We start from the raw sequence: 57,671 nt of genomic DNA on the forward strand, positions 1-57,671 counted from the left end.
CCCAGCCAATCGAGCATGTAGTTAGCGACAAATAAGGATAACGACAATGGACGTACGCGCCGCCGTCGCCACTGAGGCCGGCAAACCACTGCAAATCATGACGGTTCAGCTCGAAGGGCCGAAGGCCGGCGAGGTGCTGGTCGAGGTCAAGGCGACCGGCATCTGCCACACCGATGATTTCACCCTCTCCGGCGCCGATCCGGAAGGGCTGTTCCCGGCGATCCTCGGCCACGAGGGCGCCGGCATCGTCGTCGACGTCGGCCCCGGCGTCACCTCGGTGAAGAAGGGCGACCATGTCATTCCGCTCTATACCCCGGAATGCCGCGCCTGCCCGTCGTGCCTCAGCCGCAAGACCAATCTCTGCACCGCCATCCGCGCCACGCAAGGGCAAGGGCTGATGCCGGACGGCACCTCGCGGTTTTCGATCGGCAAGGACAAGATCCACCACTATATGGGCTGCTCGACCTTTGCCAACTTCACCGTGCTGCCGGAGATCGCCGTCGCCAAGGTCAATCCCGACGCGCCGTTCGACAAGATCTGCTACATCGGCTGCGGGGTGACCACCGGCATCGGCGCGGTGATCAACACGGCACGCGTCGAGATGGGATCGACCGCGATCGTCTTCGGTCTCGGCGGCATCGGTCTGAACGTCATCCAGGGGCTTCGGCTTGCCGGCGCCGACATGATCATCGGCGTCGATCTGAACAACGACAAGAAGCCCTGGGGCGAAAAATTCGGCATGACCCACTTCGTCAACCCGAAGGAGGTCGGCGACGACATCGTGCCCTATCTCGTCAACATGACGAAGCGCGGCGCCGACCAGATCGGCGGCGCCGACTACACCTTCGACTGCACCGGCAATGTCAAGGTGATGCGCCAGGCGCTCGAGGCCTCGCATCGCGGCTGGGGCAAGTCGGTGATCATCGGGGTGGCCGGCGCCGGCCAGGAGATAGCCACCCGGCCGTTCCAGCTGGTCACCGGCCGCACCTGGATGGGCACCGCCTTTGGCGGCGTGCGCGGGCGCACCGACGTGCCGAAGATCGTCGACTGGTACATGGAGGGCAAAATCGCAATCGACCCGATGATCACCCACACGCTGCCGCTCGACGACATCAACAAGGGCTTCGAACTGATGCATTCCGGCGAGAGCATCAGGAGCGTCGTGATCTACTGACGCCGCGCGATTTCGCGTCGCCCCGACCGCCAGTGACCTGATCTGCAGCGATTCTAACGAAAAAAACACCCTCACTTGTGAGGCTGTTTTTTTGCGGCTTCCACGTGGTCGGGTTTGCTACCGGTCGATGACGAGGTCGCTCAGCGGTTTCGAGCAGCAGGGGAGGAAAAAGCCGGCGTCGATTTCCCTCTGCCGGATGCCGCCGGAGTGCTTCATGTCGACCGACCCGCTGACTAGCTTCGACTTGCAGGTCCCACATAGGCCGTTGGCGCAGGAAGACGGTATCCTGACGCCCGATTTCTTGGCGCAGGAAAGCACGGTCTGTTCGGCAGCCACCTCGATCGTGCGCGCCTGCTTGGCGAATTCGACCTTGAACGTCTTCGCTTCCGCCAGCTCCGGTACCGGGGGCGCCTCTTCTTCGAGGACGGCGGCATCGAAGCTCTCCTCGATATAGTTCGACGAGGGCACGCCCAGCTCGGCCGTGAGCCTGCGCGCCGCGGCCATGAAGGGCGCCGGTCCGCAGCACATGACCAAGCGCTCAGCGAGGTCAGGAACTGCGAGACTGAGGTATTCGCGGGAAATGCGACCGGAGAGACCCGGCCAGCAGCGCTCGCCGGTGACCTCTTCGGGAAGAAAATGAAGCCGCAGGCCTTTCATCCTGTTCGCGAGGTTCGTGAGTTCCTCGCGGAAGACAAGGTCTTTCGGCGTTCTGCCCGCATGCATGAACACGACATCGGCCGGCTCCGAAGTATCGGCCAATTCTCGTATCATCGACATCAGCGGCGTAATCCCGGACCCGCCTGACAGGAAAAGGAACTTGCCTCTCGGGCCGGATGGCCGGACGAACCGGCCAAGCGGACCATTGGCCCGCACCGCGACGCCGGCAGCGAGATTGTCGTGAAGCCAGTTCGACACCTTGCCGCCGGGGACGCGCTTGACCGTGATCGAGACCGCGTTCTTCCTGCAGGGCGACGACGATATGCTGTAGCAGCGGCTCTCGGCATCGCCGCCGAGCGCGAGGTCGAAGAGGAGATACTGGCCGGCAAGAAAGGCGAATTGCTTGCCGTCCGGAGCAGCGAACGTGAAGGTCTTCACGTCGTGGGTTTCCTGATGGACGTCGACGCAAACCAGCGTGTCGTCAACCTCGGGATTCCATTCTCCGCTCCGGCTGATGTCGGCGGTCGATGTTTGTGGTTTAAAATCCATGGGCGCGCATCCGGTTGATGTACCACGTTGCGAAATCGTCGAGATGACCTTCGGTGAAGCGGGAATAGGCGCCCGGCTCGTAAGCGGGATCCTGGATGCCGGCGTGAGAGCGTGCGACGAGCTCGGCGTCCTGGTCGGTCGTCGCGAGCCAGACGCTCGTCAGTTTATCGAGATCGTAGTCGACGCCTTCGACCGCATCCTTGTGGACCAGCCACTTGGTTCGAACCAGCGTCGTGTCGGCGGAAAGCGGGATGACGATCGACGTCACGGCATGATCGCCCATGAAGTGGTTCCAGCTGTTGTGCCCCCAGAGATGCGTGTCGCCGAGATCCTTCCGCGTGATGGAGCCGAGCAGCTTGGCCGATGCGGCGGTTGCATCCGGCGTCTGCGACTCGCCAGCACCGGCGATGATCAGTCGCTGCGTCCGGAAGTTGGTTGCTCCGTCGAGGACCGGCTCCACCGCCGATGATAGATGCCCCGCAGCTTCCCAGGCGGCCGTACGCTCCTGATACAGGGACTGGTGCAATTCAGCCTCTTCCCGGTCCTCCGGGCTCAGGCCCTCGGGGTCAAAGCCGAAGTCGAGATCGACGAACGAAACGCAGAGTTCCGGGTGATTGGCCGAGCAGTGGTAGCACTCGCGATTGTTCTCGATCGTGAGCTTCCAGTTACCCTTCTCGATCACGTCGGACTGGAACGCGACCTTGGCGTTGCGAATGTCGTAGGGGGCGAGCCGCTTCTCCATCACCTCTTCGAGGCGCGCAATGTCCTCAGGCGGATTGTCCGAAAGGCATACGTAAATCAGGCCGCCGATCGACTTGAAGTTGATCGGCTTCAGGCTCTTGCAGCTCTTGTCGAAATCGGCCCCCATGTGCGGGGCATGACTCAGCTCGCCGGAAAGCTCGTAGGTCCATTGATGGTAGGGACAGACGAGCTTCGACACGACGGTCGTTCCGGCATCCAGCAGCCGTGCACCACGATGGCGACAGACATTGTGCACGACGCGGATCTCACCATCGTCATCGCGAAGCAGGATGAGACTGGAGTTTCCGATGTCGACGACAGTAGCGTCGCCGGGTTCCGGAACATCGCATTCGAGGCCTATGCAGATCCAGTGTCTGCGGAAAAAGACCTCGAGGTCCGCTTCGAAGACGTCGCTGCGGGTGTAAAGACCCGCTGGCAACGAATGACCATCTGCGCGTGCGTCGAGCAGTGGCGATATGGAGGAAGAGAAGGTCTGAAGCATAAGGCACCCTTATCGTTGGATTGCTGAATCATCGGGTGAAAATGCCGCTTTCTCAACGGCAGAAATGGGCCTGCTTGACATAATGAAAAGTAATGCGAGATTCGGTGTCCGGATGAATGGAGCGCGCCCTTTCGCCACCGCTCTTTTGCAGGAACAGTTCACGGGGTTGCTTGTGGCCGGTTTGAGGAGAAAGTTGCCGCCACTTACGGGAATGACCGTCTTCGAAGCGGCTGCCCGTCTTGGAAGCTTCACCAGGGCGGCCGCTGAGCTCGGCGTGACACAGGCAGCCGTCAGTCGACAGATCCACCTGCTCGAGGAAGCGTTCGGCTTTCCCCTGTTTCGGCGGCTGCATCGAAGAATAGAGTTGACGGAGAAGGGAAGGCTGCTGTCGTCTGCCACGACCAGCGCCTTCAACCTCATTGCGGACACGGTTTCTGATATCACGAAGGACGAAGCCAGCGACGAACTGGCCATCTCCGCGACGGTGGCGTTCTCTCATTTCTGGCTGCTTCCCAAGATTTCCGCGTTCTCGCGGACCTACCCGCAGGTGAAACTGCGGATTATCACTCAGGACAAATCCACCGACATTGAAAGCGACGACATCGATCTTGCCATTAGGTACGGAAACGGAATGTGGCCCGACGGCCAGGCCGAATTCCTGTTTGACGACGAGATATTTCCTGTCTGCAGTCCCGAATATCTCCGGGAGATCGGAGAGATTTCGACGTTGGCCGAACTCGTCCAATATCCCCTTATCGCCAACGATACCGGCGATCCGACGTGGACCGGCTGGAATGAATGGCTGGCAGCATTTTCTGTTCAGGGCCCGAAAAGATCCACGGGGCTGCGCTGCAGCTTCTACACCGAGGCGATTTATGCGGCCCTGAACGGGCAGGGCATAGCACTGGGCTGGAAGCGCCTGGTCGAGGACTTGCTTAACCAGAATCGCCTGGTTCGCCTCACCGATGCGGCGATCAGCACGAGGAACGGCTACTTCGTCGTGCTTCCACGAAGGCAGAAGAAAAAGGAACACGCCGAGCTGCTTGTTCGGTGGCTAAGAACTTCGTCCGGGGCGTCTTAGATCATTTCATTGTTTCATTGAAACAGTGAAATGATCTAACTCTTTGAAACTACGCAATTCCGGACGGAAAACCGTTACACACTTTTCCTGGAATTGCTCGAGTTCCTCGCAGCTCCATCGCGAAGCTGGCGTGCTTGCGCACATCTGGTCCGGAACTCTCCTCGCCAGGCACATGCGGATCGTGGCGGACGTCGCAGGTCTGATCAAATAGTTCCAACCGACGCTGGCCTCATCGTCCTTTCGCCGATCAGGCTCATGCCGACAGGACGCTCGTTGGTCCTGGTGCGACGACATGGGCCGGCTTGGAGTACGGCTTCGGCCCACCGCGATGACGGCTAACCGTCCGATTTTCTGTGACGTTTCCTCACTAAAGCTCGTTGCGTGTATTCCATGCGTATAATGAGTGTATACCGCTGTAATACAATTTCCTTGACTCACCGCCCATCGAGTGCGACCTTGTGCGTATCGAGCCAACTTCCGACGTTCGAGGAGGTCCCTGTGAAGAGCGGCAAAAACGGTCTCTACGAAGATTTGAAACGGCAGATCCTGACGATGGAGCTCGATCCCGACGAAGACCTGGACGAGCTGGCGCTTAGCGAGCGGTACGGCGTGTCGCGGACTCCCGTGCGCGAAATCATCCGCCGACTTGAGGGCGAGGGCTACGTCGAGATTCGCGAGAACCGGGGCGCGCGGGTGGCGCCGATGAACCACTCGACGCTCAGGAACTTCTTTCTGGTCGCGCCGATGGTCTACGCGGCGATCGGTCGGCTCTCGGTACAGAACTTCAAGCCTAGGCAGCTCGTAGACCTCAAGGACACGCAGGAGCGGTTTCGCACCGCGGCCAGTTCCAAGGACGCCCCTTCGATGGTGCTGGAGAACAACCGTTTCCACGAGATCATGGGCGAGATGTCGGGCAACGTCTACCTGCAGCCCAGCCTCAGCCGCCTTCTGATCGATCACGCCCGCATCGGCCACACCTTCTTCCGCCCGCGGAACGAAGACATGGAGAAGCGCCTGCGTGTCGCCGTCGCGCATCACGACGCGTTCATTGCGGCGATTGCCGCGCATGACGAGGACGCGGTCGTCGACCTCGTCTTCGAACACTGGGAACTCTCGCGAGAGAACATGGAGATGTTCATCGCGCCGCAAGGCCTCAAGGCGGACGCCTTGGTCGATGGCCCGGTCACATTGTCGATGGAGAAACTGTCTTGAACTTCGAAGGTATCTACACGCCTGCGGTGACGCCTTACACCAACGGCACGATCGACAAGAAGGCGTTCGCCGAGGTTCTCGAATCTCTGATCGAGGCCAAGGTCCACGGGATCATCGTCGGCGGATCCACCGGGGAATACTACGCGCAGACGGCGCAGGAGCGCTTCGATCTCGCCGCCCACGCCAAGGACGTCATTGGCACGCGGCTACCGCTGATCGTCGGCACCGGTGCGACGCGGACGGAAGATTCGGTCGAATACGCCAAGGCGGCCAAGGATATCGGCGCCGATGCGATCCTGGTGTCGTCGCCGCCCTATGCCCTGCCGACGGAGCGCGAGAACGCCGTCCATGCGCTCACCATCGACCGTGCGGCCAACCTGCCGATCATGCTCTACAACTATCCGGCCCGGATGGGCGTGATGATGGGCGACGAATATTTCTCCCGCGTCGGCAAATCCAAGAACGTCGTGGCGATCAAGGAAAGCTCCGGCGACATGGGCAACCTCCACCTCCTGGCGCGGAAGTTTCCGCACATTTCGCTCTCATGCGGCTGGGACGACCAGGCGCTCGAATTCTTCGCCTGGGGAGCGAAAAGCTGGGTCTGCGCCGGCTCCAACTTCCTGCCGCGCGAACATGTCGCTCTTTACGAAGCCTGCGTGCTGGAGAAGAACTTTGACAAGGGCCGCGCCATCATGACGGCGATGCTGCCGCTGATGGATTTCCTCGAATGCGGCAAGTTCGTCCAGTCGATCAAGTTCGGCTGCGAGTTGAACGGGCTGAATGTCGGCGAGGTGCGCGCACCGCTGCGTCCCCTGAATTCGGAAGAAAAGCGAACCCTCCAGACCGTCGTCAGCAACCTGAAGCGGTCCGTCGCGCACATCACCTCGGGAGCCAACTATGCATGATCTTCTGACCGCAGCGGAATATACGGCGATCGCGAAGTCGATGTCCTATCCGTCGAGCGCCTTCATCGACGGAGCCTTCCGTCCGGCTCAATCGGGAAAGACCTTCAAGACGACCAATCCGGCCACCGGGGAAGTCCTGACGGAAATCGCCGCCTGCGATTCTGCCGATGTCGACTTTGCTGTCGCGAAGGCTAAGGGAGCATTCGAAGACGGCCGCTGGCATCTGCGCTCCCCCGGTGAAAGGAAGGAAGTCCTTCTCAAATTCGCGAGGCTGCTCGAGCGCAACCGACACGAACTTGCGGTCCTGGAAAGTCTCGACAGCGGCAAACCGATCCGCGAGGTCCAGACGATCGATGTGCCGGATACGATCCACACGATCCGCTGGCACGCGGAACTGATCGACAAGATTTACGACAACACCGCGCCGGTCGGATCGAATGCGCTGACACTGGTCGTACGCGAACCGATCGGCGTCGTCGGTCTGGTGCTGCCATGGAACTTTCCGCTGCTGATGCTCGCCTGGAAAATCGGGCCGGCGCTTGCGGCCGGCTGCTCCGTCGTGGTGAAGCCGGCGCAGGAGACGACGCTCACCGCGCTGAAGGTGGCGGAACTCGCCCATGAAGCCGGCGTTCCGGCGGGCGTCTTCAACGTGGTGACCGGCAGCGGCAAGGACGTCGGCGAGCCGCTCGGCATGCACATGGACGTCTCCATGGTCAGTTTCACCGGCTCGACCGCCACCGGCCGACGCTTCCTCCGCTACGCAGCGGATTCGAACCTGAAGCGGGTTGTTCTCGAGTGCGGCGGCAAGAATCCGGCCGTGGTCATGAACGACGTGGAGGATCTCGATCTGGTCGCCGAGCAGGTCGTCAACGGCGCCTTCTGGAACATGGGCGAAAACTGCTCGGCCACGTCGCGCCTCATCGTCCACGCCGAGGTCAAGGACGAGCTTCTGAAGCGCATAGGCGCCTATATGCGGGAATGGAGGATGGGCGATCCGCTCAACCCGAAAAACCGCATCGGATCGCTGGTCAGCAAGGCACATTTCGAGAAGGTGAAATCCTACCTCGAAACGGTCGAGGCCGAGAAGCTTTCGCTGCTCTTTGGCGGAGATACGCGTGAAGGCAACTTTGTCGAGCCGACCGTCGTCGACGGTGTCGGCCGCGATAGCCGTCTCTTCCAGGAGGAGATCTTTGGTCCGGTCCTTTCCGTCACGACGTTCAACAGCCTGTCGGAGGCGATCACCCTTGCCAATGACACCGTCTACGGCCTGACGGCATCGGTCTATACCGGCAGTCTCCGGAACGCGATCAAGCTGTCACGCGAAATCCGCGCCGGCGTCGTCACCGTGAACTGCTTCGGCGAGGGTGACGCGACGACGCCGTTCGGCGGCTACAAGGAATCCGGTTTCGGCGGCCGCGACAAGTCCATCTGGGCCCACGATCAGTACACCGAGCTGAAGACGATCTGGATCGATGTTTCGGATCGCTCTGTTGACGAGACCGTGCGATGAGCCAGCACGCGGTCAAGCGACTGCCCGTCGATACCGGAACATCCGGCTGGGAGGCGATCAGCACCCGCGGATTCCCGATGCAGACGCTTGAGAGCGACGTCCGCGCCGATTGGCTTGTCATCGGTGCGGGTTTCGCGGGCCTTTCGGCCGCGCGGAGATTGTCGCAACTGCGGCCGGGCGAGAAGGTCGTCGTGCTCGATGCAACAGAAGTTGCAAGGAGCACGGCGGGACGCAACTCGGGTTACATGATCGATGTGCCGCACAATCTTTCGTCCGGCGAGTATTCGGTCGCCGACGAGAAGTCGACGCTCCTCGAAATCGAGCAGAATCGTCTCGCAATCGCCTTTGCCGCGGAGGCTGCCGCCGAATACGGCATGTCGAGGGAGACATTCGATCCATCCGGCAAGATCAATGCCGCGGCAAGCGAACGCGGTCTGAAACTCAACGACAACTATAGCCGCTCGCTCACGCGCATCGGCGAAAAATCCGATCTCTTCGACGCGAAGCAGATGCGGGAGATTACCGGCTCGGATCATTACCTCGGCGGGCTCTACACGCCAGGCGCCGTGATGATCCAGCCGGCCGACTACATCCGCGGTCTGGCACGCGGCCTGGGCCCGAAGATCGAACTTTACGAGCGATCGCCCGTCCTCGAACTGACCCGGCAGGGCAAGCACTGGAAGGCACGGTCCAGCCGCGGCACGGTAACGGCCCCGAAGGTGATCCTTGGTGTGAATGGCCATGTCGAGAGCTTCGGCTATTTCCGCCGTCGGCTGACGCATGTCTTCACCTACGCATCCATGACGGCCGCCTTCTCGCAGGACCAGATCCGAAAGGGGATGACCGGCGTCGACCGGTGGGCGCTGCTGCCGGCGGACCCGATGGGCGCCACGGTGAGAAAGATCAGCAGCGGCGGACGTTCGCGCATCGTGATCAGGACCCGCTTCACCTATGACCCGAGCCTTGAGGTCTCAGCGAAGCGCGTTGCCGGAATTGCGGCAGAGCAGCGACGCTCGTTTGATGTCCGTTTTCCGGGACTTGAACGCCTGCCGTTCGAGTTCAGCTGGGCCGGTGCGCTTTGCCTCAGCAGGAATCATGTCCCGGCCTTCGGTGAGCTCGAGGAGGGAGTCTATTCCGCCTGCTGCGAGAACGGTCTCGGCACCGTCAAAAGCACCCTCGCAGGCATTATGGCGGCGGAACTCGCCACCAACACCGAGAGCGTGAATCTCGAGAAATACAAGGCACAGCCGAAACCGAGCAGGTTGCCGCCGGAGCCCTTGGCCTGGCTCGGCATCAACGCGGTCATCCGCTGGCAGGAATTGCGAGCTGGTCGGGAGGGCTAAGCCGACGACCACGCAATGACGAAGACTGAATGAACAGTCTTGGAAAAAGCAACGGGAACAGGAGGAGTGAACCGTGAAGTTACTGTGGAAAGCATTGTGCGCCGCTGCAATGGTCGGCCTGACCATGATGCCGGCCCGCGCCGAAGAGAAGACCATCGAGATGGGAACCATGGCGTGGGAGGACCTGACGCCGATCGCAGGCATCACCAAGAAGGTTCTGGAAGACGCCGGCTATACCGTGAACGTGACCGAATTTTCCGAGTGGGGCATCGCCTATGCGGCGCTGAGCAAGGGCGACATCCAGATCCTGGCGTCGCAGACCGACTATGTCGCCCAGGACTACTGGGACAAGAACAAGAACCGTCTGGAGAAGATCTCCCCCGTATCCCACGGTCTCTATCAGGGCGTGGCGGTGCCCAAATACGTCAACATCGACTCCGTCGACCAGCTAAACGACAACGCGGACAAATTCAGCGGAAAGATCATTGGGATCGAGCCGGGCGCGGGGCTGATGCGCGACACCGCGAACGCAGTCAAGGACTACGGCCTCAAGCTCCAGCTCGTCGAAGGCAGCACCGCGGCGATGACCGCGGCGCTTAAATCGGCAATCGACAGGCAGGAGTGGATCGCTGTCACTCTGTGGGAGCCGTCGTGGATGATGCAGAAGTACGACGTGAAGTACCTCAAGGACCCGAAGGGCGTCTTCCCGCCGCCGCAGACCTATTACTGGATCGGCCACAAGGGCTTCTCCGAAGAGAACCCGCAGGCGCGCGAGATCCTGGCGAGCGTTTATGTTCCGCTGGCTGACATCACCGCGATCAATGGCGCAGTCGGAGACGGCAAGAAGATGGAAGAGGTTGTCAAGGAGTGGACGGATAACCACGCCGACCTCCTGCAGCGCTGGGAAAACATCAAGAAGTATTGAGGTTTCAAACCGCAATTGGCCGCCTGGACACCCGTCCGGGCGGCCGCCGCCAAGGCTTGTGAAGACTTGAGACCTGCCAGCACAAGATTGGCTCCAACGGGAACAAAAAAATGGCAAGCATCCATACGAATGAAGTGCTGATCGACTGCCAATCGGTGTGGAAGATCTTTGGTGACAAGGCACCCGCCGCGATGGAAGCAGTTGCGAAGCGCGGTTTGTCGAAAAAGCAGATCCTGCAGCAATACAATTGCGTGGTCGGCGTTTCCGACGCCAGCCTGCAGGTCCATCGTGGCGAAATCTTCTGCATCATGGGATTGTCGGGCAGCGGCAAGTCTACCTTGATCAGGCTTCTCAACCGGTTGATCGCTCCAAGCTTCGGGAAGGTTCTGGTGAAGGGCAGGGATCTGTCGGCCCTCGACGCGACCGAACTCCGCCAGATGCGAGCCCAGAATATCGGCATGGTCTTCCAGAGCGTGGCCCTGCTTCCGCATCGAACGGTGCTCGAGAATGCGGCCTTCGGTCTCGAGGTGCAGGGCATTGCCAAAGCGGAGAGAAACCGGACCGCGCAAGCAGCGCTTGAGAAAGTCGGACTTGGCGACTGGCTCAATCGCTATCCCGCAGAACTGTCCGGCGGCATGCAACAGCGCGTCGGACTGGCGCGCGCCATCGCCTCGGATCCGGAAATCATTCTCATGGACGAGCCGTTCAGCGCGCTTGACCCGCTTATTCGCCGTCAGTTGCAGGACGAATTCCGGCAGCTCACGAAAGAACTCGGTAAATCGGCGGTGTTCATCACCCATGACCTCGACGAGGCCATCCGCATCGGCGATCGCATCGCGATCATGAAGGACGGCGTCATCATCCAGGTGGGGACTGCTGAGGACATCGTCTTGAACCCGGCCGATCAATATGTCGCCGACTTCGTCGCCGGCATTTCCCGCCTCCATCTGATCAAGGCCCATTCGGTCATGGTCCCGGTCGCCGACTATCAGCGACAGCACCCGGGTAGCGATATCGGCACCCTCGCCAGAACGTCGCCCGAGGCCGATATCGATGAGCTGATCGGCCTCGCCATGCAATCGGACCGTGACGCGGTCGCCGTTCTGGACAGCGGAACCGTCGTCGGAATCGTGACCGCGCGGAGCCTGCTTGCCGGTGTCAAGGGGACGCCGATCGGCGAGCAGGCTGCGGCAGCCTAGAGGAGCGTTCGCCATGGAGACTGCGGCTTTCGCGGATACGTTCGACGCGTGGACGGACTCGGCTCTGGAGTGGCTGAGCGACAACGGTGAATTCCTCTTCGACCTCGTGCGAACTCTGCTTGAAGGATTCTACGAGGGCATCCTGTGGCTGCTCGCGCTGCCGCCTTTCTATGTGGTGGCAATTGTTCTCGCCGTTGCCGGATGGCGGCTGGTCGGTGCGTGGTTTGGCGTCCTGAGCGGAACAGCCCTCGTCATTTGCGCGCTCATGGGGCTGTGGCCGGAAACCATGAGCACCCTGGCCCTGGTGATGACCGCGACCTCACTTGCGCTGTTGGTTGGATTGCCGATCGGCGTGGCAGCCGGTTTTCTGCCGGCGCTCGACCGATTGCTGGAGCCGGCCCTGGATCTCATTCAGACCCTGCCGCCTTACATCTACCTTCTGCCGGCCATTGCGCTTCTGGGTTACGGACCAGCGACCGCCCTCATCGCGACCTTCGTCGTCGCCATGCCTCCGGCCGTCCGACTGACATCGCTCGGCATCCGCATGACACCGCACGAATTCGTCGAACTGGGTCACGCGATCGGTACCACGAAATGGCAGATGTTCTTCAAGATCCGTCTGCCCTTCGCAATGCCGAGCATCATGGCGGGCATCAACCAGAGCCTGATGATGGCGTTTGGAATGGTCGTCATCGCCGGCATTGTCGGGTCAGGCGGTCTTGGCGAGACGATCTACGGGGCAATCCGCACACTCGATATCGCCAAGTCGATCGACGCCGCCATCGCGATCGTCGTGCTGACCATGGTGCTTGATCGCATCACCCAGAGCGCCGCCCGCTTCGGCAAGGGAGGAACACCATGAATCTGGATAGCTTTCAGTTTTCGCCGGGCACATACCTGGCGCCGGCCGTCGACTGGCTCAACGCCAACCTGCATCCGCTGTTCGCGTTGATCACCAGTGTCGTCGAGGCAGTGCTTTCGGGGATCGAGGCGACACTGCTCTCGCTGCCATCCTACATGCTGATCGCAGTCGTGATGCCTCTCGCTTTCTTCCTCGTGACTATACGGGCGGCCATCCTCGCGGGGCTGGCACTCGGCTTCTGCCTTCTGATGGGTCTCTGGGACGCTTCGATGCAGACGATTGCTCTCGTCACCGTGGCCGTGGCGATTTCCGTCCTGGTCGCATTTCCGCTTGGCATCCTCGCCTCTCGCATCAAGGCCGTCGAGGCGGCGATCCGCCCGGTTCTCGATATCATGCAGACCGTTCCTCCATGGGTCTATCTCATTCCAGCGGTCATGATCTTCAGCCTGGGGCGGGTGCCCGCGATCATCGCGACGATCGTCTACGGCATACCGCCGATGCTGCGCCTGACGACGCTCGCCTTCAACCAGGTTCCGAAGGACATGCTCGAACTCGGCCAGGCGATCGGCGCCTCGCCCCGCTCCATCCTCTTCAAGATCGAAATTCCCGCGGCAAAGCCGACCCTGCTCGTCGGCCTCAATCAATGCATCCTGCTGTCGCTTGCGATGGTCGTCCTGGCTGGCCTGGTCGGAGCGGGCGGGCTCGGCGCCGAGGTGACGCGGGGCTTGACGCGAATGGAGATGGGCCTTGGCCTGCGTGCCGGGCTTGCGATCGTTGCGGTCGCACTTCTTCTCGACAGGCTCTCGCGTGGCGCGCTTCAGCGTGACCGAACCCGGGCAACGGGCTGATTGGATCTCACCATGCGGCACAGCTTCTTCTGCATCGATTCACACACCTGCGGCAATCCGGTCCGGGTCGTCGCCGGGGGCGGTCCTTTGCTTCCGCATCTGCCGATTTTCGAGCGCCGCGAGATCTTCGTCCGCGACTATGACTGGATCCGCCGGGCGCTGATGTTCGAGCCGCGCGGCCACGACGTGATGTCCGGCGCCATCGTCTATCCCGCCTTCCGGGACGACTGTGACTTCGCGGCGCTCTTCATCGAAGTCAGCGGTTGCCTGCCAATGTGCGGCGCCGGCACCATCGGCCTTTCGACGGTCGTCATCGAGGAAGGTCTTGTCCGACCCAGAACGCCGGGCACCCTGTCGATCGAGACGCCGGCCGGAAAAGTGGACGTCAAGTACGAGATGGACGGCGCTTTCGTCAGAAGCGTCCGCCTGTTCAATGTCGCGAGCTACCTGCACGAAGCGGACGTGGAGGTCGATGTTCCCGGTGTCGGACGCCTCGTCGTCGACATCGCCTATGGCGGCAACTTCTACGCGGTCGTCGAGCCTCAGCGGAACTGGCCGGGCCTTGACGGCACGACAGCGTCCGAACTCGTCAGCCTCAGCCAGAAGCTCCGCGATGCGCTTGCAGACGTTTGCGATCCCGTGCATCCCGAGGATGAACGCATTCGCGGCGTCCACCACGCCATCTGGTGCGATCGCGCAAGGGACGAAACCGCCGACGGCCGCGGCGCGGTCTTCTATGGCGAGAAGGCGATCGATCGTTCGCCGGGCGGGACCGGAACGTCCGCCCGCATGGCGCAGCTCTACGGCAAAGGTCGGCTCAAGGTTGGCGAGACCTATCGAAGCGAAAGCCTGATCGGCACGGTTTTCGAAGGACGGGTCGAGGCGGCCACCAAGGTCGGGACGCACGAGGGCATCATGCCGAGCATCGGCGCATGGGCGCGGATCACCGGGCACAATACGATCTTCGTCGACGACCGCGATCCATTGGCCCATGGATTTCAGATCAGATGAACGGGCGTGATCGAGGCACCGCGAGAATACCGGCCCACACGCGCGTTCACTGCCGGGTGTGACCAGGAGAGCCAAGCGTAATGGGACACTCCATTCAATCATCGTCGGCGGGGAGATCCGCGCAGGTGCGGCGGCTGAAAATCGGCTTCATCCTCGCGCGATCCTTCACGCTGTCGGCCTTCGCGCTGTTCGTCGACACCCTTCGGCTGGCGAGCGACCAGCTCGACCGGTCGGGCCGGGTCCTCGCCGATTGGCAGGTCCTCGGCAGCACGCGGCACCTGATCACCTCGAGTTGCGGTGTTCAGGTCGCTCCCACCTCCGACTTCGTCGATCCCTGCCAATTCGACTACATTGCCGTCGTGGGCGGCCTTCTGACTGTCGAACAACCGGTCGACCATGACACCATCCGGTTTCTCAAACACGCCGCTTCGAAAAGGGTTCCGTTAATCGGCCTGTGTACCGGTTCCTTCATTCTCGCGGAAGCGGGCCTGATGAAAGAACACGCGACCTGTGTGAGCTGGCTTCATTATCAGCAGTTCCGCGAACGCTTTCCTGATCACGAAGCCCGGCCTGACCGGCTGTTCAACCTGGACCGCAAGCGCGGCTCCTGCGCAGGGGGAAGCAGCGCCGCCGATCTCGCGGCCGCCCTGGTGAGGCGGCACATCAGTTCGGATGCCGAGCGTAACGCGCTTGAAGTGCTGCAGATTGAAAAGGCCCGATCGCAGTTCGACAACCAGACGCGCCAGCCGCTCCGCGATCATGTCGAAGACTCGCGTGTTGCGGCCGTTCTGATAACCATGGAACAGCATCTCGAAGGTGGAATCACCATTGAAGGGCTTGCGGCTTCGGTGGGGCTTTCGAGGCGCCAACTCGAGCGGCTGTTTACTGAAAAGACGAGAATGTCTCCCGCTCTGGCCTTTCGGCGCCTTCGCTTGGACCGGGCGAAGCAGATTTTGCTGACGAGCAGGAAACCCATAATCGAGGTTGCCCTAGATGTGGGGTTTGTGAACACTTCGCATTTTACCAAGGAGTTTCGGCGCACCTACGGCCGGACGCCTGCGGAAATCCGCGATTCCGCAGCCCGCGAACGGCAAGCGCCTGGCGAGAAGGGGCTGGCGAGATTAAACACGTAGGCCGGCTGCAACGTCTCCAAACCGTCACCAAGGGCGCAGCTCTTGCCAATTTGCGGTTGAATAAAGGGACATCTCGGTTAATCTGTTAGCGGCACCAAGACATTGCACAGATCCGGCTGGCGTCGGAGATGGTGTATTCTGGTGGCCAAATGGGATGTGCGGTGCTCCGTGTCCTTATAGTATTTGTCTCTGTTCTTCTTGCGGTTCCTAGCCTCTCCAGCGCCGTTGCGCAGGAGTCTTCACCCGCGCCGGCCGCCAAGTCCGCTCCGGCCGAAAAGGTTTCGCAGATCAAGCTGGGCTATCTTCGTGCCTATGCACCGCAACTGGCACTTTCGGTGCTGGACGTGCCGCCGAGCGATGAAGGCGTTGCGGGGGCGAAGGTCGCAATCGGCGACAACAACACGACCGGTACCTTCCTTAAGCAGAAGTTTACGCTCGATGTGTCCGAGGTGAAGCCGGATGCCGATGTCGTGCCGGCTTTCATTGACATGATGTCGAGGGGCGTTCGCTACATTCTGGCCGATCTCTCCGCCACGCAACTCCTGTCGATTGCCGACCTTGCTCGCGACAAGGGCGTCCTGATCTTCAACGTTGGCGCCACGGACGACCGTCTGCGCGAGGAGGACTGCCGAGCGAACGTCTTCCACACGGCGCCGACCCGCACCATGCTCGCCGACGGCCTGGCGCAGTATCTGGTCTGGAAGCAGTGGCGGCGATGGGTACTGATCTATGGCTCGCATGAGCCGGACATGCTGTTTGCCGATGCGCTCCGCCGTGCCGCGACCCGCTTCGGCGGCGAGATCGTCGCGGAAAAGGAGTTCACCGACACCGGCACCGCGCGGCGGACGGACACCGGAGTGGTCCAGATCCAACGGCAGATGCCGGTCTTCACTCAGGATTTCCCCGAGCACGATGTGCTGCTCGTGGCGGACGAAAGCGAGGTTTTCGGAACCTATGTGCCGTTCCGGACCTGGATTCCGCGCCCGGTAGCCGGAACCGCCGGCCTGGTCCCCTCCGCCTGGCATCCGGCCAGCGAGCAATGGGGCGGCACGCAGATACAGAACCGCTTCGCCAAGGCGAATGGCAGACGCATGTTGTCGAAGGACATGGCCGCGTGGACGGCAGCGAGAATTATCGGCGATGCTGCCACGCGCACGCAAAGTGCCGATCCCGAAAAGCTCGCGGCCTTCATTCGCGCCGATGATTTTTCGATCGCCGCCTTCAAGGGGCAGAGGCTGACCTTCAGGAAATGGAACTGGCAGTTGCGCCAGCCGATCTTCCTGGGAGATGGCCGTTCCGTCGTGTCGACGTCGCCGCAGGAGGGATTCCTGCATCAGGTTTCCGAACTCGACACGCTCGGGATCGATCAGCCGGAGACCCAATGCAAGCTGAAATAGGCGACAGCGGCCCGCGTCCAAGCGGACGCGCTAAAGTTGCTGTAGCGCTTTGAAATGCAGCAAACAGGGAGAGAGCCAGATGCTGCGAGGACTGACCTTTCTTTCGGCCGGACTTGTTGTGGCGGCAAGCTTCGGGTCGCCGGCGTTCGCCTATATGGTCTATGTCTCCAACGAGAAGGACAACACGGTAACCGTCGTCGACTCGACCACGATGGAGGTGGTCCGCACCATCGATGTCGGCCAGCGACCGCGCGGCATCACGATTTCGCACGACGGCAAGTTCATCTATCTCTGCGCGAGCGACGACGACACGATAGAGATCATCGATACGACAACCTACGAGATCGTCGGAGCGCTGCCGTCCGGACCGGACCCCGAGCTGTTCGTCCTCTCTCCCGACGGCAAGACACTCTACGTCGCCAATGAGGACGACAATCTGGTCACCGTCATCGACCTCGAGAGCAAGAGTGTGGCGATGGAAGTGCCGGTTGGCGTGGAACCCGAGGGAATGGGTATCAGCCCGGACGGGAAATCGTTGGTCAACACCTCGGAAACGACCAACATGGCCCACTTCATCGACACCGAGACCCACGAGATCACCGATAATGTGCTCGTCGATGCCCGGCCGCGCTTCGCCGAGTTCAAGCCCGACAATTCCGAGGTCTGGGTCAGCGCCGAAATCGGCGGCACCGTCTCGGTCATCGACAATGCGAGCCGTGAGGTGAAGCACAGGATCAACTTCGAGATTCCCGGTTTGCGCTCGGAATCGATCCAGCCTGTCGGCGTGCGCATCACTGCCGACGGCAAGAAAGCCTATGTGGCGCTCGGCCCGGCCAATCGCGTCGCCGTGGTCAATGCGGAGACTTATGAAGTTGAAAAATACATCCTGGTCGGGCAACGGGTCTGGCAGCTCGCTTTCACGCCGGACCAGAAGACGATCATCAGCACCAACGGCGTTTCGAACGACATCACCTTCATCGACGTCGCGACTGATGAAGCGGTTCAGTCGGTGACCGTCGGGGCGCTGCCATGGGGGGTGGTCGTCAGCCCGAACTGATGCACGGCAAAAGCCGTCCAGTCAGAAAGCAAGAGACGACACGTGGTCTGTTCCCGATCTGCCGGAGAAAGGTTTGCAAGGAACGACCACCATCAAATAGGCTGGGATTCGGGTTAACTTTGCCGTTCGCGGAGGAACACGACACCATGCAGCATGTTAAGGCCAATGATGGAGTGAGCTTGCCTGCCGCACTTGACGTGGCGGGGGTCAAACATTCCTACGGCCACAAGCAGGTTCTGTCCGACGTTTCCTTTTCGATCGCACCACAACGCTTCACCGTCTTGCTCGGCCTCAACGGTGCCGGCAAGACGACGTTGTTCTCCTTGATCACCCATCTCTACAGCACCCGCCACGGCACGATCCGCATCTTCGGTCACGACGTCGGCCGGGAACCGGGCGAGGCACTGCGCCGCCTCGGCATCGTGTTTCAGGCGCGCACGCTCGATCTCGATCTGAGCATCTACCAGAATCTCTCCTACCACGCCTCACTGCACGGCATCGGGCGAAGAGAGGCCCTGACGCGGATTACGGCGCTGCTCGACCAGATCGACATGAGCGATCGGTTGCACGACAAGGCACGCAGCCTCTCCGGCGGGCAGATGCGTCGCATCGAGATCGTGCGCGCTTTGTTGCATCGTCCGCCGCTTCTCTTGCTCGACGAGGCGACCGTGGGGCTCGACATCCAGTCGCGTGCCGAGATCCTTTCCACCATCCGTAAGTTAGTGGTTACCGATGGCATCAGCGTCTTCTGGGCCACCCACCTCATCGATGAGGTCGAGGAAACCGATCATGTCATCATACTCGACAAGGGCCGGGTGCTCGCGGACGGCAGGGTCGATGACGTCGTCCGTTCCTGTGGCGCAGACAGCATTCGAGAGGCCTTCGCGATCCTGACCGGGGTCGCTTCGGTTCCGGCCAATGGAGAACGTCGATGACTTTGCAATCTGCCGCAGGCCCCATTTCGGCAGGCCGCGCCATGGAGCGCGGCTTCGGCGCCCGCCAATACCTCGTGTGCCTCAAGGGCATCCTGATCCGGGAAGGACTGCGCTTTCTCAATCAGCGAGAGCGCTTCATCTCGTCGCTGGTTCGTCCGCTCCTGTGGCTCTTCGTGTTTGCCGCAGGCTTCCGCCAAGTGCTTGGTGTCTCCATCATCCCGCCCTACAAGACCTACGTGTTGTACGAGGTCTATATCACGCCGGGCCTTTGCGGCATGATCCTGCTGTTCAGCGGCATGCAGTCGTCGCTGTCGATGGTCTACGACCGGGAGATGGGCAACATGCGGACCCTGCTGGTCAGCCCGTTTCCGCGCTGGTTCCTGCTGGTGTCGAAGCTGCTCGCCGGCGTCACCGTATCGATCCTGCAGGTCTATGCCTTTCTCGCCATCGCCTGGTTCTGGGGCGTCAAGCCGCCGTGGACCGGCTACCTGCTGGTGCTGCCGGCGCTGTTCCTCTCAGGGATGATGCTGTGCTCGCTCGGAATGCTTTTGTCGTCGATGATCAAGCAACTGGAGAATTTCGCGGGGATCATGAACTTTGTGATCTTCCCGATGTATTTTGCCTCTCCCGCGCTCTATCCCCTATGGCGCATTCAGGAATCGAGCCCGCTTCTCTACAAGATCTGCCTTGCAAACCCGTTCACTTATGCCGTCGAGCTGATCCGCTTCGCCCTTTATGGGCAGGTCGACTGGGGATCGCTCATGTTCGTGGTTGCGTTCACCACCCTGTTTCTGGGCGGTGCGATCCTCGCCTATGATCCATCGACGGGCTTGCTCGGCCGCAAGCAGGACACCGGAGGAAATGCCTGATGGGGTGGCTCTCCCTGAAACGCCTCGTGCCCGCCGCGGCGGTCGCTGCGATAGCCGCATGGCCGGTCTTTGCGGCGCAGGGAGACGACCCGGATTGGCCGTGCATCCAGCGCAAGGTCCCGGAACTTTCGCTCGGCCAGATCTGGACCAGTGGCGAACTGCCGCCAACGGCGGCCGACTGGTCCAAGGATGCGGCCATTTCTGCCTTGGTGCCGGAACTGTCGGCCCGTCGCGTTCCGCTTCCGGAGGCGCAGCAGAAGATCAAGACCTATGCGGAAGGCCTGCCCGCGGGTGAGAGAGAGAAGCGCATGACCATGCTCGTGCAGGGTCTGTTCGACCATATGAACCGGGAGCGCTCGGACGTTATCGCCGGTATTGGGCGCTACGCCCACAGGCAGAGGGACATGGCGGCATTCCTGCGGCAGGAGGCGTCTGCCGTGGACGCCTTGCGGGCGAAGCCCGACGCCGACCCGAACGAGCTGACCGCACGGAGCGATCGGCTGGTGTTCCAGACACGCGTTTTTCGGGAGCGGACGGAGTCGCTGGGCTTTGTCTGCGAGGTGCCGACGCTGATCGAGCAGCGCTTGTACGCTCTGGCCAAGACGATTGCGCAAGCGCTGAAAGACCAGTGAGCCTTGGAGGTCCGCGGCTGCCGGAGACCTGCGGCGCCGTGCGTTTTTTGGGGCGGGCAAAGGTCGCTGCAGCACTTTCAATCGCTGCATGATGGGCCATGCAGCAGGCGGAGGTTCGCGGACGAATTGACGCTCGTTTATCGCACGCGTATCCTCCTGCCAGGCTTTCCATCGGGCACCTCGTGAAGGCCTGTTGTCGATCGGCATGCAAAGCACGCGAGCGAACGTGATTGCTGTGCGCGCCGCGCAGGGAAGGGTGCTCTATTGAACCTCGTCGATCTCATCCTGACCGTCTGCATGTTGGCCAACCCTACCAATTGCCGCACCGAGCACCTGTATTTCGAGGCGCGGGGAACGCTTTTCCAGTGCATGATGTTGGCTCCGGCCGAGATCGCGAAGTGGTCCGAGAGCCATCCGACACTGAAGATTGTGCGCTGGAAATGTGCGTTCCCCGACAAGGGCCGGGAAACGTGACGTTGCGTTGGGAGGTAGTATCGCGTTGGGAGGTCGTATCATGAACATATCGCGGCGCACGCTTTGCGCGGCGGCATTGCTGGCAGTTGCAAGCCCGCTGGGCTTCCCTGCCCTGGCAAACCCCGCCGTTCCGAAGATACGGGTGGGTGTCCTGAAGTTCGGCACGGTGAACTGGGAACTCGACACCATCAAGTACAACAAATTCGATGCGGCCAACGGCATCGACCTGGAGGTCGTCTATTTCGCCGGGGAGGACGCCACCAACGTGGCGATGCTTGCGGGCGACCTGGACGTCATCGTTTCCGACTGGTTGTGGGTGTCGCGCCAGCGTTCGCAGGGCGAGGACCTCACGCTCGCACCCTACTCGACCGCCGTTGGCGCCATCATGGTCAAGGAGGACGCGCTAATTCGCGCCATCCCCGACCTCGTTGGGAAGAAAATCGGTGTGACCGGTGGTTCGCTCGACAAGAGCTGGCTTCTAATCCAGGGGCTTGCGCGGCGTGACCACAAGATAGATCTGACCAAGGAGAGCGAGATTGTTTTCGGCGCCCCGCCATTGCTGTCGGAAAAGGCCGTCTCCGGCGAGCTCGATGCGGTCTTGAATTTTTGGCATTTCTGCGCGCGGCTTGAAGCAAACGGCTTCCGCCGCCTGATTGGCGCCGACGATGCGGCGAGGGCGCTTGGGGCGTCGGGCCCGGTCTCGGCCTTGGGATATGTATTCCACGACAAATGGGCGAACGAAAACCCGGATGTGGCGATGAACTTTATCAAGGCAAGCGCGCAGGCCAAGAAACTTCTGGCTCAATCCGACGCCGAATGGCAGCGTCTGGCGCCTGTCGTGCGAGCCGAGGGCAGGGAACTCGAGGTGCTGCGTGATCGCTATCGTGAAGGCATTCCGAACCGGCCTCTCGCCGAAGAGGAAAGCGATGCCGCCAAGCTATATGACCTCCTTGCAGAACTGGGTGGCGAAAAGCTCGTCGGCGAGGCGCGCCACATGGCTCCAGGGACCTTCTGGGCTGCATTGAAGACATGATGGCAGCCTTCGGATCGGAAAAAGGTGCACCCGCAAGCCGGCGCAGGCGCACGGTCCCTCGCGGGATCGGCAGCATCCTGCCTGCGGTGACGGCCGTGGCATCGCTCCTCGGATTGTGCCTGCTCTGGAGCCTCGCGGCCGAGATCTGGCCGAGCCGGGCGTTTCCGCCGCCGCTCGAGGTCTGGCGGGTGCTTCTCAAGGAGGCGGCGAGCGGCGAGCTTGGCTATCACCTGGCGATGACGCTTTGGCGGGTCGCAGCCGCCTACGTCGTCGCCATGGTTGTCGGGTCAGTCATCGGTGTCCTGCTCGGCACGCACCGGCGGGCGGATTCCTTCTTCAATCCATGGCTTGTCCTTTTTCTCAACCTCCCGGCCCTGGTCGTTATCGTGCTCGCCTACATCTGGTTCGGCCTGACGGAGGCTGCCGCGATCGGCGCGGTCGCGATTAACAAGATACCCAATGTCGTCGTCACGATGCGTGAGGGTGCGCGCGCGCTCGATCCCCGGTTTGCGGAAATGGCCACCGTCTACCGGCTGGGGCGGCTCGACCGTATCCGCCACGTGCTGATGCCGCAGTTACAGCCCTATTTCGCCGCCGCCTCGCGCTCCGGCATTGCGCTGATCTGGAAGATCGTGCTCGTCGTCGAGCTGCTCGGCCGCTCCAGCGGCGTCGGCTTCCAGATCTACCTGTATTTTCAGATATTCGATGTTGCCGCCATCCTGGCCTACACGCTAGCTTTCGTGGCCATCATGCTGTTGATCGAACTCCTTCTGGTGCAGCCACTTGAACGACATGCAACCCGCTGGCGTCGCCGCCCCGCTTAAGGTCGACATTACCGAGAAGACGTTCCGGTCGGCGGAGGGCGTTACGATTGTCGCGTTGCGCGGACTTTCCTTCGAGGTAAGGCAGGGCGAATTCGCCTGTCTGCTGGGGCCGTCCGGCTGCGGCAAGACCACAACCCTGCGGATCCTGCTGGGTCTCGATCGGCAATTTTCGGGCAACTATCAGTTGCCCGAAGGCGGCTCCAACCGCATTGCTGCGGTCTTCCAGGAGCCGGTACTGCTCCCCTGGCGGACGGTGGAGCAGAATGTCCGCCTTGCGCTGTCTCCGCACCTCCGGGACAAGGAGCTGGACTGGCTGTTCGATATACTGGGTCTTTCGGCAATGCGGTCGCTCTACCCTTCGGAGCTTTCGCTCGGCCTTGCGCGCCGCGCCGCCCTGGCACGGGCCTTCGCGACCGAGCCTGCCATTCTTCTTCTGGACGAGCCTTTCACCTCGCTCGATGAACGCACCGCCGACAGATTGCGCCGGCTCCTGATGACGGTGTGGGCGGCGCGGCCAACCACCGCGCTGATGGTGACCCATAATCTGCGCGAGGCCCTCCTGCTTGCCGATCGCATCATCGTTCTCTCACCGCGCCCGGCGCAGGTGCTCGGTATCTTCGAGTTAGACCTCTCGCGCCATTTGCGCGACGCGCCGGCGCTCAACAACCTCGTTTCGGATTTTCACAAGCGGTTTCCGGACGTCGGTTGATCGCGCGGCAAAACGGCCATCCGCTGATTGGCGACGGCTCAGAAGCAGCGGACGTCCGCTTCGGCCTGCGCGCGTCTCAGTTCGGCGATGGCGGATTTCGCCGGTGCACTCTGCCTGAACAGAGCCCCACCTTCGCCTGTCATAAGTCCCAGGCTCCGGAAGGTCTCGGCCGCCTCGTAGCGTTCGTAGGGCACGATCGAGGCGATGACGTCGATGGAACAGGAACAACTTTCGAGCGCGCCCCGTGTTTCGCCATTCGCTTTCATGCAGCCATACACATAGTCGACGATTGCAACGGTCGGATAGTTTCCGGCTGCCGATGCCGTCGCAGCACCCGTGAACGCCGCGAGAAAGGCGATCACATCCAAGTTACCGGTGGTCACGATGAAATCTCCAGGTATTGAAGCGTACACAGGACTAGGTCAGGCCGATCTGCGTGCTGTATTATTATAGTAATTACCGCGGCGGAACAGATCTAAATCTTGTAGATATTAGTAATATATGTTTTGCACAGCAGCATTTTTTTGCTGTCGCGCCACATGCACAGCGTATATTTAATCTTGCGTTAACCGGTCTAATCGCCTATTCTGATTGATGTTTCCGGCTTCAAGCCTTGTCTCTTGGGAGCGTAAAGTCGCGTAGGTCAAGAGGACGGGCAATAACGGTGCCCTCTGCCCATCCAACTGAACCGTGAAACGCTGAAGACAGCAGATATCCCACGACAAGCACGACAGAGCTTGGGCTGGCCTTGTGGTCGCCCGAGGATTGTGATGACGCGCCTCGGGTCCACATCGACATCGGGAGGAATCCGCATGCGCATACTCCGAAAACTATGTCTGCCGATGACCGCCGCTGGAATTTTGACGGCGGCCCTTGCCGGAAATGCGTTCGCCAATGACGAACTGGCGAAACTGGCGTCCGACGCGAAGAACTGGGCGATGCCCACCGGCGACTATGCAAACACCCGCTATTCGAAACTGAACCAGATCAACAAGGACAACGTCAAAAACCTTCAGGTCAAATGGACGTTCTCCACTGGCGTATTGCGCGGCCATGAAGGCGGCCCGCTCGTGATTGGCGATGTGATGTACGTCCATGCGCCGTTCCCGAATACCGTCTATGCGCTTGATCTCAAGAACGACGGGAAGATCCTCTGGAAATACGAGCCAAAGCAGGATTCGAGCGTCATTCCGATCATGTGCTGCGACACGGTCAACCGCGGTCCGGCCTACGGTGACGGCAAGATCATCCTGTACCAGGCCGACACGATGGTCACGGCGCTCGACGCCAAGACCGGCAAGGTCGCCTGGCAAGCCCAGAATGGCGAGAAAATCGACGGGAGCCTGGCCGAGTCCGGCACCTCCGCTCCCATGATCGTCAAGGACAAAGTAATCGTTGGCATATCGGGTGCCGAATTCGGCGTCCGCGGCCATATCACCGCCTACAATCTCAGCGATGGCAAGCGCGTGTGGCGGGCCTATTCCACGGGTCCTGATTCGGAAACGCTGATTGATCCGGAGAAGACCACCCATCTCGGCAAGCCTGTAGGCAAGGACTCCGGGATGAACACCTGGGAAGGCGAGCAGTGGAAGACCGGCGGCGGTACGACATGGGGGTGGTACGCCTATGATCCAAAGCTCAACCTGATCTACTACGGTACGGGGAACCCCTCGACCTGGAACCCCAACCAGAGACCCGGCGACAACCGCTGGTCGATGACGCTCATGGCGCGTGACGTCGATACGGGGGAAGCCAAGTGGCTTTACCAGATGACCCCGCACGACGAATGGGACTTTGACGGCGTCAACGAGAACATTCTCGTCGACGGCATGCAGATCAACGGTCAACCGCGCGACGTCGTTGTGCATTTTGACCGCAACGGCTTCGCCTATACCCTGGACCGTGCAACGGGTGAGCTTCTGGTTGCCAAGAAGTACGATCCGACGGTGAACTGGGCGACCGAGGTCGTGATGGATCCCAAGAGCGAACAGTACGGGCGTCCGCAAGTTGTGAAAGAGTTCTCTACCGAATACAACGGCGAGGACGTTAACACCAAGGGTGTTTGCCCGGCAGCACTTGGAACCAAGGACCAGCAACCGGCAAGCTATTCGCCAAAGACGAAACTGTTCTACGTGCCGACCAACCATGTCTGCATGGACTACGAGCCGTACAAGGTGGGTTACACGGCCGGTCAGCCCTATGTGGGCGCGACCGTGACCATGTACCCCACACCCAAGAGCCACGGCGGCATGGGTAATTTCATTGCCTGGGACGCGGCCAAGGGTGAGATCGTCTGGTCGAAGCCGGAGCAGTTCTCGGTGTGGTCAGGTGCGCTCGCGACTGAAGGCGACGTCATCTTTTATGGCACGCTCGAAGGCTACATCAAGGCGGTGGATACGGCGGGAAATGAACTCTACAAGTTCAAGACACCCTCCGGCATCATCGGCAACATCAACACCTTCGAACATGACGGCAAGCAGTACATTGCAGTTCTGTCGGGTGTTGGCGGCTGGGCCGGCATCGGACTCGCCGGCGGCCTTCTCGGGGCCGAAGGTGCAGCAGAGTGGCAACAGGCGGTGGCCGGCGAGAAAGCTCCGACCGACGAAAGCCAAAGCATCTCCACGGCAGGTCTGGGTGCAGTCGGCGGCTATGCTGGCCTGGCGAACTACACGACGCTCGGCGGGCAGCTGACCGTCTTCGGTCTTCCGGACCAATGACCTGTTTTGCAGTGGTGGGGCGGTGCCTGTGGCGCCGCCCCATCAGATGCCGGCCGCCCGAGGCAACGACCGCCGGGCGGTCCGGATCCCCGTTCGTTCCGGTTTTCCCAAAGCGTGGAGTTGTTGATGGTTTCCCGTAATGCAGTTCTGGCGCTCGGCGCCGTGTTCCCGCTCTTGATCCCCGGAAATGTTACAGCGGCTGACGACAAGGAAAAAGCCGCAGCAGTCAAAGAAGAAGACGGCAAATACTTCGATGCCGAGGGAAACCCGACATTCAAGTTTCAGAGCGACGGAACGGTCGATTGGTACACCTTCAGTGGCTACCGGCGCTATCACTCCGACTGTCATGTCTGTCACGGTCCTGATGGGATGGGCTCGAGCTATGCACCCGCCCTGGCCACAAGCTTGAAGAACATGGATTATTCCACTTTCCTCTCGATCGTTGCGGAGGGACGCAAGAACGTCGGCGGCGGCAAGGAAAACGTCATGCCGGCATTCGGCGACAACAAGAACGTCTATTGCTACCTCGACGACATCTACGTCTACCTGCGCGCCCGCGCCGTCGGCGCCGCGCCCCGAGGTCGTCCGCCCAAGAAGGCCGATAAGCCCGAAGCGGCAAAGGCCTACGAGTCGTCCTGCATGGGTGAATGACCATGGCATACCGCGTCCGTCGGATCTGCAAGATAGCCCTCATCTCCACAGCGATGGCCGTCCTGACGCCGTTGCAGACACAATCCCAGGGCGCCGGGCTCGGGGCCGCTGGCGAACTGGTCGACCCGGACAGGCTGCGGGTCTGCGCCGACCCGTCCAATATGCCCTTCTCCGACCAGAGCGGCGAGGGATTCGAGGACAAGCTGGCAGAGATGGTCGCAACCGCGACAGGACGAAGTTCCGTCACCCATACGTGGTTCCCCTCGGTCACTGGTTTTGTGCGCAATACCCTCGGCGCCAATCGCTGCGACATCATCATGGGCTATGCCCAGGGGGACGAACTCGTCCAGAATACCAACGCCTATTATCGCTCCTCCTACGTGCTGCTTTACAAGAGGGACGGCGACCTTGCCGGCGTCGAGACGCTGACCGATCCGAAACTTGCAGACAAGAAAATCGGCGTGGTCCAGGGAACGCCACCCTCCGCGAACATGGCAATCGCAAAACTGATGCGCAAAGCGAAGGTCTACCCTCTCATGGTCGACACGCGGGTAGCGCCATCGATGGCGGAGGTCATGATCAGGGACGTGCTGGCCGACGTGATCGACGCCGCCGTGGTCTGGGGCCCGATGGCAGGCTATTACGCGCGCAAGTCCGGTGCCGATCTGGCGCTCGTGCCCCTGACCAGGGAGAAGGGCGGCCAGCGCATGATCTATCGGATCACGATGGGGGTGCGGCCCTCCGACCAGCAATGGAAACGCACACTCAACGCCTTCATCAGGGACAACCAGGCGGAAATCAACAAGCTCCTGCTCTCATATGGCGTCCCGCTGCTCAATGAACACGACGAGAGGATCACGCAGTGATGTTCGAGTCCCTTGCGACACTGGAAATGCGGGATGCCGGAGATACCGCGGTGTCATCTGCATCCGGTGACCGCCGATGGTTGGAGGGGCTAGATCTTGTTTGGCTCATCCTGGCGACCCGGTCCATGGCGGAGGTGAGAATCAAGGGAGGATAACGACATGGACGTACGCGCCGCCGTCGCCACTGAGGCCGGCAAACCACTGCAAATCATGACGGTTCAGCTCGAAGGGCCGAAGGCCGGCGAGGTGCTGGTCGAGGTCAAGGCGACCGGCATCTGCCACACCGATGATTTCACCCTCTCCGGCGCCGATCCGGAAGGGCTGTTCCCGGCGATCCTCGGCCACGAGGGCGCTGGCATCGTCGTCGACGTCGGCCCCGGCGTCACCTCGGTGAAGAAGGGCGACCATGTCATTCCGCTCTATACCCCGGAATGCCGCGCCTGCCCGTCGTGCCTCAGCCGCAAGACCAATCTCTGCACCGCCATCCGCGCCACGCAAGGGCAAGGGCTGATGCCGGACGGCACCTCGCGGTTTTCGATCGGCAAGGACAAGATCCACCACTATATGGGCTGCTCGACCTTTGCCAACTTCACCGTGCTGCCGGAGATCGCCGTCGCCAAGGTCAATCCCGACGCGCCGTTCGACAAGATCTGCTACATCGGCTGCGGGGTGACCACCGGCATCGGCGCGGTGATCAACACCGCCAAGGTGGAAATGGGATCGACCGCGATCGTCTTCGGTCTCGGCGGCATCGGTCTGAACGTCATCCAGGGGCTTCGGCTTGCCGGTGCCGACATGATCATCGGCGTCGATCTGAACAACGACAAGAAGCCCTGGGGCGAAAAATTCGGCATGACCCACTTCGTCAACCCGAAGGAGGTCGGCGACGACATCGTGCCCTATCTCGTCAACATGACGAAGCGCGGCGCCGACCAGATCGGCGGCGCCGACTACACCTTCGACTGCACCGGCAATGTCAAGGTGATGCGCCAGGCGCTCGAGGCCTCGCATCGCGGCTGGGGCAAGTCGGTGATCATCGGGGTGGCCGGCGCCGGCCAGGAGATAGCCACCCGGCCGTTCCAGCTGGTCACCGGCCGCACCTGGATGGGTACCGCCTTTGGCGGCGTGCGCGGGCGCACCGACGTGCCGAAGATCGTCGACTGGTACATGGAGGGCAAAATCGCAATCGACCCGATGATCACCCACACGCTGCCGCTCGACGACATCAACAAGGGCTTCGAACTGATGCATTCCGGCGAGAGCATCAGGAGCGTCGTGATCTACTGAGCGCATCGGTACGATTTAAGGGAACACGCAGCAGGCCGGAGCGCCGCCGCATGCGAGACGGATCGGGCTTCGACACAACAGGGAGGACAAGCAATGGCAAGTTCAATCAGCATTCATCCGGCGGTGGATGGCGGCATCAGACCCGCCAGCCCGGATTTTGCCGGAGGTACGCTTGTTTGTGGCTGCACGGACAGGCCGGTTAAGGTCAGGATCGAGGGCCAGATCGCCCACAATCACGCTTGCGGCTGCACCAAGTGCTGGAAGCCCAGCGGCAGCAATTTCTCCATCGTCGCCGTTGTTCCACATGATAAGGTCACCGTGCTCGAGAACGGCGACAAGCTGCAGGTGGTCGACCCGTCCGCGCTGATCCAGCGGCACGCCTGCAAGCAATGCGGCGTTCATATGTATGGACCGGTGGAGCGGGAACATGCCTTCCAGGGGCTGGACTTCATCCACCCCGAGCGCTTCCAGGAGTCGGGCTGGGCGCCTCCGGGCTTCGCGGCTTTCGTCTCCTCGATCATCGAATCAGGTGTCGATCCGAGCCGCATGGATGGCATTCGCGCTCGCCTGAGGGAGCTGGGGCTGGAGCCCTATGACTGCCTGTCGCCAGCCCTGATGGACTATGTTGCCACCTGGGTCGCGAAGAAATCGGGCGCGCTTCCGAGCTGATCGCGCAGGCAGATTTGATGCGGACCTGTCAGTGTCCTGACCAAGACGCTGACAGGATGCCGTGCCGTGTAGTTTGTTGTATTGCGAGCCCAAAACTCCATTCTCATGTCGCCCCGCAGTGGCGTGTGCTGATGGCCTCTTTTGCACTTCACATCCTCTTCTTTGTGCTGAAAACGGGTTGAAGTCGGAGACCGGACGCACGATTCTTATGTCATCGGAAACGTGGAGGTCCACGTGATGGGACGGACAGTGCATCATTACTTCATCTTCGAAACGGCTGGCGGTTTCTGCGGCATCGCCTGGAACGACAACGGCATAACGCGCTTCCATCTGCCGACAAAAGATGCCGGCGCGACCGAGCGAATGCTGCTGCGCCGTCTTCCCGATGCCGAATCCGGCACGCCCACGCCCGAGGTGCTCGAAGCGGTCGCGGCCGCGAAGCGTTACTTCGAGGGCGAGGAAATTGATTTCTCCGGCTTCAAGCTTGATCTCGCCGGGCAAGAAGCGTTTTTCAGGCAAGTTTATGCCGCTGCGCGGCGGGTCTGCTGGGGGCAGACGACCACCTACGGAGCGTTGGCGAAGCAGCTCGGCGCAGGACCGGAAGCGGCGCGGGACGTCGGCCAAGCCATGGCGAAGAATCCGATCCCGCTGATTATTCCCTGCCACCGCGTGCTGGCCGCCGGCGGCAAGATCGGCGGTTTCTCCGCGCCGGGCGGTGCATCGGCAAAGACGCGCATGCTCGAACTGGAAGGCGTTCATGTCGGCGCGCCGCCGGCGGTGCAACAATCCTTCGGCTTCTGAAGCGCGTCGCATTCAAACGGCCCCACGCATGACTACTGTAGCTACAATGAGTTTGCGTCGGCGTCGGTCTACCTAAAATCATAAACGTAATCGACTCGACTACAGCGCCGCGCATCTTATCAGACGCGCAGGCAACCGTTTGGCCGTAACACATCGATCTCGGCATGAATCACGCGGATCAGCGTTAACCACAAATCCATGTAATCCAGGTGCTGGCCTCGGTACCCTTGTTAAAGGATCATTAACGACACTATAAGTTCTTGGGAAATAGATGAAATACGACACAGGCCCCTGAAGAAGTTACAATATTCCGGGCTGTGGAGTTGTGTAAAATTTTAATAAAGGAGTATTTACCTGCGATTGTATGGTTTGTTGCTTCATTGCGCTTGTCATGATTCGATTTACCATCTCAATGAAAACACTCGGCAGTTAACTCTTGCTGTCGATATCCCATCTATATTTTCCGCGTTGTCTGCGGACGTCAGAGTATCTCGTCATGTGCGGTTTTGGTGGCTATTTCGGTTCTGTTCCGGATGGAAAGACTCTTCTTCAGAAGATGACGGCCGCGATTGCCCATCGCGGACCGGACGAGCAGGGCGTTTTCAGCGCACCGCAAGCCGGCCTTGGCCATGTCAGGCTGTCGATCGTCGGACTGGGGGATGGCCAGCAGCCGATGTCCGATGCCACCGGCGAGCTGACGATCGCCTTCAACGGCGAGATCTTCAATTATGTCGAACTGCGCGACGAGCTTCGCGCCAAGGGCCGCCGTTTCCGCACTTCCAGCGACACGGAGGTCATCCTCCATCTTTACGATGAGATGGGTGAGGATTGCGTATCCCGCCTCAACGGCGACTTTGCCTTTGCGCTATGGGACAATCGGCGCCGGCGGATGCTGCTGGCGCGCGACCGCATGGGCGTACGGCCTCTGTTTTATACGATGCGGGCAGGGACGCTCTATTTCGCCTCAGAGATCAAGGCGCTCCTTCAGGTTCCCGGCATTTCCGCGGAGATCGATCCGATCGCGCTCGATCAGATCTTTACGCTCTGGGCTCCGATCGCGCCGCGCACGCCGTTCAAGGACATCTTCGAACTCGAACCGGCAAACCTGATGATTGCCGATGAGCGGGGCGCGACGGCACGGACCTATTGGAATCTGGAGTTTCCGGACCGCGACGCGCCGTCCCGGCATGCGAACGAAGGCCAGGCTGCCGAGGAACTGCGCGCGCTTCTGACCGACGCGACGCGCATCCGCATGCGGGCCGACGTGCCGGTCGGCTCCTATCTGTCGGGCGGCCTCGATTCATCCATCGTTTCGGCGCTCGCCGCCGGCATGGCGCCGCAAGGGCTTCGAACCTTTTCCGTGACCTTCGACAGCGCCGAACATGACGAGAGCGCCTTCCAGACCGAAATGGCCGCCGCTCTCGGCGCCGATCACAGGGCTGTCGCCTGCCAAGCCGGCGATATCGCGAAGGTTTTCCCGGAGGTGGTCCGCTATGCCGAACGGCCGGTGCTTCGAACTGCGCCGGCCCCCTTGTACCAACTCTCCGGGCTGGTGCGCGATTACGGCCTGAAGGTTGTGCTGACAGGCGAGGGGGCGGACGAAGTTTTCGCAGGCTACGACATCTTCAAGGAGGCGCGCGTGCGCCGCTTCTGCGGCCGGCAACCCGGCTCGCGCATGAGGCCGCACCTGTTCCGCAAGCTCTACCCGTATCTCCCGGGGCTCAAGCAGCAGTCGGCCGAATATCTAGCGGCATTTTTCGGCGCCGGGAACGACCCGCTTGACGACCCGCTCTTCTCGCATCGCCCGCGGCTCAAGGGGACGGCAGCGACGAAGATGTTTTTCTCGGGCGACTTGCGTGCCAGGCTGGCGGATTATGATGCGGCCGGTGAGCTCATCAGCCGCCTGCCGGAAACCTTTGGCCGCTGGCATCCGCTGCACCAGGCGCAATATCTCGAAAGCCGCTTCCTTCTGCCGGGCTACATCCTTTCAAGCCAGGGAGACCGCATGGCAATGGCCCATGGGGTCGAAGGCCGCTTCCCTTTCCTCGACCATCGTCTCGTGGAGTTCGCCGCGGGACTGCCGCCGGAAATGAAGCTCAAGGGCCTGGTGGAAAAACACATTCTGCGCGAGGCGACAAAGTGTCTCCTGCCGCCTTCAATCGGAAAGCGGACCAAGCAGCCCTATCGCGCGCCGGACAGCCATTCCTTCAGCGGCCGGGGCGAGCTCGACTACGTGCGCACCGCCATGGGCGAAGAGGCGATTGCCGCCGGCGGCCTCTTCAACGCAAAGGCGGTGACGAAACTTTACGAGAAGTGCCGGGCACGCCCGGCCTCCGGCTTCCGCGACAACGCAGCCTTCGTCGGCATCCTGTCGACGCAACTGTGGCTACAGACATTCACCGGCACGAGCATCCGCACGGCGGAGGCTGCCTGAAGCAAGAATGGAAAGGATGAGACATGACAGAAACGATCAAGGACAGCGTCAAGGCGTTCATCATCGAGAATTTTCTCTTCGGTGATACGTCCTATGAACTCGCCGACACGGCATCGCTGATCGAGAACGACATCATCGATTCGACCGGCGTGCTGGAGCTCGTCGCTTTCATCGAGGACCGTTTCGGCATCGCCATGGCCGACGCCGATATCGTGCCGGCAAACCTCGATTCGCTTGCACGCATTTCCGCATTCATCGCGGCAAAGTCCGCCGTGCCGGTCTCGGCATAGACAGCGACAGGGGCGGGGGCGTCACGCGCATGCGGTTCGAGCAATTTCTCATCAGGAACGCCGGAGCGAACGGCAGCAAGACGGCGCTTGTCACCGAGCGCAAACGGCTCAGCTATCAGGAGTTCGATGATCTCTCGACCCGCCTCGCGGCAGCGCTTACTGCAAATGGCGTGAAGCGGAACGACCGGGTTCTGGTCTTCATGGACAATTGCTGGGAGGCGGCGGTTTCGATCTTCGGGATCCTAAAGGCCGGTGCGACCTTCAGCCCGATCAACGCGTCGACCAAGGCCGACAAGCTTGCCTATATCATCGGCGATTGCGACGCGGCGGCGATCCTCACCCAGGCCAAGCTGATGCCGATCGTCGCGGAGGCACGCGACCTTCTGCCCGGCGCGCCGCCCTTCGTCGCTTCGACGGCGGCGCCGGGAGGCCGGACGCCGGATGGTGCCGTCTCGTTCGAGGATTGCCTGGCGGCGGACCCCCTGCCTGTTCCCCACGGCGGCATCGATGTCGATCTCGCCATGCTGATCTACACCTCCGGGTCGACCGGCCGGCCGAAAGGGGTGATGATGACGCATCGAAACATCGATGCGGCTTCGGAATCGATCACCACCTATCTCCGCAACACGCCGGACGACGTCATCCTCAACGTCCTGCCGCTGGCCTTCGACTACGGCCTCTACCAGCTGTTGATGGCTGTCCGGCTTGGGGCCACGCTCGTCCTCGAAAAATCCTTCGCGTTCCCGCAGGCGATCTTCGAGCGGATTCGCACCGAAGGTGTGACGGGCTTTCCGCTGGTGCCGACGATGGCGGCGATGATCCTGCAGATGCGCGATCTCGAGCCCGGCTTCCTGCCGAGCCTTCGCTATATTTCCAACACCGCCGCGGCGCTCCCGCCGGCCCATATCTCGCGTTTGCGAGAACTCTTCCCCTCTGCCCGGCTCTATTCCATGTACGGCCTGACGGAATGCAAGCGCTGCACCTATCTGCCGCCGGAGCAACTGGACCGTCGGCCCGGATCGGTCGGCATCGCCATTCCCAACACGGAAGCCTTCGTCGTCGACGATGAGGGAAATCGGGTGCCGCCTGGCGTTCCCGGCGAGCTGGTGATCCGGGGTCCGCATGTGATGCAGGGATACTGGCGCAACGATGCGGCGACCGAGCGCATGCTGCGACCCGGCCCGAACCCGTGGGAGAGAGTGCTTTATACGGGAGATCTCTTCCGCACCGACGAGGAAGGCTTCCTCTATTTCGTCGGCCGCAAGGACGACATCATCAAGACGCGCGGCGAGAAGGTGGCGCCGAAGGAAGTCGAGACCGTGCTGCACGCCCATCCGGGAATTGCGGAAGCGGTCGTGATCGGTGTTCCTGATCCGGTGCTGGGGGCTGCAATCGGCGCGCTTGTGGTTCTTTCGGATCCAGCCCTCACCGAGAAGGACGTCATTCGGCATTGCGCTCGCCATCTCGAGGATTTCATGGTGCCGAAGATCGTCGAATTCCGCACCGAACTCCCGAAGACCGATACAGGCAAGGTCAGCCGCAGGCTGGCGGCCGAAACACTGGAGCCCGCAGAATGAACATCCGTCCGGATCAGGATAAATTTATCTTCTCGGCCGATTGCTTGAAGATCGATGCGGCCGCGGAGACGGATCGCATCGTCGAAGGCCTGCGCGCGCAGCTGCGCTGCATGCGCAAACGCGGCCTCGTGCTCGGTCTTTCCGGCGGCATCGATTCCAGTGTCTCGGTGGCGCTCGCCGTCCGCGCCGTCGGCGCGAAGAACGTCTTCTGCATGTTCATGCCGGAAAACGACTCCGATCCGGAGAGCCTCCGCCTCGGCCGGCTGGTGGCGGAAACCTTCGGCGTCAAGGCGGTCGTCGAGGACATCGGACCGACGCTCGCGGCGATGGGCTGCTACGAACGTCGCGACGCTTTCATTCGAGAGCTTGTCCCCGGCTATGGGGCGGGCTGGGCATCGAAGATCGTCATCGCCAATGCGCTCGAAGGCGATGGGTACAACATCTCCTCGCTGGTCGTGCAGGATCCGGAGGGAAAACAGACAAGGTTGCGCATGCCGCCCTCGGCCTATCTCGGCATCGTTGCGGCGACGAACATGAAGCAGCGCACCCGCAAGCAGATCGAATATTACCACGCCGACCGGTTGAACTTCGCCGTTCTCGGAACCCCGAACCGGCTCGAATACGACCAGGGCTTCTTCGTCAAGAACGGCGACGGCGCAGCCGACGTCAAGCCGATCGCGCATCTCTATAAATCGCAGGTCTATGCGCTTGCCGCGCATCTCGAGGTGCCCGAGGAAATCCGCCGCAGGCCGCCGACCACGGACACCTATTCGCTCGCGCAGACCCAGGAGGAGTTCTACTTCTCGCTGCCCTACGACCGCATGGACCTTTGCCTCTATGGCCTCAACAACGGCATCAGTGCCGAGGAGGTCGCCTACGCGGCGCAACTGACGACGATCCAGGTGGAGCGTGTCTGGGCGGATGTTGCGGCCAAGCGCAAGGCGACACGCTACCTGCACCTGGGGCCGCAGCTCGTCGAGCCGGTCGAGGAGATCGGTCACTGACCGGAATGGGGCCAGTGTTCAGCGGTTCCGTTCAGCGCACCTCAGTCAAAGCGACCACCGAACACGCGGTTCCATTGTTCACCTGCGAGCCCGTTCATGAAGCCTTGCGCCTTGCGGAAGGCTTCAACGAGCTCTTCGTCGCGGGAGTGGACGACGGTCGAGGCTGCGTGAACGAACGCAATGCGGCGGCCGAGCATCGCCTCCAGCAGGGCGGGCTGTGTCCGCCCGCGCAGGCCCGCAACGCCGCGCGCGGCCGCATGGTCGATGAGGCAGTCGATGACAGGGCCGGCTTGCCCCGGCGCGGCAAGAACCTGAAGCACCCGGGCGATCCCGCCGGCCCGCACATGGTAGAAAAACGCACCAACGGGCGTGCCGCTGCGAGCGGTGACGGCAGCGAAGACCGGCTCGCCGAATTCCGGTTTATCGACAGCATCCGCGAGCACGTGATCGAGTTGCCCCGGCGCCCAGTCAGGGCGTAAGGCGAACTGCCCCGTCAGCCGTTCGAAGACAGCGGCAAAGGTGTGCCGATCGATGTCCGAGACCTGCAATGCCCCGCGGGCGGGCGGGCTTTCCGCCAGTCCCGACCAGCGCAATTTGCCGCGGTCCATCCTGCTGCGATAAAGGTGATCGACCGAGCGCGCCAGCGGACTCAGCAGGCGGGCCGGGCGGATGCGGCCGGCAACGAGATCGAGCGCAAAAGCCGAAGGCCGGATGACCCGGATCCATTCGAGACTGTATTGGGGAAGCGCGATGCCGCGCAGCTTCGTCCACATCTGCGTGGAAACTTCGCTCGCGGTCTCGCTGAAGGAAAGATCCTGCGGCCCGGCGAGAAAAGCCTTGAGAAGTCGTGCGCCGGCAAGCGGATCGCTCTCGTGCCCCTCGACCATCAGCGATCCGCAGATCGCGGCGCGCAAACGCCTGCCATTGAAGGTCATCGGCAGCGCATTCACGCCGACAAATCCGGAAATGCGCCCGCCGCCGTTGACGTAGACGAGCGGTAAAATCTCCGGATCGCATCCGGGCGCTTCCAGATAGAGCTGGCGGAGATAGTCGATGAAGGTGGGCGGCGTGGTTTTCCCGTTGCGAAACACTCTCTGAAACAGCCCGGCAACGGCCGGCATGTCCGCCGCTTGCAGAGGACGGATATCGCTCATCTTGCGCGTCCTTCGCCGGCTGGGCTTTCGTTCGCGCGTTTCTGCACCAAGGCCACACGTGGTTTGCCGGTTGCATCCGTGGCAAATGTCACGACGTCGTAGGCCTTGGCTCGGGCGAGAAGTGCTGCCGCCTGCCGTTCCTGCCCTTCTCCGAACTCGAACAACAGCCAGCCGCCCGGCTTCAGAAAGGCAATGGCGTCGCGCACCAGGCGTTGATGGATCGATATGCCGTAAGGGCCGCCGTCGAAGGCTTCGCGCGGTTCGGTTGCCAGAAGGTGGGCGCTGTCGGTTTCGAGACGGGATGTCGAGATGTAGGGCGGATTGCAGACGATCAAGTCGACAGCACCTTCCAGACCCGCGCCCTCGAGCGCCGCGAAAAGATCGCCTTGCCGGATGGTTACGCGCTCCTCAAGGGCGAGACGCTCGACGTTGCGGCGCGCAAGCGCCACCGTGCTGTCCGTCAGATCCGCACCCCAGACCCGCGCGGACGGAATGTCCGCCGCGATGCCGAGAGCAAGATTGCCCGAGCCGCAGCACATGTCGACGACCGTCGCCTGCCCGGCGTAGTCGCGAAGGATGGCCGCGGCGCGGCGCCCGAGGAGCTCGGTTTCCTCCCTTGGCACCAGGACGTCCGGCGCCAGCTCGAGCTCGACGTCCATGAACCGAACGAGGCGAACCGAGGGGCCGCCTGCCCGATTGCCGCGTAAATGATCGTGGCCCTGCTGCACGAACGCTCCTTCGGTTTTGGGGATGGGAAATCAGATCGCCGCGGACCCTATCCCATCCAGGTAAACGGAAGCTGAAATGCAATTGATGCGAGTACGTTAACCGCACAATCATTTCTGCGTGGTAGTGTCCGCGGCGATCAATGCCGGTGACCGGGCGGGCCACGCGTCTGCCCGAATGCCGCGCACAACGTCAGGCAGTCGTCAAAGGCAGATCGCAATGGCTTCGGAATGTGCAACGGAACCGGGCAGGTACAAGCCATTTCTGCCGATGCTCCTGTCCTACATTGCCTCTGGCGGCAGTCTCGTCATTGGGTCCGCGGCGCAGCTTCTGACCTTCGCGATTCTCGCCCGCTGGCTCGGCGTCGATGAATTCAGCGTCTTCGTTGCGGTGACCGCGGTCGCCAACATTGCCGTTCACTTGTGCGGGCTCGGCGCCATGGAATGCCTCGTGCGCCGGGTCGCGCGCGATCGTGCCATCTATCCGCGGATGCTTGGCCATAACATCATTCTGACGGCGGCAAGCGGCATGGCGCTGGTCCTGATCGGATCAGCCGTCCTGCCATTCTTTCTCACGATTTCCGCCGATCCGCTGACGAACTTCGCGGTGATCACGCTGATGCTCGTCACCAATGTCGTGCTGGTTCGCATCATCGTGCTGGTGGAGCAGATCTTTCTCGCCCATTCCGACTTTGCTTCGGCGAACATCGTCGTGGTCGGCTTTGCCCTCGCACGGACAGCTGCCGCAGCGCTCGCCTGCATTGCTTTCGGCGTTGCCACGGTCGCATCCTGGGCCATCTGGCAGTTCCTATGCCACGTCCTGGTGGCCTTGGCCTGCATGTGGGCGATCAGGGCGCTGGGCAGGCCACGCTATTGCATCGTCCGTGAGGAATTGCCGCAAGGCCTCTATTTCAGCATTCCGTTCATCCTGCGCGCCGTGCGCCAGAACGCCGACCTGCTGGTTCTCAGTCTCGTCGCGACCGCCGAGATCGTTTCGAGCTACAGCGTTGCGCGCCGGATGCTGGAGAGCAGCTATCTGTCCGTCGAGGCGCTGCATCGCCTCATCTATCCCGGTTCGGCAAGAATTTCGGCGGCTGGGCTGCATCACGCGCTGGAGCGGGTGCGAAAGGTGCTGATCGCCTCCACCGGGATCAGCGTTGCGGCGGCTGTGGTGGTTTTCGTGCTGGCGCCGATCCTGCCCTATCTGTTCGGCAAGGATTACGTTTCTCTCGTCGCATTTGTCAGGAACCTTTGCTGGGTCATCGTACCCATGGCCATCTGGTCCGTGGCGGTGGAAGCGCTCGGCGCCTCGGGGTACCACGCCGGCCGCGCAACGGTGATGGGACTTGGCAGCGTCGCGGGGGCGGCGCTCGCCGCGTGGGCGAGCTGGTATGCGCCGCCTGTCGGTACATTCGTTTCGTTCTATGCGATCGAGATTGCGATGGTTGTCGCCACATGGAGCGTGTTCCTGCATTTCGTTCGCCGCGACAGGGCGCAGGCCGGTCGGCCGGAACTTGCCGCAGGGATGGTGCATGAAGGCTGAATTGCGGGACGCTCAATTGGCGCCGGCCGGCGAAACCGACCTATGCCGACCGGCTGGGATAAGAGCCATGGAGCGCGGCGACGTCCCCACGATCGGCAAGCTGTTCAACAAGGTTTTCCGCAACATCGACTGTGAGCCCGGAGACGAACTCGGACGGTACCTGGAAACCGTCTTCTTCGGCAGCCCCCATTATACGCCGGCGTGCGGCAGCGTCCTCCACGAGAATGGCGCAGGTGACATCGACAGCGCGATCCTTGCGGTTCCCATCGAATTCATGGTTCACGGCCGCCCGACTATCGCCCGGCTTCTCTGCGCCTTCATGGCGGACGGCAAAGCCGGAGCAGCGGGTGCGGCGCGTCTTGCCCGCATGATGCGCGCGGCGCGCCAGGACATGTGTTTTTCGGACAGTTCGTCCCCGGTGAGCGCCGATCACTGGGTTGCCGGCGGGGGCGTCGTCCTGCCTATCCAGAGCCTCGAATGGCGACGCTCGTTTCGGCCTTTCGTCGCGGGTGCCGTCCTTGCGAGCCGACGCGCTCCCCTGCTGCGGTCGCGTGGCGTCATCGGCGTGCTTTCATTGGCGGATAACGCGCTGCGTTGGCGGAGGCCGTCGACGAAACCCACTCCGGTGCCGGGATTTGAGACGAGGCCGGCTAGTCTCGAGGAGTTCCACCGTTGCGTGGGACCGATGCTTGAGCGCTTTTCGGTTCGTCCCACCTGGTCGAAATCCGAATTCGATTGGCTCGCCGGCGTTGCCTCGTTGAACAGGAGCCTCGGGGCGCTGCAATGCAGGACGGTGACGTGTGAAGGCGGACGGACCGTTGGCGCATTCCTATTTTTCGGCAAAGAGAACGGGATCGCCAATGTGCTGAACGTGATTTGCGACGCGGGAAGCGAATTCGACGTCACTGCCGAAATGTTCGCCTCACTCGATCGCGAAGGTTATGCCGCCGCCATCGGCATGGCACAGCCGTTCCTGATGAATGCCATCTCGCGCCAGCGATGGCTGTCCTTCCGCCACCGGGGGTATTTCTGCATGGTCACGCGCCACGCCGACCTCATGGAAGCGGCATTGCGCAATGACATCTATATCGGCGGCCTCGCCTCGGAGAGTTGGAGCAGGCTGCTTACGGATTTCTAGAGCGGATGGCGAAGGGTTTGCGGTTCGGCGCCTATAACACCGCGGAAGGTTACCGCCTGCAAGCTGTACTTAACGGAATATTCACCCTGCCAGCCTAGTTCTTAGCAATGGATGCGGGGTACGCAGGACGCTTTTTGCTGGCTTCAAGGGCATGCGTGGGGAAAGAACGGATGTATCGGCGGAGCGAGCCCGAGGAACAAGGATTACGCCTGCAGACACGATATCGGCGGCTTCGCTCCGGCGAAGGCTCGCTGCTTGATCTCGTGCCCACTCCGGAGGAGGAGGACGCGATCCTTCCCGAAGACAGCGGGCCCGAAGACCGCAAGTCTTCGCTCCGGGCCGTGAATTTTCCGCCGCCTCCACCGGCCCCGACCGCCCGGGAACCGGTACAGCCGACCGTTGGCGAATGGCTCCCTCGTCTTCAGCTCATCGGCGAGATCGGCATCGAGGACGTGATCCTGTGGCTACGCGACGGGATGCGCTGGATCGCCATTGCCGTCGTCCTTTGCGTTGCCGCCGCTCTTGCCTATGCGCTGATGGCGTCGCCGCGATATACCGTCTATACCGACATCGTCGTCGATCCGTCCAATCTCAACGTTGTCAGCGATGACGTCTTCACCAGCAACCCCCAGCGCGACGCGCAACTGCTGGAGGTCGAAAGCAAGCTCAGGATTCTCACGTCGCGCAACGTTTTGGCGCGCGTCATAGACAAGCTGCAGCTGACGAAGGATGTCGAGTTCGTCAAACCGTCCCCGCTGGATTTTATGAAGAACCTGCTCTTGTCGGATCAGGAGGAAGCGGCCGACAAGCACCTTGCGGCGCTGCGTGCTCTCACGGAGCGGGTCGAGGCACGGCGGGAGGAGCGCTCCTTCGTTGTCGTCATGAAGGTCTGGAGCGAAGAACCGGAAAAGGCCGTCGTCCTGTCGGATGCGATCGTCGAAGCCTTTGAAACAGAACTTTTCCAATCGGCCGCGGAAAGCGCCGGCCGTGTCGCCCAGAACCTGAACGCCCGTCTCGACGAACTGCGCCGCAACGTGACCGAGGCCGAGAAGAAGGTCGAGGACTTCCGCCGCGCGAGTGGGCTGCAGTCGAGCAACGGCGAGCTCGTCAGCAACCAGCTTTCCAGCGAGCTCAACACCCAGGTCCTGGCCGCGCAGCAGGGCTTCATCCAGGCGGAAACCCGCTACAAGCAGATGAGCGCAGCCATCGCCGAGAAGCAGACGGCGAGCGCTTCGGTCTTCGAATCCGCCAACATGACGAACCTGCGGCAGCAGTATAATGCGCTGCAGCAGCAGATCGGCTCGATGCGGCTGATCTACGGCGAAAGGCACCCGCGCCTCGTTTCGACGCGCTCCGAACGGACGACGCTGGAAGCGGCCATGGACGAGGAAGCCCGGCGCATCCTGGAGCGCGCGAAGGCCGATTTCGACAGGGAGAAATCCGCGCTCGACACGCTGCGCGACAAGGCACGCGCCGAGAAATCGAATGTCTTCACCGACAACGAGGCCCAGGTGCAGCTGCGCGACCTGGAGCGCGACGCGCGGGCAAAGGCGGCGATCTATGAAACGCACCTCGCTCGCGCCCAACAGATCACCGAGCGCCAGCAGATCGACGCGACCAACGTCCGCGTCATCTCGCGCGCGATGCCGCCGAATTCCCGAACCTGGCCGCCCCGGACGCTCATCCTCCTGATTGCCGGTGGCGTAGCGGGACTCTTCATCGGCGTGGCCGCCGCGCTGGCCCTCGGCCTGTGGAAGTATGTTCGCGGCCCGCGGCCGGCGGCCGGATAAAGGGAGCCGCAGGCATGAGCAGTGCCGCCCACAGCGAGGACCGGTCCACGCAGGCCCGGATGGCGGCCGCCGGGACCTTTCTGTTCATGGCGATGTTCCTGTTCCTGTGGATCTCGATCGACCCCTTTGTCGACCTCACGGGCGAGGCGATCCTGGATCCCTCTGCCGGCAATTCCAGCCGGTTGAATCAGATTGTATCGCTGGCTCTCTTCGCCGGGACGCTTTGTTACGGCGTGCTTCATCCGATGCGGAATGTCATCTTGCAGCCGCGCCTCCTTTTGGCCGTCCTGTTTACGTGGTTTCTTCTCACCTCGGTCATTTCCGCGCATCCGGTCCTCGGCATCAAGGGCGTCGTTCTGAGCGTGATGATGGCGGTGAATGCCAGTATCTATCTGTTGATGCCGGACTCGGAACGGCATTTCGCCAAGATGCTCGGGATAGGCACGCTCGTCATGCTGGCTGTTGCCTATTACGGCATCCTTTTCAAGCCGTCGCTTGCCATCCACCAGGCCTCGGAACTGCGTGAACCGATGAACGCCGGATTGTGGCGAGGCCACTTTCCGCACAAGAACAGCGCCGCCGCCGCGATGGTGCTTGGCGCCTTCTTCGGTTTCTTCGTCATGAATACCTGGTCGCGCCTCGCCGGCATCGTGATCATTGCGCTGTCCTGCGTCTTTCTCGTCCACACCGGTGGCAAGACCTCGACGGCGATGCTTCCCGGGATATTGATCCTCGCGTGGCTTTTCGAGCATGCCCGTTTTATGCGCATCCCGATCGCCGTTGGCGGTGTCGGGCTCTTCAATCTCTTCGCCGTGGGTTCGGCCGTCTTCATTCCGCTCGGCGAATTCATTAGCCGGCTTGGCATTGACGCGACGTTTACAAACCGCGCCGATATCTGGCGCTTCGCCTTCTCGGCGCTGGCGGAGCATCCGTTGCTTGGCTACGGCTTCAGGGCGTTCTGGCAGACGGAAGAACTGGTCTACAGCGGCGGGTCGGTTGAGACGTGGGCCGTCGCCGCGGCCAACGGGCATAATTCCTACCTCGATGTCGCGTTGATGAGCGGATTTCCCGGGCTGATCCTGACCTTGATCTGGGTCATTCTGCTGCCGCTCCGCGACATCTCCCGGATCGCTCCGGACTGCGAGCATGCACACCTCACGCGGCTCTTCATTCGCATCTGGCTTTACACGATTTTCCATGCCGGCCTCGAGACGCTGTTCTTCGAGGGCGGAAACCTCATCTGGTTCACATTCATGTTCGCGCTCTATGGTCTGCATCTCCAGTCCTCCGCGGTGTTGAAGGTCGATCGGCAACCGGTGAAAAGGAGCACGATGGCGCATGCCTGAGATCGCACGGAAGATCGACGGGCTGGTCGACCGATTGGCAAACCGGCTGATCTGGCGCTTTGGCCGGCAACGGCGCAGGCTGGGAACGGCAGTGCCGCTCGTCTCCTTCACCTTCGACGACGTTCCCGACAGTGCGCTCGAGCACGGGGCAGCCATTCTGGAGCGGCACGGCGTCCGTGGTACCTTCTACATCGCCGGCGGGCTTGCTTCTCAGGTGGAGCCGGATCGAACGCTGATTTCCCCGGCCGGCTGTGGCGAGCTATTGGCTCGCGGGCACGAAATCGGCTGCCACACTTTCGCGCACAGCCGGATGCGGGACATGTCCGGTGCCGCCCTTGGCCGGGATCTCGACCGCAATGCGGCCTATCTCGAAGGCGTCGGCGCGGTCACCGCCCCGGCAAATTTCGCTTTTCCGTACAATGCAGCCTGGCCACTCGCGCGTTCGGAGCTTCGCAGGCGCTATCGTACCTGCCGTGCGGGCGGCGAGGCCATCAATCGCGGACTGGTGGACCCGTTGATGCTCAAGGCCGTGGAGATCCGCCAGCCCGAGCAGCATTCGCGCGCGCTGACGCACTGGATAGACGACGTCGTCGAGCGTCCCGGCTGGCTCGTCTTCTTCACCCACGACATTGCGCCGTCGCCGACGCCCTATGGCTGCACCCCCGAAACCTTCGACCATCTGGTCTGCTATGCGGTCGGCAAGGGATGTGAGGTGCTTCCGGTCGATCGTGTGCTCGACCGGATCAACTGGTGAGGTGCGCGCGTGGCGGGCTTTGCAGATGCCGGCAAAAAGTTGCTGGCGATCAACAACTACTTCTACCGCCGCGGTGGCGCGGAGACGGTCTTTTTCGACCACATGGCCATGTTCGCAGAGATCGGCTGGGATGTGGTGCCGTTCGCCATGCGGCACGATCGCAACGAAGCCTCGCCCTGGTCGGACTATTTCGTATCGGAGATCGAATACGGCCGGCAGACGGGCTTGCTGCGAAAGGTCTCTCAGGCCGCGAGCGTCATTTATTCCCTGGAGGCGCAACGCAACATCGGCCGGCTCATCGAGCGGGTGCGGCCGTCGGTCGCCCACGCCCACAATGTCTATCACCATCTGTCGCCGGCAATCTTCTCGACGCTGAAATCCGCCGACATTCCGGTGGTGATGACCGTTCACGATCTGAAGCTCGCCTGTCCGTCCTACAAGATGCTCCGTGATGGAAAGGTCTGCGAGGACTGCAGCGGCGGGCGAATCTACAACGTGCTGCGCCATCGTTGCGTCAAGGACTCCGTATCGCTCAGCGCCGTTGTACTCGCCGAAACCATGCTGCATCGCCTGCTCGGTCTATACCGCGACAAGGTGGATCGGCTCGTGGTGCCCAGCCGGTTCTACCTGGAAAAGCTCGTCGAATGGAACTGGCCGCGTGAAAAGATGGTCCACATCCCGAACTTCGTCGATGTCGAACAGTATCGCGACGACTGGCAGGAGGGGAACTATTTCGTCTTTGCCGGCCGGATTGCTCCGGAAAAAGGCCTTGCGACGCTGATCCGAGCCGTTGCCCTTTCAAGACAGCGGCTGGTCATCGCCGGTACCGGACCTGAGGAAGCAGCCCTTCGGCAGCTTGCGGCGGAACTCGGCGCGGACGTGAGCTTCGCCGGCTATCTTTCGGGGCAGGATCTGCATCGCCTGATCGGCCAGTCCCTGGCGCTCGTGCTTCCCTCCGAATGGTACGAGAACGCTCCGGTCAGCATTCTCGAGACCTATGCCCTCGGACGCCCGGTTATCGGCGCGGCGATCGGCGGTATTCCGGAGATGGTGAAGGAAGGCGAGACCGGCCTGCTGGCGACATCCGGCGATGTCGAAGATCTCGCCAGCGCCTTGAACGCCATGGCCGCTCTTGCCCCTGCCGTTCGCGCGCAAATGGGTGCGGCGGGTCGGGCCTGGATCGCCAGCGAGTTCTCCGCGGCGGCCTATCGCGCCAGGACGCTCGACCTCTACGCAGCGCTTGGAGTCGCCTAAAAAGCCGAAACAGGTTCCACAAGCGCGACGGGTGATGTTGGCTGCAACAGCGTCCGCCCCATGCTGCGCAAGCGTTTGATTTTCGCGCATTTCCTTCGAAGTTTAAGGAATTTCTTACGGAGGGCGTAGGTGCTTGCGGTGCATAAGCCGGCAAGGGAAATCCCTGGGGCCGACAACCATGAGCAGAAAGTCCGAAGTCTCGAGAAACCGGCTGGTGCAGTCGAGCGCCTTGCCGCGCGCGCACAGCATGCCCGCCGGTCTTCCGGAGGAAGTCGCGAGCATTCCCCGGCCCGCGGCCGGCCGGCGTGACCGGCGGCGCGTGGTAATGCTCGGCTTGCGCGGCATCCCGAACGTCCAGGGCGGCGTCGAGAAGCATGTCGAGATGCTCGCGGGCAAGCTCGTGGAGCATGGTTGGGACGCCGACGTCATCGGACGCCGCCACTACCTTCAGAAGCCGTCGTCGTTCTCCTGGAACGGAATTCGCGTCTTTCCGCTCTGGGCACCGCGCCTGATGGCGTTGGAAGCCTTCGTGCACACGTTCGTGGGCGTCTGTTTCGCGGCTCTGCGCCGACCCGACATCCTGCATATCCACGCTATCGGACCGGCGCTCCTTGTGCCCGTGGCGAGACTTCTCGGCATGAAGGTGGTGGTCACCCACCATGGCTACGACTACGACCGACAGAAATGGGGTGGCTTCGCCAAGCGCATGTTGCGTCTCGGGGAGTTCATGGGCATGCGCCTCTCTCACGGCCGCATCGCGGTTTCGAAGGAGATCGTTCACGCCATGGGCGAGCGCCACAGGGCAGCCGTGACCTTTGTCCCGAACGGGGTCGCCGTTTCGCCCTTCCGCGGCGACACCGGCATCCTCGATGAGTTCGCGCTGGAGCCGCGCCGATACATTCTTCTGGCCGCCCGGCTTGTTCCGGAAAAACGCCAGACCGACCTGATCCAGGCGTTCGCAAAGGTGGGCAACGGCGAATTCAAGCTCGTGCTCGCCGGCGACGGGGAATTCGAGACGCCTTACGTTCAGCAGGTGAGGGCGATGGCCGCAAATGTCGGGGGCGTCGTTCTGGCCGGCTTTCAGACCGGCGACCGGCTGGCTGAACTCTTCGCCAACGCCGCCCTCTTCGTGCTGCCTTCCAGCCACGAAGGCATGCCGATTGCGCTCCTCGAGGCGATGGCCCATGGCCTGCCAGTGCTGGCGAGCGACATCGTCGCCAATCGCGAGCTGGACCTTCCTTCCGACGACTATTTTCCGTTGGGCGATATCGACGCGCTTGCGACCGCGATCGGCAGCAAGATTGCCAACCCTCCGAGCGAGGAGCAGGTCCTTTCGAAGATCAGGCATGCGGAGCTGACCTATAGCTGGACGGGCGTCGCCGCAAAGACGCTTGCGGTATACGGTGCACTGCTGTCGAAATAGGCCGGGTCCTCCCCCGGTTTGCTGCAACGTTCGCCACGGTGCACCTCATCCTCGGTACCGCGAGGCAGAAGACTGGTCACGACGATTTGGATTGACGCATGAACCTCAGACGCATCGCATCGTTGCTCGCATGGTTGCTGTTAGGAGTGATCGCCTATTCGACGCTGTCTCCGATCGGCATGCGCCCCCATATCGGCACGTGGGTGCATGTCGAAAGGTTCGGCGCTTTCGGCTTCCTCGGCCTCCTGTTCATGATCGGCTATCCGGGACGTTTACCGGTTGTCATTGCGATCGTGCTTGCCACGGCAGTCGGGTTCGAACTGCTGCAGATCCTGTCCATGGATCGTCACGCTCGCTTTGAAGATCTTGCGGTCAAGGTCGCGGGCGGCGGTTGTGGCATTGCGGCAGGGTGGTTCCTGGCCCGGCAGTGGCCGCGCTTGCTGAACCGGGCGCCGTGAATAAACCAAAACTCAAATTATCCCGGCTAGAAACGGTTGCTGGACGCTCTTGCGGTTGCGACACCCTGCCGACATCTGGGGGCTCTTTTGACAATATCCGTCATCATCAAGACCTTGAATGAAGAGAAGCGGATCGCCGCGACGATCGAAAGCGTCGTTGCGGCGCTGGCGGGCAAAGAAGGTGAAATCATCGTTGCCGACAGCGGATCGACTGATCGAACCGTGGAGATCGCCTCGCAATATCCGGTCACGATCGCGCAGATCGTCCCGCCGGCGCTTCCGAGCTGTGGCATCGGGCCGCAACTCGGTTTCCAATATTCCCGACACGCCTTCGTCTGCCTGATGGATGGCGACATGCTGCTGGATGCTGGATTTCTCGACGAGGCGATCGCCTTCCTCGCGGAAAATCTCTCGGTTGCCGGTGTCACCGGCCACGTGGAGGAGATGCTCGTTTCCAACCTGGAATTCGCACGGCGCGTGAAACGCAACGCGCCCGAGAACCGTATCGGCCCGATCGATCGCATGAATGGCGGCGGCATCTATCGGCGCGCCGCGATTGAGGATGTCGGCTATCTCTCGGACCGGAATCTTCACGGTTACGAGGAGTTCGAGCTCGGTGTGCGGCTTCGAAGCGCCGGATGGGGGCTCCATCGTCTCGATCGTCGCTTCGTCCAGCATTTCGGTCACACCGTCAATTCCTACCGGCTGCTCGTCCGCCGCTGGAAGAGCAAATATCTTTACGGCATCGGCGAATTGCTGCGCGCCTCCCTCGGCAAGCCCTATTTCCTTCAGGTGCTGCGGGAACTGCCGGAACTGAAGCTGTGGGCCTTCGTCTATCTCTGGTGGGCGCTGTCGCTCGGCCTGGTCCTGTTCCTGTCAGACAAGGGCATGGCGATGGCCGCGGTCTCAGCCATGTTTGCAGCCGTTGTCCTCGTGGTCAGCCTCAAGAAGCGCGGCCTCGGCATGGGCCTTTATACCGTCGTTGCCTGGTTCTTCCATGCTGCCGCCCTGCCCGTCGGATTGCTCCGGTCGCGGTTGAAGCCGGCCGCCCCGATCGAGAGCAGAATTCTCGGCAAGCCCGCATGAACAGCCGCTCACTGCTTGCCGCGGCGGCGCTATTTTTCGGCTGCCTTTCCGCCCGCGCCTCCGACCAATGGCTGCCGGTCCGGGAAATCTCGCTGGAGGTGCGAGCGGGCAGTCCACTCGATTTCTCGTCCTTCTTGCCAAACGAGACCATCAATGCGGGCCACCGGCTGATTGCCGGCCCAAAGGGGCAACTGGCCTTCGCCGAAGCGCCGGAAAAGCCGGTCCGGATGCTCTGCGCATCGCTCGCCTGGAGCCCGGCCTCCGGCGGCTTTCCGGATCATGACGGCGCCGATCGCTATGCCCGGCAGCTGGCGCTGCATGGCTATAACATAGCGCGGCTGCATTTCACCGATGCGAGCCTGATGTTCGGCCGGCAGAAGGATTTCGACTTCGATCCGGAGACGCTCGACCGCATCCACTATCTGCTTGCCGCGCTCAAACGCAACGGCATCCACTGGATCATGGACGGCCTGTCGTCGCCGCGCGGCGCCTACGGCGGATACGAGGATCGTTGGGACGCCAATGGAAATCTGAAGCTCCTGATCCATCTCGATCAGGTGGCTTTTGCCCACTGGAAGACGCTGCAAGAGAAATTCCTGGCGCGGGTCAATCCCTACACCGGTATCGCGCCGATCCGTGACGACGCTCTGGCGCTGGTGATCCTCGCCAACGAGAACGGCATCGAGTTCGACGGCATCGTGCATGATCGCCCAGGCAAGCCGCCCTATGATCCGGTGCTGGCTGCACCCTTCAACCACTGGCTTGCGAAACGCTACACGTCGACCGAGGCGCTCGCGAAGGCCTGGGGCGATCTTGAGGACGACGAGCGGCTCGAGGCAGCCTCCGTGAAATTGCCCGCCGATCGTTACGCCGATAGTCCCCGCATGCGCGACCTTCAGGCCTTCATCGTGGACGTCGAGCGACCATCGGCGGCGCGGATGAGCAAGGTCCTGCGCGACCTCGGATACAGGGGGCTGATCAGCACCTACAACAACTGGCCGACGGTGCAGACGGGCTTGAGCAGGCGCGACCTCGACGCCGTGACGATGAACACCTATCACGACTGGGTCGGCGGCTATTCTCCAGGCAGCGCACTCCTGCAGGCAAGTTCGCTCGCCGACAGCGCCAACTACATGCGGATGGTCGGCGCCGCGCGCTGGCTCGGAAAGCCCTTCATCGTCAGCGAATACGATCACCTTTTCTGGAACCGTTATCGTTACGAAGCAGGCCTCGTGATGCCGGCCTATGCGGCCCTGCAAGGCTGGGATGTGCTCTGCAGACATGGCCATGGGCCGATCGCGCTCGCCTATGGTGAACCCTTTCCTCACAAGAAAGCGATGCTTCCTTATGCGATCGCGCTCGATCCGGTCGCCCGGGCGGGTGAAACGCTTGCTGCGCTCGTCTACAGGCGCGGAGACGTGGCGACCTCGCGGATCACCATTCCCTTCGCGGTTCGCGGCGAGGAAGATCTTGGCGAGGACATGCAGGCGCGCGAGCCGGAGCAATTGACCGACCTTGCTCTGGTCGGCCGCATAGGGTTGAAGCGCTCGGACCCGTCGCGGCTCGACATCGGCGTCGCGCAACCGCGAACCCAGGCGAGTGCGGATATTCTCGCCGAGTTCCGCGACATCGGCATCCTTCCCACCGGCAATGCCACAGATGTCGAAAGCGGGCGCTATGAAAGCGACACGGGAGAGATCGTGCTGCAGCGCGCCGCCGGGCAGCTCCGCGTCTCGACCCCTTCGACCGAAGCGGCTGCATTTTCCTCCCTTCGCGAGCCGATCGACCTCGGTATCCTGCGGATAGAACGGGCAGACGGCAACGCGCTCGTCGCGCTGTCGGCCCTCGATACGCCCGCATCCCTTGCCGATAGCCGGCGTTTTCTGCTGATCTTTGCGACCGACGCCCAGAACACCGGCATGGTCTTTCGTGACAGCGAAGAAAAGGTCATCGAGAGTTTCGGCAGATTGCCGGTCCTGATCCGAAAGGGTGAAGTCGATCTCACGCTCGCGAGAACCGCGGGGAAATGGAAGCTCTCGCCCGTCGCTCTCGACGGCACCCTTCGCCCGGCGATCGAAATCGGGAAAGGCCCCATCTCGTTCCGTCTTTCGAACGATACGCCCGACGGACCGACGACCTATTTTCTTCTGGAGCTCGAAGACTGATCCGCGGAATCAGCCTAAAAGCAGGATTAGGAAAAAGCTGAGCAGTTTTCCGTCCCCTGTTAGACTCGGGGACTGCTCACGTTCCGCAACCCGCAGACGCGAACGTGCATTTTTGCTCTTGTACCTCTAGCCGCTAGAGGTCGTAGCCTGCTTTTGATTTCGCAAGGAGCAAGGAATGGCGGGCAACGTTCGGGAAAGCAGATATCGCGTCGACGGCATGGATTGTGCGTCCTGCGCCGCAAAGATCGATACCGCCGTTCGGCGCGTGGACGGTGTGCAAGACGTTAGCGTCTCGGTGAGCGCAGGCACGATGACCGTTCGTCATGCGCATGGGCATGAAATCGGCCCGGCGATCGTGCGCAAGGTCGGCGGTCTCGGCTACCGGCTCTTGCCGCTGGCCGGCACGACGGCCGGAGCATCCGGCGCTGGCGACCATGGCTGTTGCGATCATGCGCATGGCCACGACCACCATCCGTCGGCAGGCGAACAGCCTTATCTGCATTCCGGCAAGGCGCGACCTGAGCCCTCCGAAAGCCATGGCCATGATCATGGATCTGCCGCTACTGGTCCCTGGTGGAGAACCGCCAAGGGACGGCTTGTCGTTGCGGCCGGCCTCGCGCTCGCGGTCGCCCATGGCGCCGGCAAGTTTCTGCCCGCGACCGAGCCTTGGATCTTCACGCTCGCCATGCTTGTCGGCCTTGTGCCGATCGCAAGGCGCGCGCTGATGGCGGCACTTGCCGGCACGCCCTTCTCGATCGAGACGCTGATGACCGTTGCCGCCGCCGGCGCGGTTTTCATCGGCGCCACGGAAGAAGCGGCGATGGTCGTCTTCCTCTTCCTGATCGGCGAGCTTCTGGAGGGCGTTGCGGCAAGCAAGGCGCGGGCGAGCATCCAGTCGCTGACGGCACTTGTGCCGAAATCGGCGCTTGTCGAGATGGACGGCAGAACAAGCGAGGTTCCGGCCGAGAGCCTGCCGGTGGGGGCGACGATCCTGGTGCGGCCGGGCGACCGAATCCCCGCCGACGGCGCGATCGTCTCCGGCGAAAGCATGGTCGACGAAGCGCCGGTGACCGGGGAAAGCACGCCCGTTCGCAAGGAAGCTGGCGACAGCGTGTTCGCAGGCACCGTCAATGGCGACGGTGCGTTGCGGGTGCGCGTCACCGCCGCTTCTGCCGACAACACCATTGCACGCGTTATCCGGCTGGTCGAGGAAGCGCAGGAGATGAAGGCACCGACCGAGCGGTTCATCGACCGCTTCTCCCGCTACTACACGCCGGCCGTCGTCGTCGTCGCAGCCTTGGTCGCGTCGATGCCGCCGTTTCTCTGGGGAGCGGAGTGGGGCGAATGGATCTACAAGGGGCTTGCGATCCTGCTGATTGGTTGCCCCTGCGCGCTGGTGATCTCCACACCGGCGGCGATCGCCGCGAGCCTCTCGGCGGGTGCGCGACGCGGTCTGTTGATGAAGGGCGGCGCCGTTCTCGAAAGCCTCGGCCGGATCACCGCTGCTGCCTTCGACAAGACCGGCACGCTTACCGAAGGCAAGCCGAAGGTTACCGATATCGTCGGCTTCGATGCGGGGAAAGCGGATGTCCTTCGATATGCGGCAGCGCTCGAACAGGGGTCCAGCCATCCGCTTGCACTGGCTATTCGCACCCGCGCCGATGCGGACGGGCTGCAGCTTCCCCCGGTCGCAAGCGCCAAGGCGATCGGCGGCAAGGGGATCGAGGGCTCGGTTGACGGCGTCGAGCTTTTCCTCGGCTCGCCGCAGGCTGTTGACGAGCGCGTGGCATTGTCCGTGGCTGAGAAGCAGCGGATCGGGACCCTCCACGATGAGGGAAAAAGCGTTTCCGTGCTGGTCGTCGATGGCCGGGCAGCGGGAGCGCTGGCGATGCGCGACGAGCCGCGCGCCGATGCAGCGAAGGGCGTGAAAGCGCTGAGCGACGCCGGCATCCGCGTGGTGATGCTGACGGGCGATAACCGCCGCACGGCGGAGGCGATCGGGCGCCCCTTCGGGATTGAGATCCATGCTGGCCTGCTGCCGGAGGATAAACAGAAAATCGTTCGCCAGCTCCAAGCTGAGGGATTCCAGGTTGCCAAGATCGGTGACGGTATCAATGACGCGCCGGCGCTGGCGGCCGCCGACGTCGGCATCGCCATGGGCGGTGGAACGGATGTTGCCCTTGAAACCGCCGACGCCGCCTCACTGCATGCGCGCGTTTCCGACATCGCCGCCATGGTCAGGCTTTCGCGGGCGACGATGCGCAATATTTACCAGAACATCGGCATGGCGCTGGGCCTCAAAGCCGTCTTTCTCGTCACGACCATCGCCGGCATCACTGGCCTCTGGCCGGCGATCCTGGCGGATACCGGCGCCACCGTTCTGGTGACCATGAACGCCTTGCGGCTGTTGCGGCCGCCGGCCTCGACCTGAGAATGGGTTTGTCGCCGCTTTGCGGCGACAATTGCCTGATACGGCTGTGTATATTCACGCTGGACTCTCACCAGCGATCCGGTGAGAGTATAAGGAGATCGCGATTGAGGGCTTTCGCGCCCGAAAATCGATGATAAACTTATACCAAATGGTAAAAAAATTGCCGGCACGGTTTGGGAAGAAAACCGAAGCAGGGCAAGATTGGGGATCGCAGGGCCAATATGGATAATATTGCCATCGAATTGCGTGGGATCGATAAGAGTTTCGGCCCCGTCCACGCCAATAAGAATATCAATCTCAAGGTTCGCAAAGGCACGATCCACGGCATTATCGGAGAGAACGGCGCCGGCAAGTCGACCTTGATGTCGATCCTCTATGGCTTCTATCAGGCCGACAGCGGCGAGATCGTCGTGGATGGGCGGTCGATTATGATCCGCGACCCGAATGCGGCGATCTCCGCCGGCATCGGCATGGTGCACCAGCATTTCATGCTGGTCGAGAACTTCACCGTGCTCGAAAACGTCATGCTTGGTGCCGAAGACAGCCAGATCCTCAACAAGGGCATTGCCAAGGCGCGGCAAGAGCTGAAGCGGCTGGAGAAGGAATATGCGCTCGAGGTCAATCCGGATGCGCTGATCGAGGAGCTTCCGGTTGGCCTCCAACAGCGCGTGGAGATCCTGAAGGCGCTCTACCGCAAGGCCGATATCCTGATCCTCGACGAGCCGACCGGCGTGTTGACGCCCGCAGAGGCCGACCATCTCTTCCGCATCCTCGGGCAGCTCAAGGCCCAGGGAAAGACGATCATCCTGATCACGCACAAGCTCCGCGAGATCATGGCGATCACCGACGAGGTCTCGGTGATGCGCCGCGGCGAAATGGTCGCAACCCGCACGACGGGTGAGACATCGGTCGAGGAACTCGCGGAACTCATGGTTGGCCGTCGCGTGCTGCTCCGCGTTGAGAAGGGCGAGGGCACGCCCGGCGACGTGAAGCTTTCGGTTCAGGGCCTGACGGTCAAGGACAGCCGCGGCGTCACCATGGTCGACGACGTCTCCCTCGAGGTGCGGGCCGGCGAGATCGTCGGCATTGCCGGTGTTGCCGGCAATGGCCAGTCGGAACTGCTCGAAGCCATCGCCGGCATCCGCAAGGCGACCTCCGGGACCGTGCTGCTCAACGGCCAGTCCGTCGATGTGACGGGCCATAGGGACCCTGCCGCGCTCAGGGCGCGAGGGTTGGCGCATGTGCCGGAGGATCGCCATCATGTGGGACTCGTGCTGAAGTTCGAGGAGAGCGAGAACGCCATCCTCGGCTACCACAACGACCCGCGCTACCTGAACGGCGTCTTCCTGAACATCGACGCGATCCGCAAGGATGCCGAGGAGAAGATCGCCAAATATGACATCCGTCCGCCGAACGCGCGGCTGAAGACCGCCAATTTTTCCGGCGGCAATCAGCAGAAGATCGTGCTTGCGCGCGAAATGGAGCGCGGACCGGACGTGCTGATCATCGGCCAGCCGACCCGCGGCGTCGACGTCGGCGCCATCGAATTCATCCACAAGCGGATCATCGAGATGCGCGACCAGGGCAAGGCCGTCCTGCTCGTCTCCGTCGAACTCGATGAGATCCGCGCGCTTTCCGACCGCATTCTCGTGATGTTTGCCGGACGTGTCGTCGGCGAACGCAGCCCCGATGCGACCGAGGGCGAACTCGGCCTCCTGATGGCCGGCGTCGAAGGCCGCAAGGAGGCCGCAGAATGAGCACCCCCTATGCAAAGCTTCCGGGCTGGGTCGAATACGGTCTGGTCCCGCTGGTCAATCTTGCCGTCGCCTTCATCGTCGCTGGACTTGTCGTCCTGCTTGTCGGCGAAAATCCGTTCGAGGCAGCCTATCACCTGATCAACGGCGCCTTCGGTCGCGGCGAATATATCGGCTTCACGCTCTACTATGCGACGACCTTCATCTTTACCGGTCTTGCCGTCGCCGTGGCGTTCCATTGCGGGCTATTTAATATCGGCGGCGAAGGGCAAGCCTATGTCGGTGGCATTGGCGTGGCGCTCGCCTGCCTCTGGCTGGACCAGACCATGCCCTGGTACGTGGTCTTCCCTATCGCGATCATCGGTTCGGCCTTCTTCGGCGCGCTCTGGGCGTTCCTCCCCGGCTGGCTGCAGGCAAAGCGCGGCAGCCATATCGTCATCACCACCATCATGTTCAATTTCATCGCCTCGAGCCTGATGGTCTACCTGTTGACGCGCGTGTTGAAGCCGCTCGGATCGATGGCGCCGCAGACGCGTACCTTCGCCGAGGGCGGGCAACTGCCAAAACTCGACTGGCTGCTGTCGATCTTCGGACTGAACATCGGTACGGCGCCGTTCAACATTTCCTTCCTGCTGGCGCTGGCCGCAGCTTTTGCCGTCTGGGTGCTGATCTGGCGCACGAAGCTCGGCTACGAGATGCGGACCATGGGCCACAGCCCGTCCGCGGCGCGTTATGCCGGCATCCGTGAAAGCCGCATCACCGTCATCGCCATGATGATCTCGGGCGGGCTTGCCGGCATGATGGCGCTGAACCCGATCATGGGTGAACAGTTCCGCATGCAGCTCGATTTCGTTCAGGGCGCAGGCTTCGTCGGTATCGCTGTCGCGCTGATGGGCCGCTCCCATCCGGGCGGCATCATTCCGGCCGCCATCCTCTTCGGCGTGCTCTATCAGGGCGGAGCGGAAATCGCCTTCGAAATGCCGTCGATCTCACGCGACATGATCGTCATCATCCAGGGCCTCGTCATCCTCTTTGCCGGTGCGCTCGAAAACATGTTCCGCCCGGCCATCACCCGCCTCTTTGCGATGCGGGGTCAGCGCGCGGCCGCCGTCGTGCAGACCAAGGGAGCCTGAAGTCATGGATTTCTTCCACGTCCTCGTCGTGCTCCTCGAATCGACGATCCGGGTCTCCGTGCCGCTGGTCTTTGCGGCGCTTGCCGGGCTCTTCACCGAGCGGGCCGGCGTGTTCGATATCGGTCTCGAAGGCAAGATGCTCGGTGCAGCCTTCGCCGCCGGCGCCGCTGCCGCCGTGAGCCAATCGGTCTGGGTCGGCCTCATGGCCGCGATCCTCATCTCGGTGCTCCTGTCGCTCGTCCACGGTTATGCCTCGATCACCCAGCGCGGCAACCAGATCGTCTCGGGCGTTGCGATCAACTTCATCGTCGCCGGTTCCACCGTCATCCTCGGCCAGGCCTGGTTCCGTCAGGGCGGCCGCACGCCCGCTCTTGCTGAAGGCGCAAGGTTCCAGATCATCAATTTCCCAGGGGCGGACGCGGTCCGCGAGGTGCCGATCCTCGGGCCGATCTATGCGGACCTGCTTTCCGGGCATTTCCTGCTCACTTACCTTGCCTTCGCCATGGTGCCGATAAGCTGGTGGATCCTCTATCGCACGCGTTTCGGCCTGAGGCTGCGCGCCGTGGGCGAGAATCCGGGAGCGGTCGATACGGCCGGCATATCGGTGATCTGGCTGCGCTATCGCGCGGTCATCTGCTGCGGCATTCTCTGCGGCTTTGCCGGCGCCTACCTGTCGCTGGCGATGACGGCCGGTTTCGTCAAGGGCATGACGGCGGGCAAGGGCTATATCGCGCTCGCCGCCCTCATCTTCGCCAAGTGGCGGCCCAAGAACGTCATGTTCGCCTGTCTGCTCTTCGGTTTCCTCGATGCCCTTGCCATCCGTTTGCAGGGCACGCCGCTGCCGCTCGTCGGCCAGGTTCCGGTGCAGTTGATGCAGGCGCTGCCTTACATTCTGACGGTCATTCTGCTTGCCGGCTTTATCGGCAAGGCAATACCGCCCAAGGCGGGCGGCGTACCTTACGTAAAGGAGCGCTAAGATGGAGAATGATCTGTTCGTTGCGGCGCGTGAAGCCATGTCAAAGGCGCATGCGCCCTATTCGAAGTTTCCGGTGGGTGCTGCCATCCGCGCGGAGGACGGCAAGATCTACACCGGTGCGAATATCGAAAACCTTTCGTTCCCGGAGGGCTGGTGCGCGGAGACGACGGCGATCAGCCACATGGTCATGGCCGGTCAGCGCAAGATCATGGAGGTTGCGGTCGTCGCCGAAAAGCTTGCCCTCTGTCCGCCCTGCGGCGGCTGCCGGCAGCGGTTGGCGGAATTCTCGGGCGCAAGCACGCGCATCTATCTCTGCGACGAGACGGGTGTGAAGAAAACGCTGGCGCTCTCGGATCTCCTTCCGCACAGCTTCGAAACAGAGATCCTCGGATGAACGACGCGGCGGAATTCCTGAAGACGAAGCTCGGCGGGTTTGCGCCGCGTTACGGGATCGTGCTTGGCTCCGGACTCGGCTCGCTGGTCGAGGCCGTGGAGGAACCGCTCCGCGTCTCCTACACTGAGATCCCCGGCTTTCCCGTGAGCAGCGTCTCCGGCCATTCCGGCGAGTTGGTGGCGGGCAAGCTTGGTGGTGTTCCCGTCGCGATGCTCTCCGGCCGGTCGCATTATTATGAGCGCGGCGACGCCAATGCGATGCGCGTACCG

General features: G+C 62.0%; 52 protein-coding genes (1 of these 52 cut by a window edge). 47 read left to right on the forward strand and 5 right to left on the reverse strand.

The features are described 5' to 3' along the window. Nucleotides 1-46 precede the first annotated feature (46 nt). Nucleotides 47-1,174: an S-(hydroxymethyl)glutathione dehydrogenase/class III alcohol dehydrogenase gene (locus tag FKV68_RS00635; protein WP_180939641.1), complete on the forward strand. Its 1,128-nt coding sequence runs from the start codon at nucleotides 47-49 to the stop codon at nucleotides 1,172-1,174. Nucleotides 1,175-1,291: 117 nt separating this feature from the next. Here FKV68_RS00635 and FKV68_RS00640 read toward each other — a convergent pair whose 3' ends face one another. Beyond that, a complete protein-coding gene (locus FKV68_RS00640; RefSeq protein ID WP_180939642.1) occupies nucleotides 1,292-2,380 on the reverse strand; it encodes an FAD-binding oxidoreductase in 1,089 nt (362 codons plus the stop codon). Continuing rightward, a complete protein-coding gene (locus tag FKV68_RS00645) occupies nucleotides 2,370-3,623 on the reverse strand; it encodes an aromatic ring-hydroxylating oxygenase subunit alpha (protein WP_180939643.1) in 1,254 nt (417 codons plus the stop codon). The genes FKV68_RS00640 and FKV68_RS00645 overlap by 11 nt, the downstream gene beginning before the upstream one ends. 112 nt (nucleotides 3,624-3,735) lie before the next feature. Here FKV68_RS00645 and FKV68_RS00650 point away from each other — a divergent pair, with 112 nt between their 5' ends. From FKV68_RS00650 to FKV68_RS00745, 20 genes are all read left to right on the forward strand, one after another. After that, the gene (locus FKV68_RS00650; RefSeq protein WP_245182037.1) at nucleotides 3,736-4,704 is read left to right on the forward strand and encodes a LysR substrate-binding domain-containing protein; all 969 of its coding nucleotides are present in this window, start codon (nucleotides 3,736-3,738) and stop codon (nucleotides 4,702-4,704) included. 498 nt (nucleotides 4,705-5,202) lie between these two features. Continuing rightward, nucleotides 5,203-5,916, forward strand: coding sequence for a GntR family transcriptional regulator (locus tag FKV68_RS00655; RefSeq protein ID WP_180939644.1), 714 nt, complete (start codon nucleotides 5,203-5,205; stop codon nucleotides 5,914-5,916). Then, nucleotides 5,913-6,821: a dihydrodipicolinate synthase family protein gene (locus FKV68_RS00660; protein WP_180939645.1), complete on the forward strand. Its 909-nt coding sequence runs from the start codon at nucleotides 5,913-5,915 to the stop codon at nucleotides 6,819-6,821. The genes FKV68_RS00655 and FKV68_RS00660 overlap by 4 nt, the downstream gene beginning before the upstream one ends. Then, nucleotides 6,814-8,331: an aldehyde dehydrogenase gene (locus FKV68_RS00665; protein ID WP_180939646.1), complete on the forward strand. Its 1,518-nt coding sequence runs from the start codon at nucleotides 6,814-6,816 to the stop codon at nucleotides 8,329-8,331. The genes FKV68_RS00660 and FKV68_RS00665 overlap by 8 nt, the downstream gene beginning before the upstream one ends. Further along, complete coding sequence (locus FKV68_RS00670) at nucleotides 8,328-9,674, forward strand: NAD(P)/FAD-dependent oxidoreductase (protein WP_180939647.1); 1,347 nt, start codon at nucleotides 8,328-8,330, stop codon at nucleotides 9,672-9,674. The genes FKV68_RS00665 and FKV68_RS00670 overlap by 4 nt, the downstream gene beginning before the upstream one ends. Before the next feature lie 73 nt (nucleotides 9,675-9,747). After that, nucleotides 9,748-10,599, forward strand: a complete 852-nt coding sequence (locus FKV68_RS00675) for a glycine betaine ABC transporter substrate-binding protein (RefSeq protein ID WP_180939648.1) — start codon at nucleotides 9,748-9,750, stop codon at nucleotides 10,597-10,599. A gap of 110 nt (nucleotides 10,600-10,709) precedes the next feature. Next, nucleotides 10,710-11,798, forward strand: coding sequence for a quaternary amine ABC transporter ATP-binding protein (locus tag FKV68_RS00680; protein WP_180939649.1), 1,089 nt, complete (start codon nucleotides 10,710-10,712; stop codon nucleotides 11,796-11,798). A gap of 13 nt (nucleotides 11,799-11,811) precedes the next feature. Further along, the gene (locus tag FKV68_RS00685; RefSeq protein ID WP_180939650.1) at nucleotides 11,812-12,660 is read left to right on the forward strand and encodes an ABC transporter permease; all 849 of its coding nucleotides are present in this window, start codon (nucleotides 11,812-11,814) and stop codon (nucleotides 12,658-12,660) included. Further along, entirely contained in the window at nucleotides 12,657-13,508 is an 852-nt protein-coding gene (locus FKV68_RS00690) for an ABC transporter permease (RefSeq protein WP_180939651.1), read from the forward strand. Before FKV68_RS00685 ends, FKV68_RS00690 begins: the two co-directional genes overlap by 4 nt. Nucleotides 13,509-13,520: 12 nt before the next feature. After that, nucleotides 13,521-14,519 (forward strand): 4-hydroxyproline epimerase, encoded by a 999-nt coding sequence (locus tag FKV68_RS00695; protein ID WP_180939652.1) that lies wholly within the window; start codon nucleotides 13,521-13,523, stop codon nucleotides 14,517-14,519. Nucleotides 14,520-14,599: 80 nt separating this feature from the next. Continuing rightward, nucleotides 14,600-15,652: a GlxA family transcriptional regulator gene (locus tag FKV68_RS00700; protein WP_180939653.1), complete on the forward strand. Its 1,053-nt coding sequence runs from the start codon at nucleotides 14,600-14,602 to the stop codon at nucleotides 15,650-15,652. Nucleotides 15,653-15,813: 161 nt separating this feature from the next. Beyond that, nucleotides 15,814-17,049: an ABC transporter substrate-binding protein gene (locus tag FKV68_RS00705; RefSeq protein ID WP_246452537.1), complete on the forward strand. Its 1,236-nt coding sequence runs from the start codon at nucleotides 15,814-15,816 to the stop codon at nucleotides 17,047-17,049. 79 nt (nucleotides 17,050-17,128) lie between these two features. Continuing rightward, nucleotides 17,129-18,106, forward strand: a complete 978-nt coding sequence (locus tag FKV68_RS00710) for a YVTN family beta-propeller repeat protein (protein WP_180939655.1) — start codon at nucleotides 17,129-17,131, stop codon at nucleotides 18,104-18,106. A gap of 146 nt (nucleotides 18,107-18,252) precedes the next feature. Then, complete coding sequence (locus FKV68_RS00715) at nucleotides 18,253-19,041, forward strand: ABC transporter ATP-binding protein (protein WP_180939656.1); 789 nt, start codon at nucleotides 18,253-18,255, stop codon at nucleotides 19,039-19,041. After that, the gene (locus FKV68_RS00720; RefSeq protein ID WP_180939657.1) at nucleotides 19,038-19,910 is read left to right on the forward strand and encodes an ABC transporter permease; all 873 of its coding nucleotides are present in this window, start codon (nucleotides 19,038-19,040) and stop codon (nucleotides 19,908-19,910) included. The genes FKV68_RS00715 and FKV68_RS00720 overlap by 4 nt, the downstream gene beginning before the upstream one ends. Next, complete coding sequence (locus FKV68_RS00725; RefSeq protein WP_180939658.1) at nucleotides 19,910-20,542, forward strand: hypothetical protein; 633 nt, start codon at nucleotides 19,910-19,912, stop codon at nucleotides 20,540-20,542. The genes FKV68_RS00720 and FKV68_RS00725 overlap by 1 nt, the downstream gene beginning before the upstream one ends. 264 nt (nucleotides 20,543-20,806) lie before the next feature. Beyond that, complete coding sequence (locus tag FKV68_RS00730) at nucleotides 20,807-21,016, forward strand: hypothetical protein (protein WP_180939659.1); 210 nt, start codon at nucleotides 20,807-20,809, stop codon at nucleotides 21,014-21,016. Between the two features lie 40 nt (nucleotides 21,017-21,056). Further along, nucleotides 21,057-22,049, forward strand: a complete 993-nt coding sequence (locus FKV68_RS00735; protein ID WP_180939660.1) for an ABC transporter substrate-binding protein — start codon at nucleotides 21,057-21,059, stop codon at nucleotides 22,047-22,049. Beyond that, nucleotides 22,049-22,873 carry an ABC transporter permease gene (locus tag FKV68_RS00740; protein ID WP_245182038.1) on the forward strand — a complete coding sequence of 275 codons (825 nt, stop codon included), beginning with the start codon at nucleotides 22,049-22,051 and terminating at the stop codon, nucleotides 22,871-22,873. Before FKV68_RS00735 ends, FKV68_RS00740 begins: the two co-directional genes overlap by 1 nt. Then, nucleotides 22,842-23,582 (forward strand): ABC transporter ATP-binding protein, encoded by a 741-nt coding sequence (locus FKV68_RS00745; RefSeq protein ID WP_180941368.1) that lies wholly within the window; start codon nucleotides 22,842-22,844, stop codon nucleotides 23,580-23,582. The genes FKV68_RS00740 and FKV68_RS00745 overlap by 32 nt, the downstream gene beginning before the upstream one ends. 38 nt (nucleotides 23,583-23,620) lie before the next feature. Here FKV68_RS00745 and FKV68_RS00750 read toward each other — a convergent pair whose 3' ends face one another. Further along, entirely contained in the window at nucleotides 23,621-23,968 is a 348-nt protein-coding gene (locus FKV68_RS00750; protein WP_425347644.1) for a hypothetical protein, read from the reverse strand. 456 nt (nucleotides 23,969-24,424) lie between these two features. Here FKV68_RS00750 and FKV68_RS00755 point away from each other — a divergent pair, with 456 nt between their 5' ends. The 10 genes from FKV68_RS00755 (at nucleotide 24,425) to nadE (ending at nucleotide 35,878) form a co-directional block, all read left to right on the forward strand. Beyond that, nucleotides 24,425-26,299 (forward strand): methanol/ethanol family PQQ-dependent dehydrogenase, encoded by a 1,875-nt coding sequence (locus FKV68_RS00755; protein WP_209647410.1) that lies wholly within the window; start codon nucleotides 24,425-24,427, stop codon nucleotides 26,297-26,299. Nucleotides 26,300-26,425: 126 nt separating this feature from the next. Next, nucleotides 26,426-26,950 (forward strand): c-type cytochrome, methanol metabolism-related, encoded by a 525-nt coding sequence (locus FKV68_RS00760; RefSeq protein ID WP_180939662.1) that lies wholly within the window; start codon nucleotides 26,426-26,428, stop codon nucleotides 26,948-26,950. Nucleotides 26,951-26,952: 2 nt separating this feature from the next. Then, complete coding sequence (locus tag FKV68_RS00765; protein ID WP_180939663.1) at nucleotides 26,953-27,816, forward strand: substrate-binding domain-containing protein; 864 nt, start codon at nucleotides 26,953-26,955, stop codon at nucleotides 27,814-27,816. Nucleotides 27,817-27,975: 159 nt separating this feature from the next. Beyond that, on the forward strand, nucleotides 27,976-29,103 hold the full coding sequence (locus FKV68_RS00770) for an S-(hydroxymethyl)glutathione dehydrogenase/class III alcohol dehydrogenase (protein ID WP_180939664.1): 1,128 nt from the start codon (nucleotides 27,976-27,978) through the stop codon (nucleotides 29,101-29,103). A 93-nt stretch (nucleotides 29,104-29,196) separates the two neighbouring features. Beyond that, complete coding sequence (gene gfa / locus FKV68_RS00775) at nucleotides 29,197-29,772, forward strand: S-(hydroxymethyl)glutathione synthase (RefSeq protein WP_180939665.1); 576 nt, start codon at nucleotides 29,197-29,199, stop codon at nucleotides 29,770-29,772. A gap of 237 nt (nucleotides 29,773-30,009) precedes the next feature. Continuing rightward, a complete protein-coding gene (locus FKV68_RS00780; protein ID WP_180939666.1) occupies nucleotides 30,010-30,573 on the forward strand; it encodes a methylated-DNA--[protein]-cysteine S-methyltransferase in 564 nt (187 codons plus the stop codon). Between the two features lie 496 nt (nucleotides 30,574-31,069). Then, nucleotides 31,070-33,007: an asparagine synthase (glutamine-hydrolyzing) gene (asnB, locus tag FKV68_RS00785; protein WP_180939667.1), complete on the forward strand. Its 1,938-nt coding sequence runs from the start codon at nucleotides 31,070-31,072 to the stop codon at nucleotides 33,005-33,007. A gap of 23 nt (nucleotides 33,008-33,030) precedes the next feature. Next, complete coding sequence (locus FKV68_RS00790) at nucleotides 33,031-33,297, forward strand: acyl carrier protein (RefSeq protein ID WP_180939668.1); 267 nt, start codon at nucleotides 33,031-33,033, stop codon at nucleotides 33,295-33,297. A 29-nt stretch (nucleotides 33,298-33,326) separates the two neighbouring features. Beyond that, entirely contained in the window at nucleotides 33,327-34,874 is a 1,548-nt protein-coding gene (locus tag FKV68_RS00795; RefSeq protein ID WP_180939669.1) for a class I adenylate-forming enzyme family protein, read from the forward strand. Further along, entirely contained in the window at nucleotides 34,871-35,878 is a 1,008-nt protein-coding gene (gene nadE / locus FKV68_RS00800; protein ID WP_180939670.1) for an NAD(+) synthase, read from the forward strand. The genes FKV68_RS00795 and nadE overlap by 4 nt, the downstream gene beginning before the upstream one ends. Nucleotides 35,879-35,919: 41 nt before the next feature. Here the strand turns inward: nadE and FKV68_RS00805 are convergent, their stop codons facing one another. Both FKV68_RS00805 and FKV68_RS00810 read right to left on the reverse strand, forming a co-directional pair. After that, nucleotides 35,920-37,032 (reverse strand): GNAT family protein, encoded by a 1,113-nt coding sequence (locus FKV68_RS00805; protein WP_180939671.1) that lies wholly within the window; start codon nucleotides 37,030-37,032, stop codon nucleotides 35,920-35,922. Then, nucleotides 37,029-37,760 (reverse strand): N5-glutamine methyltransferase family protein, encoded by a 732-nt coding sequence (locus FKV68_RS00810; protein ID WP_180939672.1) that lies wholly within the window; start codon nucleotides 37,758-37,760, stop codon nucleotides 37,029-37,031. Before FKV68_RS00810 ends, FKV68_RS00805 begins: the two co-directional genes overlap by 4 nt. A 217-nt stretch (nucleotides 37,761-37,977) precedes the next feature. Between FKV68_RS00810 and FKV68_RS00815 the strand changes: the two genes are divergently transcribed. The 16 genes from FKV68_RS00815 to FKV68_RS00890 form a co-directional block, all read left to right on the forward strand. Continuing rightward, nucleotides 37,978-39,300, forward strand: coding sequence for a lipopolysaccharide biosynthesis protein (locus FKV68_RS00815; RefSeq protein WP_180939673.1), 1,323 nt, complete (start codon nucleotides 37,978-37,980; stop codon nucleotides 39,298-39,300). Then, nucleotides 39,290-40,438: a GNAT family N-acetyltransferase gene (locus tag FKV68_RS00820; RefSeq protein WP_180939674.1), complete on the forward strand. Its 1,149-nt coding sequence runs from the start codon at nucleotides 39,290-39,292 to the stop codon at nucleotides 40,436-40,438. Before FKV68_RS00815 ends, FKV68_RS00820 begins: the two co-directional genes overlap by 11 nt. A 170-nt stretch (nucleotides 40,439-40,608) precedes the next feature. Then, on the forward strand, nucleotides 40,609-42,228 hold the full coding sequence (locus FKV68_RS00825) for a GumC family protein (RefSeq protein ID WP_180939675.1): 1,620 nt from the start codon (nucleotides 40,609-40,611) through the stop codon (nucleotides 42,226-42,228). A 14-nt stretch (nucleotides 42,229-42,242) separates the two neighbouring features. After that, the gene (locus FKV68_RS00830; RefSeq protein ID WP_180939676.1) at nucleotides 42,243-43,574 is read left to right on the forward strand and encodes an O-antigen ligase family protein; all 1,332 of its coding nucleotides are present in this window, start codon (nucleotides 42,243-42,245) and stop codon (nucleotides 43,572-43,574) included. Then, nucleotides 43,567-44,328: a polysaccharide deacetylase family protein gene (locus FKV68_RS00835; RefSeq protein ID WP_180939677.1), complete on the forward strand. Its 762-nt coding sequence runs from the start codon at nucleotides 43,567-43,569 to the stop codon at nucleotides 44,326-44,328. The genes FKV68_RS00830 and FKV68_RS00835 overlap by 8 nt, the downstream gene beginning before the upstream one ends. 9 nt (nucleotides 44,329-44,337) lie before the next feature. Then, on the forward strand, nucleotides 44,338-45,582 hold the full coding sequence (locus tag FKV68_RS00840) for a glycosyltransferase family 4 protein (protein ID WP_180939678.1): 1,245 nt from the start codon (nucleotides 44,338-44,340) through the stop codon (nucleotides 45,580-45,582). Between the two features lie 325 nt (nucleotides 45,583-45,907). Next, on the forward strand, nucleotides 45,908-47,005 hold the full coding sequence (locus tag FKV68_RS00845) for a glycosyltransferase family 4 protein (RefSeq protein WP_425347642.1): 1,098 nt from the start codon (nucleotides 45,908-45,910) through the stop codon (nucleotides 47,003-47,005). A 98-nt stretch (nucleotides 47,006-47,103) separates the two neighbouring features. After that, a complete protein-coding gene (locus tag FKV68_RS00850) occupies nucleotides 47,104-47,463 on the forward strand; it encodes a VanZ family protein (protein ID WP_180939680.1) in 360 nt (119 codons plus the stop codon). 87 nt (nucleotides 47,464-47,550) lie between these two features. Further along, the gene (locus FKV68_RS00855; RefSeq protein ID WP_180939681.1) at nucleotides 47,551-48,549 is read left to right on the forward strand and encodes a glycosyltransferase family 2 protein; all 999 of its coding nucleotides are present in this window, start codon (nucleotides 47,551-47,553) and stop codon (nucleotides 48,547-48,549) included. Further along, nucleotides 48,546-50,714, forward strand: coding sequence for a glycoside hydrolase (locus tag FKV68_RS00860; protein WP_180939682.1), 2,169 nt, complete (start codon nucleotides 48,546-48,548; stop codon nucleotides 50,712-50,714). Before FKV68_RS00855 ends, FKV68_RS00860 begins: the two co-directional genes overlap by 4 nt. 175 nt (nucleotides 50,715-50,889) lie before the next feature. After that, nucleotides 50,890-53,145, forward strand: a complete 2,256-nt coding sequence (locus FKV68_RS00865; RefSeq protein ID WP_180939683.1) for a heavy metal translocating P-type ATPase — start codon at nucleotides 50,890-50,892, stop codon at nucleotides 53,143-53,145. Between the two features lie 221 nt (nucleotides 53,146-53,366). Next, on the forward strand, nucleotides 53,367-54,902 hold the full coding sequence (locus FKV68_RS00870; RefSeq protein ID WP_180939684.1) for an ABC transporter ATP-binding protein: 1,536 nt from the start codon (nucleotides 53,367-53,369) through the stop codon (nucleotides 54,900-54,902). Beyond that, on the forward strand, nucleotides 54,899-56,032 hold the full coding sequence (locus FKV68_RS00875) for an ABC transporter permease (protein WP_180939685.1): 1,134 nt from the start codon (nucleotides 54,899-54,901) through the stop codon (nucleotides 56,030-56,032). Before FKV68_RS00870 ends, FKV68_RS00875 begins: the two co-directional genes overlap by 4 nt. Nucleotides 56,033-56,036: 4 nt before the next feature. Then, a complete protein-coding gene (locus FKV68_RS00880) occupies nucleotides 56,037-57,008 on the forward strand; it encodes an ABC transporter permease (RefSeq protein ID WP_180939686.1) in 972 nt (323 codons plus the stop codon). A gap of 1 nt (nucleotide 57,009) precedes the next feature. Next, nucleotides 57,010-57,402, forward strand: a complete 393-nt coding sequence (locus FKV68_RS00885; RefSeq protein WP_180939687.1) for a cytidine deaminase — start codon at nucleotides 57,010-57,012, stop codon at nucleotides 57,400-57,402. Next, a protein-coding gene (locus tag FKV68_RS00890; RefSeq protein ID WP_180939688.1) for a purine-nucleoside phosphorylase crosses the window boundary here: on the forward strand, nucleotides 57,399-57,671 show its beginning. Its footprint extends 525 nt past the window's final position; the window shows 273 of its 798 coding nt (coding positions 1-273); the start codon lies at nucleotides 57,399-57,401; its stop codon lies beyond the right edge, outside the window. Before FKV68_RS00885 ends, FKV68_RS00890 begins: the two co-directional genes overlap by 4 nt.

It is taken from the genome of Sinorhizobium mexicanum (genome assembly GCF_013488225.1).
Taxonomy (GTDB): domain Bacteria; phylum Pseudomonadota; class Alphaproteobacteria; order Rhizobiales; family Rhizobiaceae; genus Sinorhizobium; species Sinorhizobium mexicanum.

Coding starts and splice junctions, on each gene's coding strand:
- FKV68_RS00635 (WP_180939641.1), top strand. CDS start 47: ATGGACGTACGCGCCGCCGTCGCCACTGAGGCCGGCAAACCACTGCAA.
- FKV68_RS00640 (WP_180939642.1), bottom strand. CDS start 2,380: ATGGATTTTAAACCACAAACATCGACCGCCGACATCAGCCGGAGCGGA.
- FKV68_RS00645 (WP_180939643.1), bottom strand. CDS start 3,623: ATGCTTCAGACCTTCTCTTCCTCCATATCGCCACTGCTCGACGCACGC.
- FKV68_RS00650 (WP_245182037.1), top strand. CDS start 3,736: ATGAATGGAGCGCGCCCTTTCGCCACCGCTCTTTTGCAGGAACAGTTC.
- FKV68_RS00665 (WP_180939646.1), top strand. CDS start 6,814: ATGCATGATCTTCTGACCGCAGCGGAATATACGGCGATCGCGAAGTCG.
- FKV68_RS00670 (WP_180939647.1), top strand. CDS start 8,328: ATGAGCCAGCACGCGGTCAAGCGACTGCCCGTCGATACCGGAACATCC.
- FKV68_RS00680 (WP_180939649.1), top strand. CDS start 10,710: ATGGCAAGCATCCATACGAATGAAGTGCTGATCGACTGCCAATCGGTG.
- FKV68_RS00685 (WP_180939650.1), top strand. CDS start 11,812: ATGGAGACTGCGGCTTTCGCGGATACGTTCGACGCGTGGACGGACTCG.
- FKV68_RS00690 (WP_180939651.1), top strand. CDS start 12,657: ATGAATCTGGATAGCTTTCAGTTTTCGCCGGGCACATACCTGGCGCCG.
- FKV68_RS00695 (WP_180939652.1), top strand. CDS start 13,521: ATGCGGCACAGCTTCTTCTGCATCGATTCACACACCTGCGGCAATCCG.
- FKV68_RS00700 (WP_180939653.1), top strand. CDS start 14,600: ATGGGACACTCCATTCAATCATCGTCGGCGGGGAGATCCGCGCAGGTG.
- FKV68_RS00710 (WP_180939655.1), top strand. CDS start 17,129: ATGCTGCGAGGACTGACCTTTCTTTCGGCCGGACTTGTTGTGGCGGCA.
- FKV68_RS00715 (WP_180939656.1), top strand. CDS start 18,253: ATGCAGCATGTTAAGGCCAATGATGGAGTGAGCTTGCCTGCCGCACTT.
- FKV68_RS00720 (WP_180939657.1), top strand. CDS start 19,038: ATGACTTTGCAATCTGCCGCAGGCCCCATTTCGGCAGGCCGCGCCATG.
- FKV68_RS00725 (WP_180939658.1), top strand. CDS start 19,910: ATGGGGTGGCTCTCCCTGAAACGCCTCGTGCCCGCCGCGGCGGTCGCT.
- FKV68_RS00735 (WP_180939660.1), top strand. CDS start 21,057: ATGAACATATCGCGGCGCACGCTTTGCGCGGCGGCATTGCTGGCAGTT.
- FKV68_RS00740 (WP_245182038.1), top strand. CDS start 22,049: ATGGCAGCCTTCGGATCGGAAAAAGGTGCACCCGCAAGCCGGCGCAGG.
- FKV68_RS00745 (WP_180941368.1), top strand. CDS start 22,842: ATGCAACCCGCTGGCGTCGCCGCCCCGCTTAAGGTCGACATTACCGAG.
- FKV68_RS00755 (WP_209647410.1), top strand. CDS start 24,425: ATGACCGCCGCTGGAATTTTGACGGCGGCCCTTGCCGGAAATGCGTTC.
- FKV68_RS00760 (WP_180939662.1), top strand. CDS start 26,426: ATGGTTTCCCGTAATGCAGTTCTGGCGCTCGGCGCCGTGTTCCCGCTC.
- FKV68_RS00765 (WP_180939663.1), top strand. CDS start 26,953: ATGGCATACCGCGTCCGTCGGATCTGCAAGATAGCCCTCATCTCCACA.
- FKV68_RS00770 (WP_180939664.1), top strand. CDS start 27,976: ATGGACGTACGCGCCGCCGTCGCCACTGAGGCCGGCAAACCACTGCAA.
- gfa (WP_180939665.1), top strand. CDS start 29,197: ATGGCAAGTTCAATCAGCATTCATCCGGCGGTGGATGGCGGCATCAGA.
- FKV68_RS00780 (WP_180939666.1), top strand. CDS start 30,010: ATGGGACGGACAGTGCATCATTACTTCATCTTCGAAACGGCTGGCGGT.
- asnB (WP_180939667.1), top strand. CDS start 31,070: ATGTGCGGTTTTGGTGGCTATTTCGGTTCTGTTCCGGATGGAAAGACT.
- FKV68_RS00790 (WP_180939668.1), top strand. CDS start 33,031: ATGACAGAAACGATCAAGGACAGCGTCAAGGCGTTCATCATCGAGAAT.
- FKV68_RS00795 (WP_180939669.1), top strand. CDS start 33,327: ATGCGGTTCGAGCAATTTCTCATCAGGAACGCCGGAGCGAACGGCAGC.
- nadE (WP_180939670.1), top strand. CDS start 34,871: ATGAACATCCGTCCGGATCAGGATAAATTTATCTTCTCGGCCGATTGC.
- FKV68_RS00805 (WP_180939671.1), bottom strand. CDS start 37,032: ATGAGCGATATCCGTCCTCTGCAAGCGGCGGACATGCCGGCCGTTGCC.
- FKV68_RS00815 (WP_180939673.1), top strand. CDS start 37,978: ATGGCTTCGGAATGTGCAACGGAACCGGGCAGGTACAAGCCATTTCTG.
- FKV68_RS00820 (WP_180939674.1), top strand. CDS start 39,290: ATGAAGGCTGAATTGCGGGACGCTCAATTGGCGCCGGCCGGCGAAACC.
- FKV68_RS00825 (WP_180939675.1), top strand. CDS start 40,609: ATGTATCGGCGGAGCGAGCCCGAGGAACAAGGATTACGCCTGCAGACA.
- FKV68_RS00830 (WP_180939676.1), top strand. CDS start 42,243: ATGAGCAGTGCCGCCCACAGCGAGGACCGGTCCACGCAGGCCCGGATG.
- FKV68_RS00835 (WP_180939677.1), top strand. CDS start 43,567: ATGCCTGAGATCGCACGGAAGATCGACGGGCTGGTCGACCGATTGGCA.
- FKV68_RS00845 (WP_425347642.1), top strand. CDS start 45,908: ATGCTCGGCTTGCGCGGCATCCCGAACGTCCAGGGCGGCGTCGAGAAG.
- FKV68_RS00850 (WP_180939680.1), top strand. CDS start 47,104: ATGAACCTCAGACGCATCGCATCGTTGCTCGCATGGTTGCTGTTAGGA.
- FKV68_RS00860 (WP_180939682.1), top strand. CDS start 48,546: ATGAACAGCCGCTCACTGCTTGCCGCGGCGGCGCTATTTTTCGGCTGC.
- FKV68_RS00865 (WP_180939683.1), top strand. CDS start 50,890: ATGGCGGGCAACGTTCGGGAAAGCAGATATCGCGTCGACGGCATGGAT.
- FKV68_RS00870 (WP_180939684.1), top strand. CDS start 53,367: ATGGATAATATTGCCATCGAATTGCGTGGGATCGATAAGAGTTTCGGC.
- FKV68_RS00875 (WP_180939685.1), top strand. CDS start 54,899: ATGAGCACCCCCTATGCAAAGCTTCCGGGCTGGGTCGAATACGGTCTG.
- FKV68_RS00880 (WP_180939686.1), top strand. CDS start 56,037: ATGGATTTCTTCCACGTCCTCGTCGTGCTCCTCGAATCGACGATCCGG.
- FKV68_RS00885 (WP_180939687.1), top strand. CDS start 57,010: ATGGAGAATGATCTGTTCGTTGCGGCGCGTGAAGCCATGTCAAAGGCG.